31 protein-coding genes and 1 pseudogene are annotated in these 57644 nt (G+C 45.2%); 14 read left to right on the forward strand and 18 right to left on the reverse strand.

What is annotated here, in order from left to right; translation table 11 throughout:
* A pseudogene (locus QUA58_RS15600) lies at positions 1-243 on the forward strand (hypothetical protein); the annotation flags it as partial.
* Positions 244-362: 119 nt separating this feature from the next.
* Here QUA58_RS15600 and QUA58_RS15605 read toward each other — a convergent pair.
* The 4 genes from QUA58_RS15605 to psaK all read right to left on the reverse strand — a co-directional run bounded on the left by QUA58_RS15605 (position 363) and on the right by psaK (position 4793).
* Positions 363-1169, reverse strand: coding sequence for a DUF928 domain-containing protein (locus QUA58_RS15605; protein WP_333394741.1), 807 nt, complete (start codon positions 1167-1169; stop codon positions 363-365).
* Positions 1170-1205: 36 nt separating this feature from the next.
* Entirely contained in the window at positions 1206-3227 is a 2022-nt protein-coding gene (locus tag QUA58_RS15610; RefSeq protein WP_333394743.1) for an adenylate/guanylate cyclase domain-containing protein, read from the reverse strand.
* A gap of 4 nt (positions 3228-3231) precedes the next feature.
* Positions 3232-4428 (reverse strand): site-2 protease family protein, encoded by a 1197-nt coding sequence (locus QUA58_RS15615; RefSeq protein WP_333394744.1) that lies wholly within the window; start codon positions 4426-4428, stop codon positions 3232-3234.
* Positions 4429-4508: 80 nt separating this feature from the next.
* Positions 4509-4793 (reverse strand): photosystem I reaction center subunit PsaK, encoded by a 285-nt coding sequence (gene psaK, locus QUA58_RS15620; RefSeq protein WP_333394746.1) that lies wholly within the window; start codon positions 4791-4793, stop codon positions 4509-4511.
* Between the two features lie 133 nt (positions 4794-4926).
* Here psaK and QUA58_RS15625 point away from each other — a divergent pair, with 133 nt between their 5' ends.
* Positions 4927-5574, forward strand: a complete 648-nt coding sequence (locus QUA58_RS15625; protein ID WP_333394748.1) for a phosphoribosylanthranilate isomerase — start codon at positions 4927-4929, stop codon at positions 5572-5574.
* Between the two features lie 328 nt (positions 5575-5902).
* On the opposite strand, the gene QUA58_RS15630 is transcribed toward QUA58_RS15625, so the two are convergent.
* Positions 5903-6226, reverse strand: a complete 324-nt coding sequence (locus QUA58_RS15630; RefSeq protein ID WP_333394749.1) for an acylphosphatase — start codon at positions 6224-6226, stop codon at positions 5903-5905.
* A gap of 59 nt (positions 6227-6285) precedes the next feature.
* Here QUA58_RS15630 and QUA58_RS15635 point away from each other — a divergent pair, with 59 nt between their 5' ends.
* Positions 6286-6837, forward strand: coding sequence for a CPBP family glutamic-type intramembrane protease (locus tag QUA58_RS15635; protein ID WP_333394752.1), 552 nt, complete (start codon positions 6286-6288; stop codon positions 6835-6837).
* Positions 6838-6882: 45 nt separating this feature from the next.
* Positions 6883-8184 (forward strand): HEAT repeat domain-containing protein, encoded by a 1302-nt coding sequence (locus QUA58_RS15640; RefSeq protein WP_333394753.1) that lies wholly within the window; start codon positions 6883-6885, stop codon positions 8182-8184.
* 453 nt (positions 8185-8637) lie between these two features.
* On the opposite strand, the gene QUA58_RS15645 is transcribed toward QUA58_RS15640, so the two are convergent.
* Positions 8638-10701: a BamA/TamA family outer membrane protein gene (locus QUA58_RS15645; RefSeq protein ID WP_333394754.1), complete on the reverse strand. Its 2064-nt coding sequence runs from the start codon at positions 10699-10701 to the stop codon at positions 8638-8640.
* Positions 10702-10866: 165 nt separating this feature from the next.
* Positions 10867-11067: a hypothetical protein gene (locus tag QUA58_RS15650; protein WP_006634481.1), complete on the reverse strand. Its 201-nt coding sequence runs from the start codon at positions 11065-11067 to the stop codon at positions 10867-10869.
* A 159-nt stretch (positions 11068-11226) separates the two neighbouring features.
* On the opposite strand from QUA58_RS15650, the gene QUA58_RS15655 reads away from it, so the two are divergent.
* Positions 11227-12057, forward strand: coding sequence for an alpha/beta hydrolase (locus QUA58_RS15655; RefSeq protein ID WP_333251440.1), 831 nt, complete (start codon positions 11227-11229; stop codon positions 12055-12057).
* A gap of 129 nt (positions 12058-12186) precedes the next feature.
* On the forward strand, positions 12187-13668 hold the full coding sequence (locus QUA58_RS15660) for an ATP-binding protein (protein ID WP_445243662.1): 1482 nt from the start codon (positions 12187-12189) through the stop codon (positions 13666-13668).
* 315 nt (positions 13669-13983) lie between these two features.
* Here the strand turns inward: QUA58_RS15660 and QUA58_RS15665 are convergent, their stop codons facing one another.
* The 6 genes from QUA58_RS15665 to QUA58_RS15690 form a co-directional block, all read right to left on the reverse strand.
* Complete coding sequence (locus QUA58_RS15665) at positions 13984-14337, reverse strand: slr1659 superfamily regulator (protein ID WP_333081064.1); 354 nt, start codon at positions 14335-14337, stop codon at positions 13984-13986.
* Between the two features lie 66 nt (positions 14338-14403).
* Positions 14404-15012 (reverse strand): DUF6272 family protein, encoded by a 609-nt coding sequence (locus QUA58_RS15670; RefSeq protein ID WP_333251437.1) that lies wholly within the window; start codon positions 15010-15012, stop codon positions 14404-14406.
* Positions 15013-15043: 31 nt separating this feature from the next.
* A complete protein-coding gene (locus QUA58_RS15675) occupies positions 15044-16279 on the reverse strand; it encodes an adenylate/guanylate cyclase domain-containing protein (RefSeq protein WP_333251434.1) in 1236 nt (411 codons plus the stop codon).
* Positions 16280-16435: 156 nt separating this feature from the next.
* Complete coding sequence (locus QUA58_RS15680) at positions 16436-21886, reverse strand: AAA family ATPase (protein ID WP_333394755.1); 5451 nt, start codon at positions 21884-21886, stop codon at positions 16436-16438.
* A 254-nt stretch (positions 21887-22140) separates the two neighbouring features.
* The gene (locus QUA58_RS15685; RefSeq protein ID WP_333251428.1) at positions 22141-23673 is read right to left on the reverse strand and encodes a hypothetical protein; all 1533 of its coding nucleotides are present in this window, start codon (positions 23671-23673) and stop codon (positions 22141-22143) included.
* A 164-nt stretch (positions 23674-23837) separates the two neighbouring features.
* Positions 23838-25964 carry a SpoIIE family protein phosphatase gene (locus tag QUA58_RS15690; protein ID WP_333251424.1) on the reverse strand — a complete coding sequence of 709 codons (2127 nt, stop codon included), beginning with the start codon at positions 25962-25964 and terminating at the stop codon, positions 23838-23840.
* A gap of 165 nt (positions 25965-26129) precedes the next feature.
* Between QUA58_RS15690 and QUA58_RS15695 the strand changes: the two genes are divergently transcribed.
* Positions 26130-26489: a VOC family protein gene (locus QUA58_RS15695; RefSeq protein WP_333251421.1), complete on the forward strand. Its 360-nt coding sequence runs from the start codon at positions 26130-26132 to the stop codon at positions 26487-26489.
* 3 nt (positions 26490-26492) lie between these two features.
* Positions 26493-27773 carry a recombinase family protein gene (locus QUA58_RS15700; RefSeq protein WP_333251417.1) on the forward strand — a complete coding sequence of 427 codons (1281 nt, stop codon included), beginning with the start codon at positions 26493-26495 and terminating at the stop codon, positions 27771-27773.
* Between the two features lie 49 nt (positions 27774-27822).
* On the opposite strand, the gene QUA58_RS15705 is transcribed toward QUA58_RS15700, so the two are convergent.
* The 3 genes from QUA58_RS15705 to QUA58_RS15715 all read right to left on the reverse strand — a co-directional run bounded on the left by QUA58_RS15705 (position 27823) and on the right by QUA58_RS15715 (position 34575).
* The gene (locus QUA58_RS15705; protein WP_333251553.1) at positions 27823-29040 is read right to left on the reverse strand and encodes an adenylate/guanylate cyclase domain-containing protein; all 1218 of its coding nucleotides are present in this window, start codon (positions 29038-29040) and stop codon (positions 27823-27825) included.
* Between the two features lie 195 nt (positions 29041-29235).
* Positions 29236-32916 (reverse strand): GAF domain-containing protein, encoded by a 3681-nt coding sequence (locus tag QUA58_RS15710; protein WP_333394756.1) that lies wholly within the window; start codon positions 32914-32916, stop codon positions 29236-29238.
* A gap of 105 nt (positions 32917-33021) precedes the next feature.
* Positions 33022-34575, reverse strand: a complete 1554-nt coding sequence (locus QUA58_RS15715; RefSeq protein WP_333394758.1) for an ATP-binding protein — start codon at positions 34573-34575, stop codon at positions 33022-33024.
* Between the two features lie 651 nt (positions 34576-35226).
* On the opposite strand from QUA58_RS15715, the gene QUA58_RS15720 reads away from it, so the two are divergent.
* From QUA58_RS15720 to QUA58_RS15745, 6 genes are all read left to right on the forward strand, one after another.
* Positions 35227-36549, forward strand: coding sequence for an AAA-like domain-containing protein (locus QUA58_RS15720; protein ID WP_333276658.1), 1323 nt, complete (start codon positions 35227-35229; stop codon positions 36547-36549).
* Positions 36550-36789: 240 nt separating this feature from the next.
* A complete protein-coding gene (locus tag QUA58_RS15725) occupies positions 36790-40386 on the forward strand; it encodes an AAA-like domain-containing protein (RefSeq protein WP_333394759.1) in 3597 nt (1198 codons plus the stop codon).
* Positions 40387-40395: 9 nt separating this feature from the next.
* The gene (locus QUA58_RS15730) at positions 40396-43977 is read left to right on the forward strand and encodes a WD40 domain-containing protein (protein ID WP_333394760.1); all 3582 of its coding nucleotides are present in this window, start codon (positions 40396-40398) and stop codon (positions 43975-43977) included.
* 27 nt (positions 43978-44004) lie between these two features.
* Positions 44005-47559 (forward strand): AAA-like domain-containing protein, encoded by a 3555-nt coding sequence (locus QUA58_RS15735; RefSeq protein WP_333394761.1) that lies wholly within the window; start codon positions 44005-44007, stop codon positions 47557-47559.
* A gap of 35 nt (positions 47560-47594) precedes the next feature.
* Positions 47595-48239, forward strand: coding sequence for a Uma2 family endonuclease (locus tag QUA58_RS15740; protein WP_333251400.1), 645 nt, complete (start codon positions 47595-47597; stop codon positions 48237-48239).
* Positions 48240-48241: 2 nt separating this feature from the next.
* Positions 48242-51955, forward strand: a complete 3714-nt coding sequence (locus QUA58_RS15745; RefSeq protein WP_333394763.1) for a WD40 domain-containing protein — start codon at positions 48242-48244, stop codon at positions 51953-51955.
* 128 nt (positions 51956-52083) lie between these two features.
* On the opposite strand, the gene QUA58_RS15750 is transcribed toward QUA58_RS15745, so the two are convergent.
* Together QUA58_RS15750 and QUA58_RS15755 are read right to left on the reverse strand one after the other, a co-directional pair.
* A complete protein-coding gene (locus QUA58_RS15750) occupies positions 52084-55365 on the reverse strand; it encodes a DUF4347 domain-containing protein (protein ID WP_333394764.1) in 3282 nt (1093 codons plus the stop codon).
* A gap of 901 nt (positions 55366-56266) precedes the next feature.
* Positions 56267-57644: calcium-binding protein (locus tag QUA58_RS15755; RefSeq protein ID WP_333394765.1), on the reverse strand; the 1378-nt coding region annotated here is incomplete at its 5' end.

The raw sequence follows: 57644 nt of genomic DNA on the forward strand, positions 1-57644 counted from the left end.
ATATCTACCAAAATGGAATTATCGTGCAGTTCCGACTATTTAGCAGACGCTAAAGTTATTAAATTTTCATTCCTAAGCTGTTTCACATTTAACCTGCATATTTGGGGGTGGGCTTTACTGCCACCTTTTGGGAACAGCCAAGATGGCCGTTCCACAAGAGCTTTCTGGAATAATTATTGTGGGTATACCGCCTTTTGGGAACAGCCAAGATGGCCGTTCCACAACAAAGAATTTTTATTGTAGAACAGCCATCTTGGCTGTTACTGATACAAGTTAAAAACTTGTACACTTCTTTTTATTAAAAGTCTTCTGGCCCGTTGCTCTAACGTTGCCAAAAAAGTTAAATTTATATGCAGTACAGCTTATGGCTGTGGCTGAGTTTGAACGATCGGCTCTTTGGCAATTTCGCCCAATTTCACAGAATCCAGCAAACTTTCCCAATCAGCCTTGAACGTTGTATCATTAGGCTGATCGCGACGAGCGGCAGCTAGATTGCTGAGAGCCTCTTGCCAAATCCCATTTTCAGCATAAATAAAGGTTTTCTCGCGCGGATCAGCCTTCTCTAATTGACGGCGGATATCTGCACTGAGTTCAACTCGCCCTACAGTACCGATTTCGATCTGATCGGCCGATCGGTCTTGAGAGTCGCAAATCACTGTAAAATTCCAAGTGTAACTTTTGCCTACTTCCAAGGGAGGCACATTTTGCTTAGGGGGGATACTAACGCCGATCACCCCGGATAAATTGCTAATTGTGAGATCCTGTTTATAAATCTGCTTGCCGCTTTCATCTTTTAGGATAAATTCGGCTGATTGCGCCTCTGTTCGAGGCAAGTAGAAAAAGAACGTTGGATAGTCGGAAACAGTCCGTCCCTTCTTATTTGTAGGCACTAAGGCTGTGAGACCTAGCTGACTAATACTCGCGCAGCCACCGCGCACAGGGCGTCCTGGTTGAGTGGGGGGTAGCTCATCCATATCTTCACGGGGCTGAACGAAGCGCGGCCCTCCCGGTCTAGCGCGTGGCCCTCCCGGTCTAGTGTCTGGCCCGTCATCTATCTCTATATCTATATCCTGTCCCACAACTGGAAAGAGGGAAGCGTTAAGTGTGGCGATCAATACTATTGATCCAACTGATGTCAGATTCAGGATAAACTTAGTAATTTTTTTCATGGGCTTCATGGTTTTTTAGGGAGAAATGGTGTCTTTTTATTTCTGTTTTATTCCCAAAATGCGGTAGACATTAACTTTTTGTTCCCTGCCTCTTAACGGTAAAGCTCCCCAAGATTCTACTTCAAATTGGTCTGCCAGATGCAGTAAGGTTTCTTCTGCAATCAATATCCGGCAAGTGTCCTCGTGCCGATCTTTTTCGCAGCTTTCGAGTCGAGAGGCAATATTTACGCTGTCGCCGATCACTCCATATTCTAAACGGGTTGTGCCTCCCAGACTACCCACCATAACAGGCCCTGTAAAGATGCCTACTCGCATTTTTACGGCCGGTAAACCGCGTGTGAGCCAATTTTGATTCATTTGTGGCAAGCGGGAACTAATGGCTAAAGCGCAAGATACGGCGAGGCGAGCATCTTCCGCAATTTCTTCTGGAGTGGTGCGCGGAATGGGTACGCCAAATACTGCCAGCATTCCATCTCCGGTAAATTTATTAATCACGCCTTGATGTTTTTGGACTTCTTGGGCCATTGCTGATAAATACTCATTTAACCAACTCATTACTACTTCTGGCGGTAGTTTTTCGGAGATTGTACTAAAACCCTGCAAGTCGGTGAGGATGATGGTAGCAGTAACTTTTTGCCCTGGCAATAACCCTGATTCGAGCAGATGGACGCGCTCTTTCCACAAGGCATTTGCGATCGCGGGTGAAGTTTGTTGTCCTAATAATTTCATCACAATCCCTTGCTGTTGCCTCGACTGCTCGTATTTATAGGTGACTGCGACTCCTGCGGTGATTAAAAGTGCCAGGGTAGGGGCCATTAGAGGTATCCACCCCTGTTGCATGAAGAGGAAAAATGTGAATCCCGCTAATGAGCCGCAAGCTGCGATCGCGATCGCGATCAAATTCAGCGATTTTTCTAGCCGCCAAGCTAAACAGCCACCCACGGCACTCCAAACAGCGATCCAGAGTATTTCTTGCCATTCATCCCAATACCAAAACAGCCCTTTGCCATCTAAAACTGCGCTGAGAATTTGGCTGGTGGCCCTTGCGTGAATTAATACCCCAGGCATCGGCTGGTTTTCTCTTGCACGAGCGCTGTAAGGGGTAAAAAATAAATCGTTGACACTTAGGGCTGTAACGCCTATTAGCACTATTTTACCCTTCACCAATTTAGGATCAACTTTTCCCTGCAACACTTGAGTTAGTGTCACGCTCTTGGCTATATTTTCAGCAGAGCGGTAATTGAGCAGGACTTGATAGCCTGCGGCATCTATGTTCTGATAACCTCCTGAGTCAGAACGCAACTTTGAAAATACTGTTTTATCTACCTGAAGTTCGTTTTTTTCTGTTTTTTGAGAAGCTATTTTTTCGCTATTAAAATAGGCAAAAGCTAGCCGCATCGAAAATGAATACACTGTCCTTTTGCCATCGCCCCTCAACATCAAATTTCGACGCACTATACGGTCTGGATCGACTACTACATCGTTAAATCCTACTCGCTTGTCTGGTATATTGGGAGGTGGGGGCACTCGCTCGGACTCAGAGCTGCCGATGAAGGTAATGGGGATTACTTTGGGGTTTTTCAATTGAGTGACTAATTCTGCATTCCCCGGTTCGTAGGGAGTCGTGCGAAGCATATCTATGCCAATAGCTGTGGGTTCAAGACGCGCTATTGCTGCGATCGCTTTTGCTAAAGTGCGATCTGAAATTGGCCATTTTTCAATAGTATTAATATCCTGCTCGGTGACTTCAACTATCAGCAACCTGGGGTCAGGGCCAGGATCGGGCCGCAACTGCACCATGAGGTCGAAAGCATTTAATTCTAGTGGCTGCAACCCGCCTAAATGCCGCACTCCCAATAGAGTTCCGGTCACGACAATCCAGATAATAGCAAGAGGTTGCAAGTCAGCGAAGGGGAAGGAATGAGTTAAGTTTTTCCAACTCCACCGTCTCTCCTTCAACTGACGATGAAATTGATGAAAGAATTTGGGCATATTAATAATTGTTGGTTTCAACAATCTAACATTGGCGCGCTCGTAAATGCCCCTTACTGATGCCAAAATTTTAGTTTTCTTGTGCGGTTTTGGCGATCGCACTTAATTGCAATCCTTGGGGATAGCTGTTTTCTTCTTTGCTGCGCTTGATGTCTGCTTCGGAAATCTGCGGTTTGAGGTATTTTGCCAAAACTTTAACCACGTCGCCCCGATCGATCGTCCCTGCTACTGAACCAATCGGCGAGAGGACGATGATTCGGGAAAGCTGACGGGCTTCCATCTTGTTAATTACTTCTGCGATGGATGCTTTTTCGGAGACTGTCGGGGTTTTTTCCAGGGGTTTCAAAATGTTGTGCAAAGTCTGAAGTGGCCACTGGCTGCGTTCTGTGAAGCGGATATCGTCGATCGACACTAAGCCCAAATCCCGGCCGTTGGTCGCAGCAATGTAAAATGGAAACGGATTAACTTCTAACAAATAGCGATCGGCAAATTCTCGCAGAGTCAAATCTGCATCTACAACTCGAAACTCGCGACTCATCGCATCGCCGGCTTTAATTTTAATCAAGGCTTCTTGTAGTGAAGTAAATCGGCTATAAGCAGTGGCATTGCGAATGCCAAACCAGCCGATGAGCGCCATCCACAAGCCGCCGTACTCGCGCGCTAACAAGCATAAACTCAGACCGAAAGCAACGGCCAGCCAACCTAAAAGTTGCCCTGTTTTTGCCGCCCAGCGAACGCCTGCAAATCGAGAGCCAGTGATTTTCCAAATTGCTGCTTTTAAAACTTGTCCTCCATCCAAAGGCAGACCGGGAATTAAGTTAAATAATCCCAAAACAAGATTGATTAGTGCTACCCTTTCGGTGACAATTGCTAGCAAACTTTTCGGGGGAAGAACTTGAGAACCCAAACCGAGGATTAAAAACAGCGCAAAGCTGACTAAAGGGCCGGCAATAGCTACTTGAAAAGCTTGACCGGGAGTTTTTGATTCCGAGTCGATCGAAGCTACTCCGCCAAATAAGAATAAGGTAATAGAATTAACTTTGATGCCTTGCGATATCGCCGCCAAGCTGTGTCCGAGTTCGTGCAAGAGCACGGAAGCAAACAGCAGCAGAGCTATTGCCAACCCCGCACTCCAGGAGAGCGCAGGCCCCCACACGCGATAACTACTGGCGTATTCGCGGGTTGCTAAGGCTAAAATTATAAACCACGAATAATCTATAAGTAGGGGGATGCCAAATAAAGAGCCGATTCGCCAACCTGTCTGCATGAATTTTCCTGGGAAAGGAGAGCAAGAAAGAGTTTCTATTATATCTTTTCTTCCCCTTTCCTTTGCCTTTCCCCTGGTTTTTACAGAACTCCGGCGTTACCCAAGCCCAAGATTACTCCGGCTCCGAGCAAGTGGCCGAAGCTGGCTGTTGCCAGCAATTCTGGTACGCCGAAGCCTTTGAACATTCCAGGGAGTGCAACGGGTAAAGCTGGGCCCTTGCCGCGGTTTTGCTTGGAGATGCCGTAGTAGCCGATCGTGATCGCCAGCAAATTACATAAAATCATTGTCAGTCCTACCAGTGGCGACCACTCCGGTGTTGAGGGTGTGGTAGATTGTATGGCTAACAGCAAAGATGAGTTGATCACGTTCTTATCTCCTGATTTCACATATATATTGAGTTCCAAGATTATAAAAAGCGTTTTGCATTAAACTAAGATTTGTTTTAATAGTTAACAATTCGTTTATATTTTGATACAAATTCGGAAGGGAGGAGTCGGAGTGCGGGTTAAAATTTGCGGAATCACTAAATTAGACCAAGGAATTGCGATCGCCCGTTTGGGAGCCCAGGCTTTGGGGTTTATCTGCGTGCCGGCTTCCCCCCGCTATGTCAGCCCAGAAACAATTCGCCTGATTGTCGAGCAGTTGCCGGAAAATGTCGATCGCATCGGGGTTTTTGCCAACACCACAATAGAAAATATCTGTCAAGTAGCGGCAGAGTCAAATTTAAGCGGGGTGCAGTTGCATGGAGATGAAACAGCGGAATATTGCGATCGGCTGCGGGAGTTTTTTCCGGGAATTGAAATTATCAAAGCCCTGAGAGTTAAGACTCCTGAAACTTTAGCCACCGCTGCTGTTTATGCTGTTCGTGTCGATACTTTACTGCTGGATGCTTACCATCCAGAGCAATTGGGCGGTACTGGTAAAACGATCGACTGGAGGATGTTATCAGAGTTTAGACCGCAGTGTCCTTGGCTGCTGGCGGGCGGTTTAACACCCGATAATATTTTAAATGCAATTGATAGCGCGATCGGCAATAACTTCAGCGGTGTTGACCTTTCTAGCGGCGTAGAAATAGCGCCGGGAGATAAAGATTTGACGAAAGTTGCTCAGTTGTTTGCTAAATTAACTCAACTTGCTCATCATTGATAATTGGCAATACCAAACTCGCCCTTTTTATCTGATTTATTCTTTAGTCTGCGTGGGCTAAGCCTGCCCTAGGCTAGGCAGACTTCGTTTGTAGAGTAGCGGTTTCAACCGCCGATTTTCTTTATTAGACTTGAATTGCATAAATGTTTGATTGATAGATTGACCGCAGATGAAAGGCAGATAAACACAGATAAACGCAGATATTTTTAAGATAGGAAATAGATTTTTGCAATTGCTCGTCTATTCTTTAGTCTGCGTGGGCGAAGCCTGCCCTAGGCTAGGCAGACTTCTTTTGTATAGTGGCGGTTGAAACCGCCGTTTATGCCCTTTATTCTTTATATCGGCGGATCTCAAAAGTACGCGCGGCGGAGCTATCGCCAAGGGAATCGCCCTCCGGGTCTTCGTATTCCAATACCAACTCACTAACCGTAGCACCAGTCGGGCCGCGGCGGCACCAACTAATCATTCCTTCCACAGCTTTTTTGCCGCCTTCAAAGACAGCCTCGACGCGCCCATCGGGGAGATTTCTCACCCAGCCGCCCAGGCCGAAATACTTTGCTTGATTCCTCGTTGAATATCGGAATCCTACTCCTTGAACTAATCCCGAAACAAAAACGCGGACTCTGACGGGTGGCAATGATTGGTTTTGCATAATAAACGGCTCAACTTACTGCTAACATCTGTTTGAAAATTTTAAGGACCAGTTTGATTATGTTAAATTTTAGTGCGTTCGCGCTGCCGGGATTCCTGATAAACCGCGTCACCCTAGCTTTTTCAACTATTCCCGATTTCACTGATTGGCTGGTTGCAGCTATGCTCGCGCTGGTTTACACTTTGATCGCTCTTTCAGTGGGTTTTTGGTCGGGATTTCTCAAAGTAGACGTGCAAACCTCTCGGCGTACAATTGTGGGAGTGCTCGTTGGCTGTTTGTTAAGTCCGGGCATCACCGAGGAATTATTGTTCCGGGTGTTAATGCTGCCGCACCCGCTTGAGAAGGCTTCTGGGTTAATCCTGTGGTTTTGGGGATGCGCGAGTTTGGCGATTTTTGTAGTTTACCACCCGCTGAACGCGCTGACTTTTTACCCGGTTGGTCGATCGACCTTTATGAATCCAGTATTTTTGCTACTGGCGGCAATTTTGGGAGTTGCGTGCTCCCTCGCCTACCTGCAAAGCGGTTCTATCTGGCCTGCGGTGGCGGTTCACTGGCTAGCAGTGACAGCCTGGCTGTTGCTACTGGGCGGTTACAGGAGGCTGTATGGTTAAATGTAAAAAGTCCAGCATCACTATTTTGTCGGGAGGATCTCAGTTGTGGGTATCATAGGAGCGATCGTAGGTTTTTTGGCAGGGGTAGCAGTTGCTTACTGGTTAGTGGAAAAGCGCTTAAAGAAGCAAAAGCAAGAATACTTGCAGCAAACTCGCAGAATTAGTGAGGAAATAGAATTAGCTCAGATGTCTCGGGTGCAACAAGCTGTCGAATCTCAGAAAGGAGAACGGGAAAATCAGCTTAGAAAAGCTAGTATCGAACACGATAATTTACTCAGACAAGTTACTACCCAATACGAAAACCAGCTCAAACAAGTTGCAGCTCAATACGAAAATCAGCTCCAACAAGTTTTGGCAGAACGCGACAGTCAGCTCCCACCAGTTGCCAGCGTAGATGAGTACGAGCTGCGGCGACAAATCAGCGAGGAATTAGAAGCCGCTAACAATGCTAGTATCCAGCAAAATATCCAATCTTTGCAAGCAGAACACGAACATCATTTACTCAGAGTTGCTGACGAATTGCATCTAAATTATCAAGCTCAGATGGAGCAACATTTGCAAAACTTGCAAAATGAACACGAAATTCGCTTGAGGCAAACTGCTGAGGAATATGAGAACCGCGAGGTTGAGATGCAGTTAAATATGGAGGCTTTGCAAGAGCAATACGAGAGTCAGTTGCAAGCGGCTCACGAGCAGTTGAGAGAGCACGAAGCTCAGATGCAAGCTACTATCATGTCTTTGCAAGAGCAGTACGAAAGTAATGTACAACAACAAGAAGTCCCGGAGCAGCAGTTCAGTCAGTTAAATTCAACAGAATTTGCCGAAGGTTTATCACAAGAAGAAGTTTGGCAGGAACTGTCAAGTGAGTTAAATCAAACAGAAGTTGAAGAACAGTTAAATTACACAGATTTTTCGGAACCACAACCAATTGATTTACATCAACCAGAAGTCGAACAACAGCTTCCAATTGCCAGACAAGCACCAAGCTATTCCCTACCGCAGTTGATGGGATGTGTTCAAAGTCAGGACAAAGAAACCCGCAAGTTTGCAGCGTCTGCTTTAGGTAAAATGGCTGGTGCTAATGCTCTGAGAGCCGAAGGTCAGCGAGCAATAGAAACCTTGGGAAAATTAGCTCAAGATATTCACCCGGAGGTGCGTGAAGCTGCTGTGGAAGCACTAGCAATGATTAAGTCGGAAAAAGTGATTCCGCTACTACAAAAAGCTTTGCGAGATATAGATAGCGGTGTGGCTAAATCGGCAAGTGCTGCGCTCAATAAGTTTAAGTTTTATCCGCGCACTCCGGCGGCTAAGCCGAAAACTGTTGATGTGAAGAAACCAAAGCGTTAAGTAGTTACGAGCCTAAATAAATATAGCAATTGTCAATTGCCTACAACACAGTAGGGATACAACATTGTTGTGTCCTTACCAGAAAGAATTGGTTTAAAGCCGGAACCCATAAGCGGGAGAAATTAAAAGAAGACTATTCCTTACTCCAATCCTCTTCCTTCCAGGTAGAGGTCGCTATCAACTGTCAACTGTCAACTGTCAACTGTCAACTGTCAACTGAACGAGGTGCTGTATTTCACTCAATTTCGATTACTACCAAAAACTTGGGAGGTTGAGCAAAGAAATCCAACTCAATTATTCGTGAGACAACTCGCCCCATCCTTAGCAGCAATCACCGACACCCCGCCAGCCGAGGCCGATAGGTTTGATGATGCAGGGCCAACGGCTTTGGCGGCAATTTCGTCAAGTAAAATCTTTTTAAGACTGTGGTTTAAGTGATCTGTTGCACTATTCTTAAAAACGCTGCTTTGTACCGAGTATAAATTTGATGTCGCCGAAGTCGCTAACACCCACATCTAAGCGAATTAATCCAAAGGACGATCGCACCCTCACACCCACCCCAACACCCGCCCCAGTCCCCGGTTTGTCCCTGACTACCGCCGGTTTTCCCAGTACGCTATCTCCTGTGCCCAAATCCGACGCAAAATCAACAAATATCACGCCGCCGACGTCCCTGCCGACAGGAAACCGATATTCGCCGGAAGCTAAAAAATAACTCCGGCCACTGCCAATATCCCCGCTATCGTAACCCCGCACAGAATTGCGACCGCCGAGGCGAAAAGCTTCCGTTGGTGGCAAATCCCCGATTACCGTGCCCGCTTGCAAGTTAAAAGCCAGCATTTCGGGCAAGGCTTCGGACTCGCTGATGCCGAGCAAAGTTAGTGGTACATACTGTATATAATTCGCTAACAGCCTGTTACTCACAATGTTGCCTCGCCCCAGAGGTATCGACTGCTCGGTACTGAGGCTGAGAATCGAGCCGCTGGTGGGGTTGAATGGATTGTCCCGCCGATCGCGAATCGCACCAAAAGAAACAGTGTATAACTCGTCAACGCCGCTGCCGCTGAATGTGAGAGGATTGCCGAGTTCGTCGCGGCGGGCAATATTTAAGTTGCGATCGCGCGTACTGATATTTGTATAATTTAATCCCAAAGTCGATTGCCAATCGCCCAAAGGTCTGGTAAACCTGAGATTTCCCCCCACCCGAATTTCCCGAACTCGGTTCCCGTTGGGCAAATCAATATCTTTGTTGAAAATTTCCGATATTCTGCGATCGCCAAAAGCTCTCACACTGTATCCCAAACGGTCTTCCGCGGCAACGTAAGGGCTGACAAACTGGACATCGTACTGGATACCTCGGAGGCTGGGTTCAAGTTCCACCGACAGCCGCTGTGGGGTGCGGCCGAAAGTTCGATCGGTATAGGAAAGAGGAACAGCAACGCCAACATCATCGCTAAGACTGGCACTCACGCTAAAAGAGCGAGCCGATCGCTCTTGAACGTTGTAGATTACATTAACATCCGTGCCAACTTCTTCAGTAGAAACCGTCACTTTGTCAAACAATCCCAATTGCTGCAACTGCTGTAAATCCAATCGTACAACTTCCCGGCTGTAGTTATCCCCCACCTTGAGTTTGAGCTCGCCTCGGATAAAATCTTCCGAAATTCTGCCCTCAACCGGATTCCCTTTTTTATCAACAGCTTCACCTCGGGAATTGACAAAGCGAATTTTTACCTCTGCAACGTAAACGCCTTCAGCATTGCTTGCTTGACTGATTTGCAGAGTACCGTCTAGCTGTTGGGCGTTGCTGTTTACGGCTTCGGGGATTTCCGCTTGTGCCGCCAGCGGAACCGGAGTTTTTAACAGAGATGTAAAATCTTTATTGTGGCTGGACTTGAGTGATATCAATTCCGGTTGCACCGTCAGGTGATTGTTGACTGTTGACTGTTGACTGTTGACTGTTGAAGCAGGGGTGGAAAAACTCAATGGTTGAGTGTTAACTGTTGACTCGATTTTATTATTGTGATGCAACCGGAAACGATATGAGGGAGATTCCCTAGGAGATAGCTGCGCCGCGCGTACTTCTCCAGAAGCTGCGAGCTCATCGAATGCCGGCCAATTTGGCACAGTTGGGTTCACCTCATCCGATTGGTGACTATTTAAGACTGGAACCGATAACAAATTTCGCTTGTCATCTAGTCTAGATCCCCCTAAATCCCCCTTAACAAGGGGGACTTTGAGCATATTTCTTGTCCCCCCCTTAGTAGGGGCGGTGTCCCCGTGCCCGCCCTTGGTTAGGGGGGATCTAGACTTCGCTACAAACAACAGAGACGGTCGGTTTAACGTTAAGTTATCACCAATGACCTCATCCTCCTCCCTCTGCGCCCTCTGCGCCTCTGCGGTTCCCTCTCTAAACTCCGCCTCAGTCGGTGCGGCACTCGGATCTATCGCCCGCGCCGCCAATTCACCGCCAGCCACCTGTGCCAAAGTCAAAAATGCAATAATCGGAATTCGCATAAACATAAAATTAAAGAACCCAACGCATATTACCCAAAACCTGGCCCCCTACCTAATTAGCCGAAAAGAAACCCGGTATTTTTGAGACTACCGGGTTTCTGGGATGATGAAATTTGGGAAAGTTCGATCGCGGGCGATCGTAAATTGGGGAAACCGCAAATTTGTTTAAATAGCTTGTCGAGAAACTCGTTTCTCAAAATGAGCCTGAGTCTGCTGCAACAGTTGTTCCCGACTATCCTTAGCGGTGGTAATGGTAGGGAGCAAGTTGCGAGCTTGTAAAGTCATGTGAAGCTGTAGGTGTGCTACGTACTCACTGACATCTTCACGAAGAGAGCAAGCCGGGTACTGTTTTAAAGTAGAGTTCAAAGTGTTCTCCTGCTTTGAGTTTGTAGTATTTTCTAATAATCATAGACAATATCATGGTCTATTTCTCATTGTGTACTCCTTAATGAAGTTTAACCTTTGGACTGCTTTTTTGTTACAATTCTTTACAAATATTTCTTACCTATCAAGAGTCGATCGCCCATGCAGTCTCAAGCACTTGTAGGACACAAGCACACATTAAGTACATTTGTCAATAGCACCACCCAAACAGCCGCCTACCTCGACATCGGGTGCGGCAGACCCTTATTGATGCTGCACGGTTTCTTCGGAGAAAAGACTTGCTGGCTGCCATTAATTGAGTTATTGCAATCTCAGTTTCGGTGCATCAGTTTAGATATGTTGGGTTTTGGAGAATCCAGCAAACCAGAAATCCGCTACGACGTAGCTGTAGAAGTTGCTTTTGTCCGGCAAGTTGTAGAACAACTAAATATCGAACCCTGCTGCATCATCGGACATTCTTTTGGCGGTTGGGTAGCATCTGCATATTCACTCAAATATCCTAATTCTGTTAGCAGTTTAGTGTTAGCAGCACCAGCCGGAATTCGGGACGACAGTTTTTGCGGTCAATACGATGCTTTGCGGCCGCTGCTGTGGGAAACCCCAGCCGTTGATTGGGCCTTGCACTTAGCAAAACCTTTTGCGAGTTTAGCGGGAAAAAGTGAGAAATTGCAGCAAATTTCCGGGTGGCGCAGGGAGTTAATGTCTCAACCAGTAGCAAGGTCATTTTTAATGAGCCGGATGCGGCCAGAAGATGCAGTTGATACAGTAGAAAAAGAAATTCACCAATTGCAAATTCCTACCTTAGTTATCGCAGCAGATAGTGACGAAACAATTCCTCTATGGCACTGTGAAACCTACGCTAACGAGATACCGGGAGCAGAGTTAGCAATTATTCCCAATGCTGCTCACGGGTTGCCGCAAACTCAAGCTCAAATTATGGCGAAGTTGACTTGTAAATTTTTGAATAATTAAGAAAAACTGTGCAAGAAGCCGAATCATAAAAATTGTGATAAGCCACCAATTGCAAATAATTGTGTTTTAGTATACTACTTTATTAGGAAATACAGAATATATTGATTAGTGTCTTGTACAATTTTTTTTATGGCTCTTAAATCTTGTGTCAGCAGGAGCTACAGACATTTAGTGGAGTCGGGGGTATTACCAATGGCAGCACTGAGCAACTACTTTAATCTGGAAGAAATTACGACAGCCAGAAAAATTAGTGCTGCGGTAATTAATATCAGCGGCCGCCAGCGAATGCTTTCTCAACGAACGGCGTTTTTTTGCATGAGGTTAGTTTGCTCTCAGAATGGGGTAGAAAGAGCCAAACTGCGGGTGAATTTGTTAGAAGCGATCGAGCTTATGGAAAAATCGCACCGCGACTTAATTAATATTGGCAGCAGCATCAACTTAGTGAGTCCCCCTTCAGCCACCCTCAAGGCAATGTATTTGGAGCCGCCACTGTATTTAGACAAACAAGTGCGCGCATATATCGATCGAATAAAAGCATTAGTGCAAGTTCCTGATGCCGAACTCATGCTGGAAAATCCCCATCTCCTGTACATTGTCGAAGCAGCGGGCGGCGACTTGCTAGAAGCTTTCGATGCCGTGGTGAGCCAATACCAGCAAGAAAGCGAAATCGAACAATTTGAAATCGACCTTAAACAGGTTGAACTTTATCAAGAAAGTTGTGCTGCTACCTCGAAAGCGGAAGCTCAAGCCGCCCAGCTCGATCGCGCACTTTGCGAACTAAAACAAACTCAAGCTCAACTCCTCCACAGCGAAAAAATGTCTTCGCTGGGGGCGCTAATGGCTAGTATCGTCCACGAAATTAATAACCCAGTTAGTTTTATTTATGGCAACTTGAGCCATGCCGCAATTTATACTCAAGATTTGTTGCACCTGCTGTGTCTCTATCAAGAATGCTATCCCAATCCCTGTCCCGAAATCACAGCTAAAATCGAAGAGATAGATCTGGGTTTTCTAGTTCAAGACTTGCCTAAAGTTATCTCTTCCATGCAAATGGGTTCCAATCGCATTCGCGAAATTGTCAAATCTATGGGCAACTTTTCGCGAACCGATAACAGTAACATGACCATGTGCGATTTGCACGACAGCATTGACAGCACCGTGTTAATTTTGCGAAACCGTCTCAATTCTCAAATAGACCGTCGCGACATCCAAGTAATTAAAAATTATGGAAAATTGCCTCCTGTAGAGTGTTATTCGGGTCAGCTAAATCAAGTATTTATGAATCTAATTACCAACGCGATCGATGCTTTGGACGAAGCATCACAAAATGAGCCCTATGCTACGTTAAAAATTTTGATCACCACAGAATTAGCTGGGTCCGATCGCGTGAGAGTGCGGATTGCTGACACGGGAACCGGAATGACACCACAGATAAAAGAGCGAATGTTCGAGCAGTTTTTCACCACCAAGGAAATTGGTAAAGGTACCGGTTTAGGATTGTCTATTGTCTACAAAATCTTAGTAGAAAATCACCGAGGATCGCTTCGGTGCGAGTCGGAACCCTGCAAGGGAACCGAGTTTATCATTGAACTGCCGATCCAGCAAACTTAAGCAATTTACTAATCATCCAAATTTATCTATGTTAACTGTGGCACGGGCGTCCCGCCTATGTTAACTGTGTGTGGCACGGGCGTCCCGCCTATGTTAACTGTGTGTGGCACGGGCGTCCCGCCTGTGTTAACCGTAATTAAATTTTACCAGATAAAACTGGTTTAAAGCCTCTCGCTTTTAGGGAGAAATTAAAAGAAGACTATTCATTACTCGAATCCTGTTCCTTCCAGTTAGAGGTCGCTATCCCAGGTCAACTGTCAACTGTCAACTGTCAACTGTCAACTGTCAACTGTCAACTGTCAACTGAAACATATCCTACGCTAATTCGAGCTTCAAAGTTGGCAACAGCTTTTCTAAATTTCTGAGAGATTTCTGTTGCCAGGGAACATCATTTGAACCCAATACCAAAAGTTGAATAGTTTTCTTTTTCCGAACGGCAATGACAAACTTCGACAGCATACTGATACCAGAACTGTTAACAAATTCCAAATTTTTTAGATTCAAGGTAATAGTAGGCGGTTCGGGATTGGCGACCTCATCTAACAATTCGACTATTGGCGCATACTCTGCTGGGCCGCTCAGGCTGAGTTCGCCTTGGAAAGTGACTGTGACTGATTCTGGATCGTACTGAATGCTGTAATCTTCACCTTGAATTTCTTGAATGCCCATTGTGATTTTGTTTCCTGACTAAAATAGTGCGATCGCACAAGAGAGTAAATATTGAAATGCTAGCAACTAGACCCTAATTTGAACCACAGTCGTAACAATGATGGTATCACTATCTGGTCTGCACTCGAATTTCCAACCTATCTTAGCTGAATAGTCATTAATCATCGTCAGCAATCCCAATCCCGATGTGTCACTTTCCGATTCCGCATTCTTTTCAAGCTGCTGCAAATAAAGTTCATTGGGATCGGAAGCCAGAATTTCTTCAATAAACTCCTTCAATTTATTTGCCTTTTCTGGCTTGACACTATTACTGGCAAAAATTATCGCCGTCACCTCTATTTCACCAATAAAATGTATACCAAATTTGACCTTATAATTGGTATCATCGTCATTAAATTTTATCGCATTTTCTAACAGTTCGTTGGCTACGTAGCTCACAGCTCCCTTGCTTTCTTTTATCCGTTTCTCGCTGCTAGCATCCTCCTCATCCACCGGTAGAAAGCTCGACAAATAATCTGCCACAAAATGAGCTGAAAGCCTGTTATTGCGCCAGCGCTGTTTGATGGGGCGAGAACTGGGGGTAAATGTAAGTTCTAGGGAGTCGTGTTCAGGAGGAAATTCTTCAATGAATTCTCCAAAGATTTGTGTCATTGTTTTTAAGCTTCCAGATGTCATAGTTTTTCTGCCTCCAATTGATGTATTAATGTCACTTTTGGGTAAATTTCCACACTCCATTCCAGTTAGCAGGAATACTCTTTTCTAACAGCGATTGGATGCGTTTTAGGTAAAGTTGACTGGGCTTGTCATCTGGATTTAGCGCCACTATATGTTCAAAACAAACTATGGCCTTAGCAAAATTTCCCTGACAATATTCTTGGAGTCCCTCCTCAAATATAGGCAAAGTTTGAATTTTGAGCGATCGCACTGGTTCTACTTCAACATCTAACACCTCACAAACTGAAATGGCTTCTTGTCTACCTTTGACAATAGCCCGATCCAAAAAACGGATATGATACTTTTCGGGTTGACTCAAACGTTGTACCACATCTCCAGAAATTAATAAAGATACGCCATAATACTTAGTCAAACCTTCCAGACGAGCGGTGAGATTGACATGATCCGAGAGCGCATCTGCTTGCATCCGGTTCGCATCTCCAATAATCCCAACCATCGTATCACCCACATGGATACCAATGCCAATCTTCAGCGGTATATCCCCATTTATTTTACGGCTTTGATTGTATTTCTGCAACTGCTCCAATTTCACAATTCCTGCCTGAATAGCATCATCAACGCCATCAGGAAAAACTGCCATAACTCCATCTCCAATATACTTGACAATAAAACCGTTGTGCTTACGAATTTCGGGACTAATTTGCTGTAAATAGTTATTGATGAAGTCAAAGTTTTCTTGAGGAGTCATTTGCTCCGCCATCGTGGTGAACGAACGCATATCGGAAAACATAATTGCCATCTCTTTGCTCACGTGGTCTCCAAGCTGGAAATCAACCATGCTTTGCTTGCCGAGAAATTGGAGAAATTCATCGGGAACAAAACGTCCGTAAGCCTGCAAAAGTTTCTCTAATTCTTGTTCCCGCGCTTTCACCGTTTGCACCATATGCGAGAATACCTGTGCCAGTTCTCCCAGTGCATCACTGCGCGCTGCCACATCTGACAATATCTGGGGTTGAAAGCTATTGTTTTTTACAGCGATAGCTGCATCTATAACCTTTTTTACCTGCTCGATGTAAGTCTGCATCTCTCGGTTTTTATGATGGATCTGGTTTTCTAGATCCGTGGAGTGTTGTGTGACAATTTCTACTAAGGTTTCATAGCTGTTTTTTTCATCCTCTACTTCCTCAAGTTTTTCCCTCAACTCCTGTAGCTGGTTATGGAGTTCTTCTGGAGATTTAGATGGTGCTAAATTTATTTGTGGTTTCATAATTTATACTTCCGAATCTGGAAGCGCAAAATTGTTTTACTTCCTCGTTGTAAATTATTATAACTTACAGGCGTGGAACTCGAAATCCTGTTTCTGCTTCGATGCTTGACCATTAAATCCAAGACCCCCCGTAGAAACCGGGTTGACGACCGTCACTCATAAATTATGCACAATATTTCCCTGTTGCTTCAATACTAGCAAAGTAATGTCATCAAATACCTTTTGTTCTCCAATAAATTTTCGCAAATCAGCGATGGTGGCTTCCTTGATTTGTTCGGCGCTCAAATGCCAGTTTTGAGAAACCACTTCACAGAGTCTTTCGATACCGTAGAATTTTTTGTGTCTATTTCTAGCTTCGGGGATGCCGTCAGTATAAAGCACCACCCCGTCCCCCGGCTCTAAGTCTACTAAAACATGGCTAATCCAATCGGAAATATCCTCATCTAAGCCGATGGGAAATCCTAAATCCATCATATTAATACGCTCAATTTTACCGCCTCTTCTGACTACAAGAGTTTCCTCGTGTTGACCGCTAATACTAACTTTACTGTCTGCGTAATTAAGGAGGGCTAGGCTCAGGTTTTTGTCCGAGTTCATCCGCTGGATATTTTTATAAATAGTGCGGTTAAGGGTATCTAAAAAGCGAACCGGCTCTATTTCTTGAACTTCTTTCAAAGCGCGAACAGCAGCTTGAGTCATTACCATCAAAATCCCGCTTTCTAGTCCGTGTCCGGTGACATCACCAATGCAGAGCGTAACCACCCCCTCAGTACAAAGTACGTCGTAGTAATCGCCACCAACTTCATCTGCTGGTTCCATAAACCCAGCGATATCTAACTCTGCAATTGCAGCTAATTCCGCAGGTTTGGGCAGAATTAACTGCTGCATTTGTTTGAGGATATCGAGTTCGGCACTCATCCGCAGATTTTCGGTTTTGAGGCGTTGGTTGAGGGCAGAAATTGCCTGATTGGCTTGGGCTAGTTGGGCTGTACGTTCTTCAACTTTATCTTCTAGAGTTTGATATAGCAGAGCATTCTCCAGCGAAATAGCTGCTTGGGAAGAGAGAATTTTTAAGACTTCCAATCTGTCAGGAGTAAATGCACCTGGGGTGAGACTATTTTCTAAGTACAAAATGCCGATCGCTTTACCTTGGTTAACTATGGGAGTACACAATACAGATTTAGGTTGGTGCTGAATAATGTAGGGGTCGGCCGCAAAGATATTTTCAGTAGCAATATCATTAATTACCAAGGTTTCTCTGGTACGCCAGACGTAGTTAATGGCAGTGATGGGAAGATTTTGACTTTGAGAAAGGGGAATATTGGGCAAATAGCAGCGCTCGTCTAAGCATTTAGCAACAATCGATAATTCGCCTGCTCTTTGTAAGATGATAGAGCCTTTTGAAGCTCCCGCATTTTGGGTCAAAATTTGGATCAAAGTTGAGAGCAATTCCTCGACGTTTATTTCTCCAGATATGGCTTGAGAAGCTTTAATAACTGTTGCCAAATCCAGCATATTGCAAATATTATTGCCAGCCGACGTGAGTGGTCCGACTATAGTTTGAGCGATTGTCTCTCCCGCATACAAACTTGTTTTTTGTTCGAGAATCAGGCTGAGTAATTGGGGATATTTTTGTTCTAAATCATGAATTTTTGCTTGAGATCCCCAGCGAGCATAAGCGTAGTAAGCGTCCGTTAGATAGACGCGGGCAATTTTATCTTTGCCTAATTCAAGGTAGAATTTAGCTGCCAATTCCCCTGCTAGTGCTTCTTCTTGGAGGTATTGGTTTTCTTTTGCCGTAGCAATGGCGCGATCGTACAAATCCATTGCTTCGAGCCTGTGTCCCAATACTCGTGCTATTTCTGCGGCTACTAAGTCATACTTGTGCTGATAATTCATCGGTGCGTGGAATGCCCAAGTTTGCATTTTTTCCTGATTGGCTGCAACTTGGTTCAAGTATTGTTCTTGAGCGATCGCATCAGCATCGGGATACAGTGCCACGAGGGCGAGGGAATGGTAAAAATTGTACTGGGGAACCATCATCAATGAGCCGACACCCGCGACATATTGCTCTGCTAGCTGGGCATTTTCCACAGCCCGATCGCGATCGCCAAACAAATAATTCACCACCAATTTAGCAAAATAAACCCCAAAGATGGAAGAGACATTATTTGCTGCCAGCAAAACAGGCAACATTTCATCTTCATTAAAACTCTCCCCAACTAATCGACAATTGTCCTCAGCTAATCCTTGTAAGTTTAATGTAAGTTGTCGCCAAATTTTAGTATAATAAGTCTGATATTCTTGTTTGGAATTTAGCATTAGCTCCAAATACTGCTCGTATTTTTTATCTACAGAGCTTAAGTCTTCACCGCTAAAAAAGCTGTAGATGCAAAGATACATAGCCGAGTAGCAAGCATACTCGATATCGCCAGTTTCTAAACCGCTTTGGACTGCTGATACCAAAGACGATATGCTCGCTCGACTGGGTTCTTTCCAATGTCTCACGCAAGCATTGTACACCATCACAACTTTCGAGTGAAATTCTTGGGATGGGAATTTATCTAATACCTGCAAAGATAGTTGGCCGTATTGATAGCCTAATTCAATTTCTCCGATTACTTCACAGATTAAACTGCAACAAGCATAGGCATAACTAGCCGGGGCAGAGTTTCCATATTTGCTACAAATATGTGCCATTGTAAACACAACGGCTGGGTAAGTTTCTGGACGGGCTAGATAAGCTGCAGAAGCGATCGCACATAAAATCCTCAAAGCAGCAATTTTATAAGCATCATTAATTTCGGGCAAATTAGCTAAGGCAGATATCTCTACTGTAGGGGGAAGTTCTGTTTCCAAAGAAACACCCAGGATTCCCAAAGCTTGCAATCCAGTATCTACTGCCGATTTCATCTGATTTTGAGCAATATAAGACTGAATTTGTGCTTCGTAAACTCTGAATTGATCGAGGAGATTGTGCGCTCGACATAGAACTATTTCCGCAAGTTGGTGCGACAAATCGAAATTGGTATTCAAATATTCGGCTTCAACCGCTTCTACATAAAGATCGATCGTCAAGCCGTATAAATTTGTCCAGCTATCATCTGCTAGCAGGTTTCTGCCGATAGTTAAATAATCCACAGCAGCAGCATAAGCTGTAGAAGTTTTAGCTTTACGTCCAGCAATTAAATTCAATGAAGCTAGTTGATTTCTTTCGGTGCGATCGACAATTAATTCCACTCCAATATTCAAGTGGTTGACAATATCAAATATCCGATCTTCTTTTTCATGTTCTGGGGTATTACTCAACAACAATCTGCCAATTTTTAGGTGAGTTGACTGTTTGGCTTCATCGGGAATCAAAGAATAAGAAGCTTGTTGAACGCGATCGTGCAAAAATTTGTAACTGGCCAATTGACAATCGGCAACAGCTAATGGTGCAGACTCCCCATCATCTGCAAAAAATTTGTAAACTTCACTTTGCGGTAAAATTAGACCTTCTTGCAATGCTTTCCATAAATCAGCCGCAGTGTCTATTTGAGATTTTTCATAAACAACTGCTAAGGTTTCTAAATCAAATTGACTGCCAATACAAGCAGCTAGTTTTAAAATATTTTGAGTATTTAGCGGCAATTTTTGCAATTGATTCGCCATAAATTCGACGACATCATCGCTGACTGCCAATTCTCTAATTTTAGTAATATCGCACTGCCAACCACCCCTTTCTCCCCCATCCAACGGGGTAAAATCAAAATAAATTAACTGATCTTCATGCAGCTTTTTGAGGAATTGATTGCTAAAAAAAGGATTGCCTTTAGTTTTTTGAAAAATCAATTCGGTTAAAGAAAGCGAGCGATTCAGGGGACAGCTTAAAGCATCAGCAACTAGACGATTTAAGTCGATTTTTGAAAGTGGCGCAAGAGTAATTTGATTAATTATAGGGGCTGGGCGATCGATACTGCGATTTGGTAGATTGCGAATCTCTGATAAAGTCAGCATTAATGGATGAACGCTCGAAACTTCATTATCTCGATAAGCGCCAATTAGCAGCAAATGTTGACCTTCTGATTCGCCTAGCAACAATTGCATTAGTTTCAGAGATGCTGAATCTGCCCATTGCAAATCATCTAAGAAGATCACTAAGGGGTGATTTTTGGTAGCAAAGACACGAATGAACTTTTGAAATAACAGATTGAAGCGATTTTGTGCAGGACTGGGTTCCAATTCCTGGACAGCAGGTTGCTTGCCAATCAAAAGTTCTAATTCTGGGATAACATCAATAATTACCTGAGCATTATCGCCTAAAGCGGACAAGATTTGGGCTTGCCACTGCTGAACTTGAGTAACACTTTCTGTCAGTAATTGCTGCAGGAAACTTTGCAAAGCTTGCACCCATGCTGAGAAGGGAATATCGCGCCTGAATTGGTCGAATTTCCCTTTGATAAAGTATCCCCGCTGCTGGACGATTGGCTTGTGAACTTCGTTAACCACAGCGGTTTTGCCAATCCCGGAAAAGCCTGCTACCAACATGATTTCGGTAGTAGCTGTACGGGGGAGTTTCTGAGGCTCTCGGCTGCTACTAGGGGAAACCTCCAAATCGGCGCCTGCGGAATTTTCCTGGGGACAGGCGACGCGGTGGAAGGCTGCTAATAGGGCCGAAACTTCGGTTTCTCTGCCGTAAAGTTTTTCGGGAATGACAAAGCGTTCGGAAATGTCTCTGCTGCCTAATTCAAACAGTTGAATAGTGCCATGATCTGAGTATTCTTTTAAGCATTTTTCTAAATCGTGTTTGATGCCACTAACTGTTTGATAGCGTGCTTCGGCTGTTTTCGCCATCAGTTTGAGCACTATGTCATTCAATACTTGGGGGAGGGCAGGATTGAGGGCGATCGGGTGAATTGGCTGGCGAGCAATGTGAGAGTGAACCAATTCCATCGGCTCGTTAGATTGGAATGGCAATTGTCCTGTCAACAGTTCGTAAAAAGTTACTCCTAGCGAGTAAAAATCGGTGCGGTAGTCAATCCCACGATTCATTCTTCCAGTTTGTTCGGGAGACATATAAGCTAATGTCCCTTCTAAGATATTAGGATTTTTAATTTCTGGATTTTCTCTAGGCAAAAGCGAGGAAATACTAAAGTCAATTATTTTAACTTCTTGAGTGTTAGGGTTAATTATAATGTTCTGGGGTTTGATATCTTTGTGAATAACTTGGCTGTTATATATGGCTTCTAAACAACCACAAATTTTAATGGCAATTTGTAAAAAGTTTTCTAGGCTATGGGTAATTTTGTCCTGTAGATTCCAAGCACCAGTGGTGATGTATTCTGCTAGAGAAATTCCGCCAAAATCCTCCATCACTAAGGCAAAACCGTTACGGTATACTTCCAAACTTAAGTGTTTGACAATACCGGAATTTTCAATATTTTTGGCAATGGTGTACTGATTGCGAAACTGCACCAGTTCGCTGAAAGTCGGGTACTCAGACTTGAGTAGTTTGATGACGACTGGTTGATTGTCGGATTCAGAAAAACCTCGGTAAACGAAGGTTCTGGGCCCCGAGTAGAGTTGTTCGATCGCCCGGTAGCCCGGAATTGATATTAGGGTCATAGTTGCTATAGCAAATGTTGAAGGATGAAGGCACAAATCGATGGATCGATGCAATGGGGGGCAATGGTTTCAGCGATTCAGAACGTACTTACCACCGCTCAGGTTGCGAAATCCTAGTCAGCTTTTAGTTCAAGGAATATAAAAAAGTTTGCGGTCATTAGTGATTAGTTTACTACAGCCCGCAAGGTTTAGGGAAGATTTGACCAAAAAACAATGATATCGATCGCTAACCATCGCACATCCCAGCCATTGTGTTAAAAACCTTTGAAGCGCTTGCTTCGTAGGAGCGATCGCCTGTTAAAGTCACATTTAGGATATTCCGGTTCCTGTTGATTAAATTCCGTACAAATTTCTTGGTACATCGCTATTTTTTTATTGTCGGAAAGAGAGTTAGGAAAATTTGCGTTTGGGTTCTTGACTAATGGTGCGAATTGCGGATATAGTTCGTCTTGCTCGACTCGCGGCTGGTCGTAGAAAGCTTTGATGGCTGGTAGCGATCGCCGGGGTGGCGTACCGCTATCTAAATCTTCGCTAAAAGCAATCCAGAGTTTGGTATCAACGCTGCTCATGTAGTCGATAAACTTGACAGCATTAGCCTGACAATCTTGATTGTTACATCGAGAAGAATTCACAGCTAAAGTATCAGCAAAAACCAATGGTTTAAGTTCCTGACCATAGGGAGCTGGTGTGGCAAAAAGAGGTAGCTTTTGGGTATCGGACAAGCGGATATAAAAAGAATTTTCCGAAAAACCAATAAAGCTGCTGGCCCCTGCTAAAAAGTCCTGGTATCCCGCGTTGGGATCTTGATTATAGTAGTTGTTGACACAGCCATTTGTACCATTGACTGCACATTCTGCAGATATTTCTACTAAATTGTTCATTACCTGCGGATCGATCGGTTTCTCCAAAGCTTCTGTCACGCGATCAAACCCAAACAAGTCTGTATAGCCATCCAAATAAAAGCCGATCGCATTCCAGTCACTGTTAAAATTTGCAATTAATCGCGGTTTTACGGGTGGTTTGTGAGATAAATAATTAATTAATCCCGGCACTGATTTAACTTGCCAAATATCGCGGTCTCGCCCGAATAAGAAATATGAACACAGCCAAGTCGGAAAACCGTAGAGTTGATTGTTGTAAGTTGATGCTTCTAGACCTACTTGCCAAAACTTGGAAGTTGATATTGCTTGGGAAGCTGGAAGAATCAAATGGTTATCGACTGCATCACCTAACATTAAGGTATCAAGCTCAACTAAATCAAATCCATTTTTACCCAGAAGATGCGGCAAATTGCTGTAGGTATAGGTGTCATATTCTAAAGCTTGAGTCATTACTGCATTGAGCAAAATCTGGGGATTTTTTTGTTGAAACTCATTGACAATCCGCTGTACCATCGGCTGAAAATTTGCTTCTGGTGTTGTCGGTAAATAGGGGTACAACAATACCGATAAAGTCTGCTGGGCTTTACCTGTGAAAGATAAATAGCGATCGGGACTATTGGGGGTAACGTTCAGATTGTCAACATTGTATCCTTTACACTCCACGCGAGCGATCGTTTGCGTCGAGAAATCCTGTGGGTTGAGTCCAAGAGTTTGGCCTGGTGAGAGCAATATCCTCTGCATATTTTGCTTAACTGTGTTGCGAATACCACCAGAAGCATCACAAGTAATTGGCTGGTTAGTAGAATTGTGAACGGAAATCTGACCTGCATTAGCAACTCCGGGAAATAGAGTTATTACTGCGATAGTTAAGAAGATTGACAAGAGTCGAAAGATGCTGTTTGTCATTTATTTATAGAGCCGAGTAGAGCTTTAATTACTAAGGCGGTAGAGCGAGCTTTTTATAAAATTTTATTCCTACATATTTTTATCTCAAACACAGCCGATCCCAAATATCTTTTTTTAGAATAGCAGTGATGGGTGAAGAAAGCAAGAACAAAAACAGACAGGACTTAATCCTTTTTCTTGATAACCAGCAAGGTAATGTCATCAAATACCTTTTGTTCTCCAATAAAGTCTCGCAAATTATCAATGGCGGCTTCCTTAATTTGTTCGGCGCTCAAATGCCAGTTTTGAGAAACCACTTCACAGAGTCTTTCGATACCGTAAAATTTTTTGTGTATGTTTCTAGCTTCGGGGATGCCGTCAGTATAAAGCACCACCCCGTCCCCAGGTTCTAAGTCAACTAAAACATGGCTGATTAACTCGGAAATATCCTCATCTAAGCCGAGCGGAAATCCTAAATCTATGGTGTCTATCCGCTGGATTTGACCACCTTTCCTGACCACAAGAGTTTCCTCATGTTGACCGCTGATACTAATTGTGCTATCGGCGTAGTTGAGCAAAGCTAGGGTCATATTTTTGTCGGAGTTCATGCGCTGGACATTTTTATAAATAGTGCGGTTGAGGGTATCTAAAAAACGCACCGGGTTGGATTCTTGCATTTCCTGAAGAGTGCGGACAGCAGCTTGAGTCATCACCATCAAAATGCCGCTTTCTAATCCGTGTCCGGTGACATCACCAATGCAAATCGTGACCACCCCGTTAGTACAAAGTACGTCGTAGTAATCACCGCCTACTTCCGAGGCTGACTCCATAAATCCGGCAATATCTAAATCTTCAATTGCTGCGAGTTCCGCAGGTTTGGGCAGAATTAACTGCTGCATTTGTTTGAGGATATCGAGTTCGGAACTCATGCGGAGGTTTTCCGCTTTCAGGCGCTGGTTAAGAGCGGCAATTAGTTGAGTGGCTGTAGCGAGTTCTGAGGTGCGTTCTTTGACTTTATCTTCTAGAGTTTCAAAGGATTCTTGCTGTTGTCTCGCCATGCTGTTAAAGGAAGTTGTTAAGGTTTCAATTTCCCAAATCCGGCTGGAATCAACGTTCTGGTTGAGATCACCACCTGCTAAAGATTCTGAAGCTTGAGCAATTTGATTCAGGGGGCGAGTAATCCAGCTAGCGGTGAAAATACCCACTCCAACAGAGACAATGAGAGCCATAATACACAGCAAAATTGTGTGGCGAGTGTTAGCATAAATTTGCGCCATAAAGTCCGCTTCAGGAACTACTACTACACTCAGCCAATTGAGACCGTACTTGTCAGTTAGCGGAGAAACTTGGATAAATTGCCGCTCACCGTTCAGCTTAAAGTCAAGTTGAACAGTTTGATCGATGTCTTCCAAACGCTTGAAGCGTTCGAGCAGATAAACCACACTTTGACGCATCAGCGGGTTGCTGCTTTCCTGTGCTTTGATCCGCTTTGTATCTTTGCCTTTTCCCACCGAAAGAGGCTGTTCTTTAACCGAGGTGGCTATTAATTCACCCTGGGGTTCAATGATAAATACTTGACCGGAATTACCCACGCGTAAGGTTTGCAGGAAGTGGCGAATTTGATCTAGTCCCATCTGGCAAGTCAGCACGCCAATTAGTTTTCCTTCGCCATCATAATAGGGTAAACTCGCATTAATTTGCAGCGTACCGTAGCCAAAATTAATATAAACTTCACTCCAAGCTGCCTGTTTCTTCTCAACAACAACTCTGTAAAAGGGGCGCGTGCGAACGTCATAATTGGGCGTGGTTTTGTCAATCTTTGTGGGGTTTCCATCAGCGTCTAGGTTGTAATATATCAAGTCGCCACCACCGGGAATCAGTTGCTGGACAAGCTGAGGTTGTTCAAGTCCAACCAGACGATTTACCCAACCCACACGCAGGTACTGACCTTTTTCGTTGGCAATTCCCGCGTGACCGATCGACTTAAATTGCAGAACTTGTTTCCAAAAATATGGTCTAGCTTGCTCCAAGTCGTCAAAGTTCAACACCCCCAAAGGTACAGCATCCTGATTGATCTGATTCACCAGTGGCGGAGCTTCCAGATAGGTTTGAACACGTTCGTAAACTCTCGCACTCACTTCCTGCCGCAACTGACTAACAATATTGTTGACTATCTGCTCTCCGTTTCTGTAAGAGAGATAGCCAACGCAGCCAACAGCCGCCAAAATTTGGAGAACAAAGGGAACTACCAAGACATTGCGGAGACGGAATTTGCCCGATCTGGAGACGATCGCACTTTTTTCTGAAACCATTGTTAAAAACACTCCCAGCGGGCAGTTTTTTGTTACAAGACTTGATAATAGATACATTAAGAGCGACAGACAATGTTATCATATCAAAAACTCAACCAACATCAAAAAATCAGCGCTCATCAGCCTGCATCAGCGGTTAAAATAAAACAATAAATCCCCACAAAAATGCAAATTACTCAATCCCTCCACAGCGCCATCCTCATCTCCAACCTGGAACAATCCCAACACTTTTACAGCACCGTGCTAAAACTGCAAAAAATCGATCGCGACTTAAAATTTCCCGGAATCTGGTATCAAATCGGCGACTTCCAGCTCCACCTAATTTTAGGTGCAACAATTATGCCAGATGCCGTAGACCATGCCAAATGGGGACGTAACCGGCATCTAGCCTTTTCTGTTGCTAACTTAGAGGCAGCCAAACAGCAGTTAATCGCTCACAATTGCCCGTTCCAAATGAGCGCGTCAGGTCGATCGGCATTATTTACCCAAGATCCCGACGGCAACATCATCGAACTCAGCGAGTAACAGATGAAAATCATCGCTTATTCTTACACCGAACCGCTACTGGAAGCAGCACCCGCACCGGAAATTTGGGGTCAAGAAGTCGATCGCACCTATCAAGACTTAGGAGGGCGACAACAACTGCAACAACTCCTAAAAGACTGCGAAACAGAACCAGTCAAATACTTATTAATTCAGCGCTTTGAAGAACTCGGCGACACCGTACAGCAAGTGTGTTCGCACCTCGGGCAACTCGAAAACCTCGGCGTCGAAATCATCGTACAAGCAGAAACCGAACCGCGAAACCGCAAAAACTTGCTGCAAATCCTCGCAGAAATCCAGCGCAGCCAACACAGCCGGAGTATTCGCAAAGGACACGCCCGCAACCGCCTCAAATCCCGGATTCCACCGGGTAAGGCTCCCTACGGCTACCGGCGCGGCAAAGATTGTTATACGATCGATAAAACCACCGCCCCCACCGTCAAAGACTTTTTTGAACACTTTTTAATTTACGGTTCCTTGCGAGGTTCCGTGCGGTATTTAGCCAAGAAATACAACAAAAGAATCTCTGTAAGTACCGGCCGCCGCTGGCTGACAAATCCCGCTTACCGAGGCGATTTGGAATATCAAAACAGCCAAGTAATTTCTAACACCCACGTCCCGATTATTTCCAGAGAAGAAGCCGCCCAAATAGACAGGTTACTGCGCCGCAACCGCTGCCTTTCTCCTCGCAGCGCTAGCGCCCCACGTTCCCTCGCAGGTTTAGCAATTTGTGCAGAATGCAAATCGCCCATGACGGTTGCCAAAGTCACCTCTTACCGCAAAGAAAAAGAATACCTTTATTTGCGACCGATTAACTGTCCAAAACAGCCTAAATGTAGCGGTATTTCCTACGATGAAGTATTGCAATTAACCATCGCCGGTATTTGTCGGGATTTACCCGATGCTGTTGCTGGGTTGCAAATGCCGAATATGAATGGAATTAAAGCAGGAATTGTCAGGGCGATCGCCTCAAAACAAGAAATCATAGAGCAACTTTCCGCCCTGATTGACAGCGGCATTTTAGACACGGAAACCGCAGAGTTTAGAGCCTACAAAATCCGCACCGAAATTGCCGAACTGCAAAGCAAATTAGCGCAACTGCCCCCAGTAAATTTGCGAGAAATTGCCCAAACAGTTTCCCTGCGGCAATTTTGGCTCGATTTATCAGAATCAGAACGCAGGTTTTACTTTCGAGAATTTATCGATCGCATTGAAATCGTCCGGGAAAATCCAAATTTGAAACTGCAAATTATTTTCATTTTTTAAGGATTAGCTCGATGTTCATCCATAGCTCCTAGGTTAGATGCCCGACTTGTTAAAGAAGTGGCGTATTTGGGTACTCTCTTAGTTCGCTAGGAGTGGACTTCGTTTGACAAGCATCGGTTTCTACCGCTGAATTATCTTTTTTGCCTTTTAACCAATAGGCGATCATCTCTCCTTTACCTTTAACCGTTATCGCGCCTCTTTCCTCAAATACATACCGATCTTTTAACAGCTCATAAATAGCAGTAGTAACTTGAATATACCCCGGTAATCCTTGACATTCCATCCGAGAAGCAACATTAACAGTATCTCCCCACAAGTCATAGATAAATTTTTTAGTGCCAATTACGCCAGCAACTACTGGCCCTGTATTAATGCCAATGCGAATTTGAAATGGTTCGCCTCTGTCAGTTTGAAAATCAGCGATCGCTTCCTGCATATCCAAGGCCATATTCGCGATCGCTTCTACATGATCTGCCCTCGGCACAGGCAACCCCCCCGCTACCATATAAGCATCTCCAATTGTTTTAATTTTTTCCAAACCGTGTTTTTCAGTTAGTTGGTCAAACCTGGAAAAAATCTGGTTCAGTACATTTACCAATTCTAGAGGCAACATTCTAGCAGCAATAGATGTAAAATCGACAATATCGGCAAAAAGAACTGTTGCTGAATCAAACCTCTGGGCAGGAGAACCCTCGCCCTTTTTCAAACTTTCAACAATCGCTGCGGGTAAAATATTCAGCAATAAATGATCCGACTTTGTTTGAGCAAGCCGTAAAGCTAGCTCCACCCCCTGTCGCTCTTTAATTTCGTTTTGCAAACGTTCGACAAGTTCTTGGAATTGCTTCGTTTGCTCTTGAAGTAACTGTTGTTGACTTTGAATAGTTAACTGATTTGCCACTCGTGCCAATACTTCTTTACCATGAAAAGGTTTAGTAATATAGTCAACTGCTCCCACATCAAAAGCTTTCACCTTATCTACAACGTCATCTAAGGCGCTTAAGAAAATTACCGGAATGGAACTGGTTTTTGGTGAAGCTTTCAACTTTGCACATACCTCATATCCATTCATCTCTGGCATCATCACGTCCAGCAAAATTAGAGTCGGAGGAAACTCTTGCACTGTAGCGATCGCCCTTTGCCCGTTCAGCGCTTTACGAACCTGATACCCTTGTTCGGTCAATATTGTAGATAAAAGCCGCACATTATCGGGCTTATCATCAACTACTAAAATGTTGGCTTGAATTGTAGGATATTGATTGCTGTCCATGGGAGGGTTCACGGTAATTTTTCAGAATAAAATATCTTAACACTTAATAATTCGCTCTCCATCCAAACGAAACAGTATAAATTCCCATTTTATCTTCTAAACACAAATAATAATGAGAGGCAATTAGGGGTTAATTTTAGGTTTTGTTCAAATAGAATAGGCTTCCCCTTTTAGGCTCGTTGGAAAGTGGTATTTTCACCGCGCCCCAACTGCTGACTGCGCTATATCTATAATATCGTCAAATAGGAAATCCTGCACCAAAGTAGTTAAATATTGTGCAGACAAAGCAAATTCGCTCGGCATTTCCTCAATCAACTTGACAATTTTATCGTCGCAACATTCATGAGCAGCATGAGATATCTTTTCTACCCACTCAATAGGCATTTGACCCAGTTGTGACTCGACGGATTGATTGCTAGTCACTCCGCTAATTTCGCTGTCATTTTCTAGGGTTGCATCAACAGATTCATCGTAAATGTAACGTACTCCTAAAAGTTCTTCCATTTTCGCAAATAATATCTTTGCCTCGAAGGGTTTACGCATGAAATCATCGCAGCCTGCTCCTAAAATAGTTTGTCGTTCCTCTTCAAAAGCGCTCGCAGTAAGAGCAACTATTACAGTTTGTTTTCCGAGAGGATGAGCTTTAATTTTTCTAGTGGCTTCATAGCCATCCATGACAGGCATCTGCATATCCATCCAGATCAGGTGCGGTTGCCAATCCTCCCATACAGCAATAGCTTCTTGACCATCTCTAGCTTCTCGCACGAGGAGGCCTAGTGGTGACAACAATCTCTCTATTACTAGGCAGTTATCGGCGCGATCGTCAACAACCAAAATCCGGTATTCTGGTTGATTCGGCGCTAAATTAATTACTTTTTTCTGCGGTTTAAGGATTTTAATCTCGCTGGGAGGGGCAAGGCTGATTTGAATATCAAATGCAAACTTACTTCCCAATTCAGGTGTACTGCTGACAGTAATATCTCCTCCCATCATTTGTACAAATTTGCGGCTAATTGGTAAACCTAATCCAGTCCCCTGTTGAGATTTTTGACCTGTTTTTGTTTGCTCAAATGGTTCAAATAACTTATTCATTTCTTCTGCGGCAATGCCAAGGCCAGTATCTTCAATTTCAAACTGAAGGCGTAACAATTCCGGGTGAAGGTGATTCGCGTCTACACAATCACCGTCTGCCAAGCTTTCGGACTGATTAAAACCAGTGCACCATCCGGGTTTTATTTGTATAGCTGCGGTTGAAACCGCTAAGCTTTCGGAATGTTCAGAACCCGCGTCGGCAAGTTTTGTTTGTGTGTCGGACAACTCTGCCGTTTTAGCCCCCAAACTTTCTTGTACCTGATTTTTCACTCGCAAAGTAACACTACCCATCTCTGTAAACTTGATCGCATTTCCTACAAGATTAATCAAAATTTGCCGCAATTTACCTTCATCTCCAGTAACAAAGTGTGGTACGCCGTCACCGACTTCCAAATTTAGCTGCAATTTCTTAGATTTAGCTTTTAATCGAAACATTTCTTCTAAGGTTTTTAGCAAGCGCATTAAATTAAAACTGCTTTCATTAAGCTGACTTCTGCCCGCTTCAATTTTGGACATTTCCAAAATGTCATTAATTAGCGCCAGCAAGTGTTCACCCGCACGATTAATAATTTCTAGGTGCTGTTGGTGTTGATTGTTGAGAGATGAATCGCGCACCATCACCTGACTAAATCCGAGAATGGCATTCAGGGGAGTCCGCAATTCATGGCTCATAGAAGAAAGGAATTCGCTCTTGGCGCGGTTAGCTGTATCAGCAGCTACAACAGCTTTTTGTAATGCTGTTTCTGCTAATTTGCGATCGGCAATTTCTGTTTTGGCTTGTTCAAAAAGGGTCGATTGCTTGATGGCAATTGCTAGCTGCACGGAAATTTGCTGGAGAGATTCTATCTCAGAAGAGGTCCAATGCCTTTGACTGCGACAGTGATGAGCAATGAGTAGACCCCATAGTTTTTCACCTTGCAAAAGGGGAACCACGAGGTTAGCTTTAATTTCAAACTGGCTCAGTAAATTAACGTGGCAATCTGAAAGACCTGCCGTATAAATATTGTCGATCGCGCGCAGGTGTCCCTCCTGATAAACAGAGACGTAGTGTTCTCGAAAACAAGGATCATTAATGTCAATTCCCAAAATCGGCATCGTACTGACAGATACCGACTCGACGGCTATAAATCCACTCCAATCTGGATTAAAGCGGTAAATAACTGTTCTATCAGTTGACAAAAACTGGCGGACTTCTTCCACAGCCATTGTCAGCACTTCTTCAAGGTTAAGAGAGGAACGAATTCGCTCTTGAATGGAATTCACGAGCCGCTCCCTTTTTACTTGTTGCTGCAAAGCTGCTTCCGCCTGTTTGCGAGCAGTAATATCCACTCCATAACCAACGCACTCCACAGGTATGCCAGCAGCATCTTTGACTAACTTAACCTCATCGTATATCCAGCGATAACTACCATCTTTGTGCCGTTCGCGGTATTCGTAGGAGATAAATTCTTTTTCCAATATCTGAGCGAATGAAGTATCAACAATTTCTCGATCTTCTGGATGAACAATGCTATGCCAATCAAGAGAACCATCAACAAATTCTCGCGCTTCGTAGCCGATCATTGAAACAATATTATCGCTGACAAATGTTACGTCATAATTTCCCCCTAATTTGCAGCTAAAAATCACCGCCGGAGTATTCGCCAGCAAATATTGCAAGCGTTCGGTGACAGAACGTAAGTTTAACTCGGCTTGCTTGCGATCGCGAGCTTCCATTGCTAAAGCTGCGATCTGCGCCACATAGCTAGCGAAGCTTTGTTCGTCTAGCGTCCAATTCCTGGTCGTTCCCTGATGTTCTAAACAAATTACACCCGCAACTTGCCCTTTATGGGTAATAGGAACATCTAGCATGGACGAGATGTTTAAAGGCTTCAAATAAGATTCGCTAAATTCTCGGGTGCGCGGATCGGTTTTGGCATCAACCGCTGCGAGTACCTGTTCTGTATTTAAAGCTTGGAAATAGCTAGGATAGTCAGCAACTTTCAGTTCTGCGCCCCCGCTGTGTTGATTGGGAGTCACTTCGTAAAGATCCGCACAGCACAGTGCGGATTTATCTTTCTGATAAAACCAAATACTTGCCCGATCGACATTCAGGGTACGAGTTGCCATTTGCGTAATCTCTCTCAACGCCTCGCCGATATTCCCCTCGTAGATACTAGAATTTTTTGCTAATTCTAGCAAGCCAGTTTGTTGTTCTGTTAACCTAGTTTCTCGTTCGCGCAAAGCGGATTCAGCGGCTATTCTTTCTGTTATTTCTGCTTCTAAATAACCATTGATTTCGGTCAACTCTGCGGTGCGCTCTTGGACTTTAATTTCTAAGTCATCATAAGCGTGGCGTAAGGCTAACTCTGCATCTTCACGCACAGCAATCTCAGTCTGCAACTTGCGATTTATGACCTCTAATTCTTGGGGGGTTTTTAAAGATAAAAACTGGGGCAATAGTGTTATCATCGAGGCGGCGGTGTAGCAGGAAACCAGCGCAGTAATTCCTTTTTCAATCCCCGATAGCCAATAAGCGGAATGCCACAACGTCCAAATATCTAGCAAGTGACCCGTGCCGCAGAGAATAATAAATGCACCAAATAAAGCAAATATTCCTAAAAAAGGAACATCGCGCCGCTTGAAGATAAAATAAATTAGCATCGCCGGAATTGAATAGTAGGCGATCGCGATTAAAAAGTCCCCAGTTACGTGCAGCCACACTAAAGGCGTTTGCCAAAGATAGCAATGACCGTGAGGCATATACTGAGTGGGGGAAAAGATATTTTTGAGTGCTTCCCACATAATACTTGTTATTGGCAGATAATATGGATTTGATGATGTTTAAGTTAGGCAAAAAATAAAAGAAACCCAAAATGGTAGCTGGATTCAGAATTATTTATTAACGCCTCAACCCAGCTTGTTCATAACAGCTTGCTTCTGCACTAGGTGGCGCTCGCCACATTGCGATCGCCAAGGAATTTCAATGATAAACTCAGTTCCTCTGGCAACCTCGGAAGTGCAGCGCAAATAACCTTCATGGGCTTGAATAATCTGATAAGAAATCGCCAAACCCAGCCCGGTACCAGCACCAATAGGTTTCGTTGTATAAAATGGATCGTAAATTTTAGCGATCGCATCATAATCTATGCCAGTGCCATTATCAGCAATGTGAATCTGCACCCACTTGCCATCAACTAAAAGCGTGCGAATGCGAATTTTTAGCAGTGGGCAATGGGCATTTTGTAAGTGGTCACATAAATTATTTTCCCAATAGCCGTTGGTCAAATCTCCCTGCTGTGACATCTGTTCTAAAGCATCAATAGCATTAGAACAAATATTCATAAATACTTGGTTAAGCTGCCCAGCGTAGCATTCTAATTCTGGCAAATCTCCATACTCTTTAATCACTTGAATCGGCGGACGGTTTGGTTGTTCTTTCAAGCGGTGCTGCAAAATCATTAAAGTGCTATCTAGTCCTTCATGAATATTTACCTTTTTCATGTCGGCTTCGTCTAACCGGGAGAAAGTTCGTAAAGATTTAACAATCTCCCTAATCCGCTCTGCTCCAATTTTGATTGAACCAAAAAGTTTTTGCAAGTCTTTTAAAATAAAATCGAGTTCGATAGTGTGAATCTTGTCTGCAATTTCCGGCGCAGGAGTGGGGTAATAAACTTGATAAGCCTTAATCAATGCCAAAATATCTTTAATGTATTCCTCAGCCGGAATCAGATTGCCATAAATGAAGTTAACAGGGTTATTTATCTCGTGGGCCACCCCAGCTACCATTTGCCCCAAAGAGGACATTTTTTCAGTTTGCACGAGTTGAGCTTGAGCGCCTTTAAGTTGTTGCAGAGCGTTCTCTAAATGCTGAGTTTGCTCTCGCAGTTTAGCTTCAGAGTGCCGCAATGAATTTTCCGCCAAAGAGCGATCGCGATTTTCTTGTAACAAAAGTTCATTGGTTGATTCTAAAGCCAGCGTCCTCTCCAGAACCCGTTTTTCCAATTCCAGCATTAATTCTGAGAGTGCTTCCTGAGCTTGTTTGCGATCGCCAATCTCATTTTGTAAAGCTACATTTGCCACCGCCAATTGAGCTGGACTGGGAATAGCCAAAATTTTTGGGATTAGTTCCACCAGCACTGCTGCTGTAGATAGCGAAATCAACGCCGTAATCGCTTTAAGAAAACCCGAGAACCAATAATTAGGATGCCACAGCGTCCATATTTCCATAATATGGGTAATCCCGCAGCAGACAATAAAAGAGCCAAACAGCATGAAAACCCAGTCAAACGGCACGTCTTGCCGCTTTTTAACAATATAAATCAGCGTTATCGGTATCAAAAAATAAGCGACGGCTATCAAACCATCGGACAAAACATGTAGCCCCACTAATCCGGGCTTCCACAAGTAGCAATGACCGTGAGGAATAAAGTAATTTGAAAACATTTTATGAACCATTTGCATCAAATTAACTCTGTTATTTGCTAATATTTTTTAGAGGGGGTTACAGGAGAATTTTAAAAAAGTGCTGGTACACAAATAATAATTAGACTTTGGTACTTAACACTTGTGATGAGTAAATGCAGCGATCTGAAACTACTTGTAATTAAATTAACATCAATCGACTCAGCTTTAGCAAAGTCAACTGTCACATTTTTAATCCTGCCTTCACTATCAACTGTGACACCGGCATGACATTTTGGCCAACGATAAAGAAAAACTGAGCGCAGATTCCTTTCCAGTAGGAGCGCCAGCGCCCATTGAAATTAGGTTATAGCACTCAGCGATCCGTCAGACAACGGGGAAATTACCAGATTTAACGCATATCAGGGATTTCACTTAACGAAGATAACCATTCTCCAAAGGCTGTAGAGGTGGGTTCACTCTTGTGCTCTTGAAGAGTGCAGACAGGTTAAAGACACCCGCCCCCACCCCGCGAGGGAATTTTTTATTGATGGTGATACTCTTCGGGGGAGAATTAACCGATGTGACCAATTACCCCCTGAGAAATGTCGCGACAGGATCGTGTCGCAATCCAATCGGCGATCGCTCTGAGCTTTACACTCCATCATAAGTGATAATATCAACGATACACTTATATGGTTATTGCCAGTTATGACGATAGATGAGGTACTACAGCTAACTCGTGTGCGATTACAAAAAGATTTATATCCAGTACAAGAAATCATACTCCGCCAAGTTTGGGAAGGAAAGACTTATACAAGTATCGCATCTGCCTCTCATTACGGAGAGCATTACCTGAGAAACATCGCCTCATCCTTGTGGCAATCTCTCTCTCAAATCTTGCAGACATCTATTAGCAAATCAAATTTTCGCTCTTGTGTAGAATCACGTTCCCTGACTGCAGAGGAACGAGAATTAATTGAATCCTTCACCCGCAGCCAATGCCTCGCAACACCTTTAGAATTTCCCGGCTCTCCCGTGCCCCTCGGTTCGCCATTTTATATCCCTCACCCGCTAATTGAAGAACTCGCCTATCGAGAGATTACCAAACCAGGAAGTGTGCTGCGGATTAAAGCTCCCAGGAAGATGGGAAAAAGTTCCCTTTTGCTACGGATTTTAGATCGCGCGACTTCTCTTGACTATCGAACTGTAAGTTTAGATTTTCAGCAAGCCGAGGAAGCTGTCTTAGCCAATATCGATAAATTTTTACGCTGGTTTTGTGCCAACATCAGCCGTAACCTAGAATTACCACCTCTATTAGAGGATTATTGGGATGAAGACATGGGTAGCAAAGTAAGCTGCACCATCTATTTACAACAATATATATTAGCACAAATAAGTACCCCTATTGTGTTAGCGTTAAATGAAGTAAATATAATTTTTGAACATCCAAAAATTGCCCGAGAATTTTTGCCGCTGCTGCGAAGCTGGCATGAAGAAGCAAAGCGGATTGAAACTTTGGGAAAACTGCGATTAATCGTTCTTCACTCCACAGAAATTTATATTCCTTTAAAGCTCACTGAATCGCCTTTTAATGTCGGTTTACCGCTGCAATTACCCTATTTTACAGAAGAGCAGATACTTGCTTTAGCCCAGCGTCACGGACTGGATTGGACAGAGGGTTCCGATGCCGATCGACTGATGGCAATGGTGGGGGGACATCCTTATCTGGTGCGGCTCGCTTTTTACCACCTCTGTCACAACAGTGTAACGCTAGATCAGCTACTACAAGAAGCTCCGACAATAGCGGGAATTTATAAAGATTACTTGCGGAGTTTTTGGGCAACATTGCAAGAGTATCCCGAACTGGCGGTTGCACTTAAACAAGTAGTAAAATCGGAACACGGAGTGGAATTAGATCCGATAGTGGCTTCTAAATTATTTAGTATAGGGCTGATTCATATCGATAACAACCGCTGTACGCTAAGCTGTGAGTTGTACCGCCTCTATTTTGGTTCGCACAACTTTATTTAGAGCAGGCTTTACAGTTTCTTTGCGTAATCCAATATCCCCCTTGAAAACTCGACGTTTTCTGGCGCTTAGAAATCGCTGCTATACAAATAAAGTCCGCCTACGCGCACTAAAAAAAGGGATAAATCAACCATAATTTAGCATAATTTATCATAACTTATATTATAATACAGCTCCAGCACCACATCCTTACCTCTAAATAAATTCCCTACATACTCAGCTTTAAACCCACCCATAAACCGCATGACCCAGGTAACATACCAAATTGGTGGCAGTCTCGCCAGTGATGCGCCTACATACGTAGTGCGGCAAGCAGATTCCGAACTTTATGAAGCCTTAAAAGCTGGGGAATTTTGTTACATCCTCAACTCGCGACAAATGGGCAAATCTTCTCTCTTAGTCCGTACCCTGCACCGATTGCAAGCAGAAGGATTTCAATGCAGCACGATCGACATGACCCGCATCGGTAGCGAAAATATCACTCCCTTACAGTGGTATAAAGGAATTGTTGGGGATTTGTGGCGCAGCTTCAATTTGTTAGGAAAAGTTAATTTAAAAACTTGGTGGCGCGACGAAGAAGAGGTTTCATTTTCGCAAAGATTGAGTCATTTTATTGAAGATATCGTGCTGGTCAATTTTCCTCACGAGCGGATATTTATATTCATCGATGAAATCGATAGCATTCTCAGTTTGGATTTCGCTGTCGATGATTTTTTTGCCTTAATTCGGTTTTGCTACAATCAGCGAGCGATTAATCCAGAGTATAACCGCATTACTTTTGCAATTTTTGGAGTAGCCACGCCAAGCGATTTAATTGCTGACAAAAAGCGAACTCCTTTTAATATCGGTCGTGCTATAGATTTGCGGGGTTTTGAATGGCATGAAGCCCAACTATTAGTTAAGGGATTAGAGAGTGCCGTCAGTAATCCTGATGCCGTTCTCAAACAAATATTAGCTTGGACTTCAGGACAGCCATTTCTCACCCATAAAATTTGCTATTTGGCGTATAGATCCAGCCTAGAAACGGCGGGAGGATTAGTAAATATTCCCCCTGGAACAGAGGCATTTTGGATGGATAGTTTGGTACGATCGCAAATCATCGATAAATGGGAATCGCAGGACGAACCGGAGCATTTAAAAACCATAGGCGATCGCCTCCTACGTGACGAACAACGCGCCGGAAGATTGCTAGGCATTTACCAGCAAATCTTGCAAAGTGTAGGGGCGGTGCCCCCGTGCCCGCCCGTCCCAACCGATGACAGCCGAGAACAAATCGAACTATTGCTATCGGGTTTAGTGGTAAAAACTGCAGGCTATTTGCAGGTAAAAAACAGAATTTATCAAGAAGTATTTAATATAGAATGGGTAGAGAAACAATTAGGGCAACTGCGTCCTTACTCCCAATCTTTCGATGCTTGGAGCGCTGCCAAACAAACAGATGATTCGCGCCTTTTGAGGGGACAAGCCTTAAAAGATGCTCAACTCTGGATGCAGGGAAAAAGTTTGAGCGATTTAGACTATCAATTTTTAGCAGCTAGCGCCGAACTCGACAAGCAAGAAATGCAACTGACCTTAGAAGCAGAAAGGTTAAAAGAAGTCGAAAAAAATGCCAGACGGCAAAAGTGGTTTATTGCTGCACTCTCTTTAGCATTAGCGATCGCCCTGTTTCTCGGAACAGCAGCTTTTTGGCAATATCGTCGAGCTACATTGAGCGAAATCGAAGCGATCGCCACCTCCTCCTCCGCCCTCTTCACCTTAGAGCAAAAATTAGACGCCCTCATCGCCGCCATCAAAGCCAAGCGCAAACTGCAACAACTGGGTAAAGCAAATCCCGAACTAGAAAAGCGCGTGCAATTATTACTAGAGCAGGCAGTTTATGGAGCTTCCGAGTTCAACCGCTTATCAGGACATCAGGCGACACTGTATAGATTAGCAATCAGTCCCGACGCTCAGACAATTGCCTCTGCAAGTACAGATAACGAGGTCAAACTCTGGCAGCGAGATGGCACCCTGATTGCGACTCTTCCCCACAACGGTATAGTGTGGAGGATGGCTTTTAGCCCCGACAGCAAACTCCTCGCTTGCGCCAGTGGAGAGGGCACAGTTAAAGTTTGGCAGCAAAAGGGAACGTCTTGGCCGGGTCCCAAACTCCTACACACCCTTGAGGGACACAGTAAGGAGTTTAACGGTGTGGCGTTCAGTCCAGATGGCGAGATTTTAGCTGCATCCGGTGAGAATAACACCGTTAAACTCTGGGACAAAAACGGCAATTTATTAACCATTCTCGATCGCACCGATGCAGTTCGGAGCCTGAGCTTTAGCCCCGACGGGGAAATGCTCGTTAGCGCAAGTGCGGAGGGTACGATCCGATTGTGGAAAAAAGACGGCCCATTCTGGGCCTCGGTAAAGTTACTGCGAACGTTTCAAGCACACAGCGCTGCCATTTGGGAGGTCAAGTTCAGTCCTGACGGCAAGATATTTGCCTCTGCGAGCATGGATAAGACTGTTAAACTTTGGCCCTCCCATGCCCCGTCAGACGAAGAGTTACAGCCCCTGCAAACCCTTAAAGGTCACGCATCTGGCGTTGAGAGTCTAGATTTCAGTCCTGACGGTGAGATTTTCGCCACAGCCAGCGGCGATCGCACAATCAAATTTTGGAGCAAAGACGGCAAAGATATCAGAACTTTTGCAGGACATCGCAGTGCCGTATGGAATATCGATTTCAGTCCTGACGGCAAATCAATTGCTTCCCTGGGTATAGGAAATGCTGTCAAACTTTGGCAGCCGAAAAACATTTTTTTCTTGCCCCTGCTAGGTCACGACGCTGCTGTTTATAGAGCTGCTTTCGCTCCTGACGGTAAAATCGTCGCCACTGCCAGTACAGACGGCACGGTGAAACTTTGGCGCGTCGATGGGGCAGGCACGGGGGCACTGCCCCTACGGACGCTTAAGGAGGGTACAGGGGGGCTTTGGGATGTGGCATTCAGTCCTGACGGTAAACTCATTGCAGTGGGGGGCGAAAAAACAGTTAAACTCTGGCACAAGGATGGCAGATTTCTGAGAGAAATCAACGCCCACAAAGGTGTAGTTTACGGAATTACTTGGAGTCCGGACGGTAAAATTATTGCCTCCGCAAGCTCAGACGGCACGGTGAAACTCTGGCAGCCAGACGGCGTGTTAGTGCGAACTCTGAAGCTAGATGGCAACGCCTTCTGGAGTGTGGCCTTTAGCCCTGATGGAAAAGCTTTAGCCGCCGTCGGTAGCAGCGGTACTCTCGCTATCTGGAAGCCCGATGGCACTTTGTTGCAGGCGATTGATGCCCATCAGGCTATGACTATGGGGGTCAGTTTCAGTCCCGATGGCAAGACTCTAGCCTCAGCCAGTACAGATGGCACCGCCAAACTCTGGAAATTAGATATCTCATCGACTCTTATTGACACCTCAGTTCCTCACTCTTCACAGCTTTTGCGAACGCTTAAAGGTCACGCACAGGGAGTGCAGGGAGTTTCCTTTAGCCCGGATGGTGAAATCGTCGCTACGGCAAGTCTAGATAACACGGTGAAACTCTGGAATAAAAATGGCATCTTGCTGAGGACGCTCACGGGACATAGAGGTTTGGTGACAAAAGTTTCCTTTAGTCCCGACGGCACTTTCCTTGTCTCCGCCAGCCATGACCAAACGGCGATTTTGTGGGATGTGAAGCGAATTCTCAATACAGATCCACTGGCTTTTGGTTGCAATTGGGTGCGGGATTATTTGCGAACAAATGCCGATGTGAAGGAGGAGGATAGACATTTGTGCGATGCCGTGGGCGATCGTGACATTCTCCGAAACAATTAACTATCAATTATGAAAGATTACTCTTACCACATTGGTGGCAGTCTCACAACTGATGCGCCTACCTATGTCGAACGCCAAGCCGATATCGAACTTTATCAAGCCTTAAAACGAGGCGAGTTTTGCTACATTCTCAATTCGCGACAAATGGGCAAATCTTCCCTTCTTGTTCGCACCTTGCACCGATTGCAAGCTGAAGGATTTCAATGCAGCACCATCGACATGACCCGCATCGGCAGTGAAAACATTACTCCCTTACAGTGGTACAAAGGAATCGTTGGGGATTTATGGCGCGGCTTCCATCTTTTAGGGCAACTTAACTTAAAAACTTGGTGGAAAGAACAAGAAGAAGTTTCTCTCCTGCAAAGATTGAGTCAATTTATTGAAGAGATTTTATTAGCCCAATTTCCCGAAAATCGAATTATTATATTTGTCGATGAGATTGATAGTATTTTAAGCTTAGAATTTCCCGTCGATGACTTTTTCGCCTTGATTCGTTATTGTTACAATCAACGAGCCATTAATCCAGAATACAACCGGATTACCTTCGCGATTTTTGGAGTAGCTGCGCCCAGCGATTTAATCGTCGATAAAAATCGGACACCTTTTAATATAGGACAAGCAGTAGATTTGCAGGGTTTTTCCTGGGAAGAAGCCTCTCCTTTAACTCAAGGGTTAGAGAGTGTAGTTAGTAATGCCGAGGCAATTATCAAATCAATATTAGCTTGGACTTCTGGGCAACCATTTCTGAGCCAAAAGCTGTGTCAATTGATAGTAAGAGCGACGCGAGAATCTCACAGTGACGTGCTGATAATTCCACCGGGAACTGAAGGATTTTTTGTGGAATCTGTCGTGCGATCGTACATCATCCAGAATTGGGAATCTCAAGATGAACCAGAGCATTTAAAGACGATCCGCGATCGCATCCTGAGAAACGAGCAACGTGCTGGCAGACTACTAGGCATCTATCAAAAAATCTTACAAGGAGTGGAAGTACCCACGGATGACTCGCGAGAACAGGTAGAACTATTGCTGTCTGGTTTGGTAGTAAAATCTCAGGGGTTTTTACAGGTAAGAAACCAGATTTATCAAGAAGTATTTAACAAAACATGGGTAGAAAAAAATCTCGCTTCCTTGCGTCCATACTCTCAAGCCTTTGATGCTTGGATAACGTCCAAGCAGACCGATAAATCCCGACTGTTGCGGGGAGAGGCATTGAAAAATGCTCAATCTTGGGCCCAGGGTAAAAGTTTGAGTGACTTAGATTATCAGTTTTTAGGCGCTTCTGAAGAATTAGACCGCAGAGAAATGCAGGTAGGATTGGAAGCAGAACGGGCTAAAGAAATTCAAGCCAGACTAACAGAAGAACAAAAAAGATTAGCTGTAGAGAAAAAAAGTTCTAGGCGGCAAAGATTTTTGCTTTTTGTAGTAACTATAGCATTAATTATCGCCTGTGCATTGGGGCTAGCGGTGTATTTTCAGTATCGGCAAACTGCTGTCAGCGAGATCAAAGCGATCGCCAAATCTTCCGAAGCCTTATTCGCCTCAAATCAAAAATTAGACGCATTCATAGAGGCAATCAGAGGAAAGCGACAACTGCAAAAGTTAGGTGGCGTAGACCCCGAACTCGAACGCTCAGTTAAAGAAGCCCTCCATCAAGCTGTTTATGGATCAGTTGACTATAATCATTTATCGGGGCATAACAATGTGGTTAATGATGTAACATTCAGTCCTGATGGGGAACTCATAGCCTCAGCTTCTGCCGATAAAACGATCGATCTTTGGGAAAAAGACGGTACAAGACTAGGAACGCTTCAAGGGCACAACAATGCAGTTTGGGGAGTCGTATTTAACCCCAGAGGGGATTTAATTGCTTCGGGTTCGGCGGATAAAACAGTTAAACTTTGGCGTAAAAACAGTACAAAATCAACCAAGGTCAAGCCGAATTATACCTTATGGCAGACCTTAAAAGGACATACCGATAATATTTCACAAGTCGCGATCGCTCCGAACAATCAGATTATTGCTTCCGCTTCTAAAGATAAAACAGTTAAACTCTGGAGTACAGACGGTAAACTGCTGAGAACTCTCACCGGACATACAGATGAAGTGAACAGCGTTGCCTTTAGCCCGGACAGTCAAACTATTGCATCTGCTTCTAAAGATCGAACCATCAAACTCTGGAATGCAGACGGTAAACTGATCAGAACCCTCACCGGACATACGGATAGAGTTATGAATGTTGCCTATGCGCCAAGCGCAGGCTACGCCAACAGCCCTTCAGAATATCTCATTGCCTCGGCGAGTGCGGATAAAACAGTCAAACTTTGGAAGCTTGACGGAACTTTAGTCAAAACTCTAACTGGACACAGCGACGCCGTGACCAAAATCGCTTTTAACCCTCAAGGTGGTTTGCTTGCCTCGGCAAGTCTAGACAGAACAGTCAAACTGTGGCAGCTTGATGGAACTCTGGTAAAAACCCTGTCAGTCGCTAAGGATGTCGTCTCTGGATTGGCTTGGAGTCCTGACGGGCAAATCTTTGCCTCATCCAGTTGGGATGGCCCGATTATGCTATGGAAGCTTGATGATAGTTTGCTCAAGACTCTTAACGGACATCAAGCATCGATTTACACCATAAAATTTAGTCCTGATGGAAAGACAATTGCCACCGCCAGTCGTGATAATACCGTTAAACTTTGGCGACTTGATGGTAGTTTAATTCGCACTTTCCCCAAACAAGCTGATAAAGTTTTCGGAGTTGATTTCAGCCCAAAGGGAGACACGATTGCTACAGGCGGTTATGACAGCACTGTTCGATTGTGGCGACTAGATGGAACCTTAATCAAGACTTTTACTGGACATCAAGGTAGAGTTTTCGCGGTTGATTTTCATCCAGATGGACAGTCACTCGCCTCGGCGGGTGAGGACAAAACGGTTAAAGTTTGGAGGATTGACGGCACCCAATTGGCAACTCTCAAAGGACATACCGATTACATTAACGGAGTGGCATTTAGCCCCGATGGAAAGCTGATTGCCTCTGGTAGTGTGGACGGCACAGTCAAACTTTGGCAGTGGGATAATGCGATCGCCTCTGGAAAGCGCAGCTACAAGCTTCTACACACTTTAACAAGCCATCGCCGTCAGGTAGCTGGAGTGGCATTTAGCCCTGACGGCAAGACTCTGGCTTCAGCAGGTATGGATAGCATGGTAAGACTTTGGCGGTTGGATGGTACAGAAATTCGAGCCTTAAAGGGACACAAAAATGGGGTATTCTCAGTGGCATTTAGCCCCGATGGCAAGACTCTCGCCTCAGCAAGTTTTGACGGCACTGTCAAACTTTGGAGGTACGATGGTCAAGAGCTTGAAACCTTAAAAGGACATAGCGATGGGGTGTTCGGAGTTACCTTTAGCCCTGATGGAAAGTTCATCGCCTCAGCAAGTCAGGATACCACAGCAATTGTGTGGAATTTAGAGCGAATTTTCCAGCTCGATTTTCTCCAGTATGGTTGCGACTGGGTGCGGGATTATTTGCGAACTAATGCCGAAGTCAAGGAGGAGGATAGGCATCTGTGCGATGCAGTGGGCGATCGCTAAATTATCCGAAAAAATTAACTATCAATTATGAAAGATTACTCTTATCAAATTGGTGGCAGTCTCACAACTGATGCGCCTACCTATGTCGAACGACAAGCAGATATCGAACTTTATCAAGCCTTAAAACGAGGCGAGTTTTGCTACGTTCTCAATTCTAGGCAAATGGGCAAATCTTCCCTTCTCGTTCGCACCCTGCACCGACTGCAAGCCGAAGGATTTCAATGCAGCACGATCGACATGACCCGCATCGGCAGCGAAAACATTACTCCCTTACAGTGGTATAAAGGAATTGTTGGGGATTTATGGCGTGGCTTCCATCTTGTAGGAAAAGTCAATTTAAAAACTTGGTGGCAAGAACAAGAAGAAGTTTCTCTCCTGCAAAGATTGAGTCAATTTATTGAAGAGATTTTATTAGTAAAATTTCCTCAAGAGCGAATTTTTATATTTGTCGATGAGATTGATAGTATTTTAAGCTTAGATTTTCCCGTTGATGACTTTTTCGCCTTGATTCGTTATTGTTACAACCAACGAGCCCTTAATCCAGAATACAACCGGATTACCTTCGTAATTTTCGGAGTAGCTACACCCAGCGATTTAATCGCCGATAAAAATCGGACACCTTTTAATATCGGACAATCGATCGATTTGTCAGGATTTAGCTTAGAAGAAGCGCAACCATTAGCGAAAGGGTTAGAAAAGGTCATAGCCAATCTGCAGGCAGTTCTCAAAGAAATCTTATATTGGACTGGAGGACAGCCCTTTTTAACACAAAAAATATGTGAATTAGTGGTAAGAATAGCTGGCGCATCCCACAGCGGCGATTTAAAAATACCACCGGGAACAGAGAATTTTTTTGTGGAATCATTGGTGAGAGAAAACATCATCAATAAATGGGAATCGCAAGATGAGCCTGAGCATTTCAAGACAATTCGGGAGCGCCTCATTCGCAACGAGCAACGCACTGCACGTAGCTTAGGTATCTATCAAAACCTCTTACAATATGGTGAAATTGAAGCGGATGATAGTCGAGAGCATATCGAACTGCTGCTATCGGGTTTGGTAGTAAAAAAACAAGGTTTTTTGAAGGTAAGAAACCCGATTTATCAAGAAGTCTTTAACCTGGAATGGGTAGAAAAACAGTTAGAGCAACTGCGTCCTTATTCCCAAGCTTTCAACGCTTGGATCGCTTCAAAACAAACCGATGAATCGCGATTGTTGCGCGGACAATCGCTAAAAGACGCTTCCTACTGGGCCCAGGGAAAAAGTTTGAGCGATTTGGATTATCACTTCTTAGCCGCTTCTCAAGAATTAGACAGGCTGGAAGTGCAGCAAGCGCTGGAAGCAGCGAGGCTCAGAGAAGTTGAAGCCAGACTCACAGAAGAACGCAAGCGGTTAGTTTTAGAGCGAGAGACGGCAAAGCGACAGCGGAGGTTTATTGGAGCGCTCAGTGGAGCACTGATAGTTGCGATCGCCTTTGCCTTCATCGCCCTCTGGCAATATCACCGCGCCGCACAGAGCGAAGTTCAAGCCCTCACCTCCTCATCTGCAGGGCAATTCGCCTCCCAACAGCGATTAGATGCCCTCGTGACTGCTATCAAAGCCAGACGCAGGATCGACAGCCTAGTTAATTCCAGCCCCCTGTTGCCATCTCAAGTTCAACAAGTGCTGCAACAAGCCATCTATGGAACGGCAGAATTCAATCGCCTGTTGGGGCATTCCAGCCCGGTTCTGGCAGTTGATGTCAGCCCAGACGGTCAACTCATCGCCACCGGAGGCGGCGACCAAACAGCCAAGATCTGGCAACGGGATGGCACCTTGCTGCATACTCTGCAACACACGATCAGCAGCGTCTACGCCCTTTGTTTTAGTCCCGACAGCCAGCGCCTGGTAACATCCAGCGTGGACGGCAATATTTATCTGTGGAGTCGGGAAGGCAAACTGCTCAAAACCTTTCAGGGACACAAGGCTGCGATCTGGGCGATCGCCGTGAGTCCAGACGGTCAGCGCATCGCCTCCGCCAGTGAAGACAGCACCATTCGCCTGTGGAGCATTGATGGCAAACCGCTCAAAACCCTGAGCGGACATCAAGGTTCGGTTTGGGGTGTTGCCTTTAGCCCGGATGGAAACCTGCTAGCCTCTAGCAGCACAGATAATACGGTCAAGGTCTGGACTCTAGATGGCGAACTCGTGAGAACCCTGGAAGGTCACAGCGCAAGCGTTTGGGACGTTGATTTCGCTTTACTTGCAGACAATAGCGGTGCAAAACGTCCCGCCATTATCTCTGCCAGCGCTGACAACACTGTCAAACTCTGGCAACCCGACGGAACCCTGCTGCGAACTCTTAGCGGTCACAGTGCGGAAGTGTTTGAAGTCGCTGTCAGTACAGCAGGTGATGTGATTGCTTCCGCTAGCGCCGACCAAACCATCAACCTCTGGAAGCCGGACGGGACACTTTTGAAAGTCCTTAAAGGGCATCAATCTGGAATTCGCGGGCTTGCTTTTATTCCCAACAGTCAAATGGTTGTCTCTGCTAGCGACGACAATACCGCTCGACTCTGGAATCCGACAAACCCCTTCTCGAAAGTCCTTTACGGACATGGCGGCACGATTTGGGATGTGGATTTCTCCCCCGAAGGTCAGATGCTAGCTTCCGCCTCTTCCGATGGCAGTTTCAAACTGTGGGCCCGAGACGGCACGTTGCTGAAGTCTTTTGCCGGAAACGAGACTGCCGTTCACTCGGTTGCTTTCCTCTCTGGTGCCAGCACCAATCCTGCGATCGCACCTTTCCTTGCTACCGCTAGTGAAGATAAAACAATTAAATTCTGGCAGTTCGACGGGACGCTACTGAAAACCATAACAGGTCATGAAGCTGGTGTTTGGGATATCTCCCCAAGTCCAGATGGTCAGCTAATTGCTTCTGCTAGCAACGATAAAACCGTGAAACTGTGGAAAAAGGACGGGAGGGCGGGTACGGGGGCACCGCCCCTACGAACTTTCACAGGGCATCAAGCTAGGGTTTACGATGTGGACTTTACCCCTGACGGACAGAGGCTGCTTTCAGCCAGTAGCGACAGCACGGCTCGGTTGTGGAGTCTTGACGGTAGGTTTTCCAAGACCCTAAAGGGTCATCGCAGCCCTGTTTGGGAAGTTGCCATCAGTCCTGACGGTCGCACTTTGGCAACTGCCAGCAGGGATGACACGATTAAACTCTGGACGATCGATGGTACGTTGCTCAAAACCCTCAAGGGAAATACTAGAGGCCTCATGGCGGTTGATTTCAGTCCTGACGGTCAAATGCTGGTGGGGGGTGGCTCAACTGGCGCACTCAAACTCTGGAAAACAGACGGGACAGAAATAACGACGCTAATCGGACATGAAGGGAACATTTGGGGGGTGGCGTTTAGTCCCGATGGTAAACAGATTGCCTCCGCCGGGGACGATCGCACAGTCATTTTATGGGATGTGGAGCGCATTCTCAAACTCGATGAACTGGGTTATGCGTGCGATCGCGTGCGGGATTATCTGCGAACAAATGCCGATGTGAAGGAGGAAGATAGACATTTGTGCGATCGAATTCACTAAATTAGAATAAAGACAACCTAAAGGAGATAATACTAATGTTTACAAGCGATCTCAAAACGCTACTTGACCAACAAGCGCTCCAACGCCAAGATCCTGAATGCCGCTACATTACCGATCGCGTTAACTGGGAGCAATATGAAGCCTTGCTCGCCAGAAATGGCGATACTTCGGCATATCGAGTCACGTATTTAGATGGAGCCTTAGAAATTATTTCACCGTCCCGCCGCCATGAAAACAGAAAAACTCGCATTGGGAATCTCCTAGAAATTTACTTCCTAGAAGCAGACATCAACTATTTTCCTTTCGGCTCTACAACCCTGCGACGAGAGGAGAAAAGCGGCGGTACCGAACCCGATGAAGCTTACTGCATTGGCACAGACAAAGAATTTCCAGACCTGGCAATTGAGGTAATTGTTACCAGCGGTGGGATTAACAAATTGGAAATTTACAGAAGGCTGAATGTTAAAGAAGTTTGGTTCTGGCAAAATAACCGATTCAGCCTCTACTACCTGCGAGAAGAAATCCCTGTTAAATTTGTCCAAACCTGCGGTTATGAACCAATTGCTCGCAGCGCGGTTCTCCCTAATCTGGATATAGAATTGCTGGCAGAATACATTCGATATCCCAATTCGCTAATAGCAGCTAAGGAATTTAGACAACGGCTGCGCTCTGGTGCTTAAAGATGAGTAAACTCGAATATCAAGTCGGCGGAAGTCTTGCCAAAAACGCCTCTACCTATGTGAGCCGAAAAGCAGATTTGCAACTATATGAAGCCTTAAAAACTGGTGATTTTTGTTATGTCCTCAACTCGCGACAAATGGGAAAATCTTCCCTATTAGTCCGTACCCTACACCGACTCAAATCACAAGGCTATCAATGCACTACCCTCGATTTAACTCGTACCGGTAGCGAAAATATTACCCCATTGCAGTGGTATAAAGGAGTCGCCGCCGAACTGTGGCGCGGCTTCAATCTTTTAGGGAAAATCAACTTAAAAACTTGGTGGCGAGATGAAGAAGAAGTTTCCCTACTGCAAAGATTAAGTCATTTTATAGAAAATATTCTGCTCGTCCAATTCCCCCAAGATAAAATTTTTATATTTGTTGATGAAATTGATAGTATTTTAGGCTTAGATTTTCCCGTTGATGACTTTTTTGCCTTAATTCGGTTTTGCTACAACCAACGCGCCATTAATCCAGAGTATAATCGCCTTACCTTTGCCATTTTTGGAGTCGCTACCCCTAGCGACTTAATCGCTGACAAAAATCGGACTCCATTTAATATTGGAACGGCAATTGATTTGCCAGGATTTACCTTTGAGGAAGCGCAGCCTTTATTGGTGGGATTAGAAGCAAGCGTAAACAATGCCGATCTGGTCTTAAAAGAAATCTTAAATTGGACTGGCGGGCAACCTTTTCTCACGCAAAAGCTTTGTAACATAGTAGTAAATATTAGTCAACAAATTGATATAAAACTTTTAACTATTCCTCCCGGCACGGAGGCATTTTGGGTAGAAAATTTAGTGCGATCGCGCATCATCGACCATTGGCAAGCCTGCGACGAACCAGAGCATTTAAAAACTATCCGCGATCGCATCCTTCGCAACGAACAAAAGGCCGGTAGATTGCTCGGAATTTACCAGCAAATCTTACAATCCGAACCCCCCCTAACCCCCCCTTATCAAGGGGGGGGACAATCCGAACCCCCCTTAAGAAGGGGGGCAGGGGGGATCTCAACCGATGACTCAGAACCCTGCTTATTAACGGGGATAGGGGGGATCTCAACCGATGACAGCCCAGAACAAATAGAACTCATCCTCTCTGGGTTGGTGGTGAAAGAGCAAAGTTTACTGAAAGTAAAAAACCGCATTTACGAACAAGTTTTTAACCTAAAATGGGTAGAAAAACAATTAGGACAACTGCGGCCTTATTCTCAAACCTTTGATGCGTGGGTGACTTCCAAGCAGCAAGATTTATCGCGGCTGTTGCGGGGACAAGCTTTGAAAGATGCTCAAAGTTGGGCGCACCTTAAAAGTTTGAGCGATTTAGACTATCAATTTTTAGCCGCTTCTGAAGAAATAGATCGGCGCGAAGTACAACAAGCATTAGAAGCAGAACGCACTCAAGAAATTGAAGCAAGACTAGCCGAAAAACAAAAAAGATTAATTCAAGAAACCACAGCAGCCAAACAACAAAGAATCTTATTATTTGCAGTCAGTATGGCATTACTGCTGGCCTGCGGGTTGGGAATAGCAACGTTTTTTCAATATCGCAAAGCCACAGCAAGCGAACGGCAAGCGCGGGTGAGCGAAATTCAAGCACTGACATCTTCTTCTGACGCACTGTTTGCTTCTAATCGCAAGTTGGATGCGCTGATAGAAGCGATTAAAGCAAAACGAAAAGTGCAAAAACTAGGTGGGGTAGGTGTCGATACCGCTGGTCGAGTTGACAATGTACTGAGGCAAGCTGTTTACGAAGCAGATGAATACAACCGTTTATCGGGGCATAAAGCGGCTGTTCTCGGAGTTGATATTAGTCCTGACAGTGAGTTTATTGCCTCAGCAAGTGTGGATAAAACTATCAAACTGTGGCGGCGGGACGGAACGGAAATAGCAACGCTAAAAGGTCATCAGGCGATCGTGCGATCGGTCAAATTTAGCCCGGACGGTCAGTTTATTGCTTCTGGAAGTGATGATGGGACTGTAAAACTTTGGAAACTGGATAGGGCAGGCACGGGGGCACTGCCCCTACGAACTTTTCAGGGTCATAGTGCTAGTATCTGGACAGTGGCATTCAGTCCCGACGGTCAAACAATTGCCTCTGCCAGCATGGACAAAACGGTGAAACTCTGGAACAAAAACGGGGCAGGCACGGGGGCACTGCCCCTACGAACTCTCCAGGGTCATACTGCTGGGATACCCTCAGTGGCTTTTAGTCCAGACGGTAAGACTGTTGCTACCGCAAGTGGAGACAAAACGGTGAAACTCTGGAACAAAAACGGGGCAGGCACGGGGGCACTGCCCCTACGAACTCTCCGGGGTCATACTTCTGTGGTATCCGCAGTGGCGTTTAGTCCTGACGGTCAGATTGTTGCTACCGGAAGTGGAGACAAAACGGTGAAACTCTGGACAGTTAATGGGGCGGGCACGGGGGCACTGCCCCTACGAACGCTTGAAGGTCATTCTGCTGTAATATCTGGAGTTGTTTTCAGTCCAGACGGTCAGACCATCGCTACGGCAAGTCGGGATGGGACTGTAAAACTATGGAATGTTGACGACGGAACAGAACTGACGACTTTTAGAGGTCACACTGCTGGGATTTGGGGGATGGCTTGGAGTCCTGACGGCAGTTTTATTGCTTCGGCGGGTGCAGAAAATACGGTGAGGCTGTGGCAGAGTCACAACCCTTTGCGGACGATTATTAGTGCACATAAAGCTGGGATTTGGGCGATCGCACTGAGTGCGGATAGTTCTACAATTGCCACAGGCAGCGAGGATGGCACGACTAAACTTTGGAGTCGGCAAGGCAAATTGTTGAGGACTTTCACTGGACAAAATACTGCGATTTATGCTGTTGCACTGAGTCGCGATGGCAAGTTAATTGCTTCTGGCACAAACGATAATCAGGTGAATATCTGGACTCGAAACGGAAATGCGATCGCAACTTTGGTAGGTCATAACGCTACGGTTTTTGGATTGGCTTTCAGTCCTGACGGTCAAATTCTTGCTTCTAGCAGTCAAGATAATACGATTAAACTTTGGCGGCCCAATGGTACTTTATTGCATACTATGACAGGACATTATGCTCCTGTTTGGCAGGTGGTATTTAGCCCGGACGGTCAGCTAATTGCCTCGGCTGGGGGCGATGGTACTGTTAAGTTGTGGAAGCTTGACGGGGCAGGCACGGGGGCACTGCCCCTACGAACTTTTCGAGGTCATACTGCTGCGGTGTGGAGGGTGGCGTTTAGCCCTGACGGTAAATTTCTTGTTTCGGGCAGTGGGGACAATACTGTTAAGATTTGGACTGTGGATGGTAAGTTAGTGAGAACTCTTGAAGGTCACGCGGCGGCGGTTTGGGGGGTGGCATTTAGCCCGGACGGTAAGATTATTGCTTCTGGTAGTGTAGATAATACGGTGAAGTTGTGGAACTCTGACGGTACGGAATTAACGACTCTCAGAGGTAACTCTGGGGCGATTCGGGGGGTGGCGTATAGTGGGGATGGGGCGTTTGTGGCTTCTGTGAGTGAGGATAATACGCTGATTTTGTGGAATGTCGAGCAAGTTTTGAATCTGGATTTATTGAGTTACGGGTGCGATCGCCTGCGGGATTATTTGCGGACAAATGCGATGGTGGAAAAGGGCGATCGCTTGTTGTGCGATCGTATTGGAACGGAATAACATCAAGTCCGCTTTATTATAGCAATCCTTGCAGGAGTCGTAAATTTTTTCCCTCACTCCAACCCTGCCCCGAACCGGCTCGATCGGGAGTAAGAAATTCACAAATGATGCGAGGATTGCTATAATAACTACAGAGTAATGAAATCGCTAGCGGTAAGAATACCGGGGGTAATATTGTTAAGCTTCGCCAACAATTGATTAGTGTCCGTCACAGTAATCAAAGTCTGATTGTTGCTGGAAGTAATACTGAGTTGATTAAAACTCAAACCAGAATTCAACCCAATTAAATCCTCACCCTTGCGGAAATCAGTAATGATGTCGCTACCAAAACTTTGATTGAGGAAAAACACATCATTTCCCGAACCTCCCGTCAAAGTATCATCCCCAACATCCCCGGAAAGGAAATCATCCCCAGCACCGCCACTGAGGATATCATTACCTTTGCCGCCGTACATGGTATCGTTACCGATGTCGCCACAGAGCACATCGTTTTCATTGCCGCCCAACAGCAAGTCGTTGCCCTCACCGCCATCGAGACTGTCGTTTTCTTTGCCGCCGTAAAGCGTGTCATTTCCCAAGTCGCCAAAAATCAGGTCTGCACCTTCATTGCCAAACACAATATCGTTGCCGTTTCCAGCATTAATTGTGTCATTTCCTAAGTTGCCTAAAATGTAGTCGTCGCCATCTTCGCCCAGCAAGATATCGTCATCTTTACCGCCAAAAATGCTGTCGTTACCAAGGCCGCCGGCAACTGTATCATTGCCGAGATCTCCCCTCAACAAGTCGTCGCCATCTCCGCCAACAACAGTGTCATTATCTTTGCCAGCGTAGATGGTATCGTTGCCAGCGCCGCCAGAGATGAAATCGCTGCCTTCATTGCCAAAAATTGAGTCGTTATCTGCGCCGCCGTCAATGTTGTCATTGCCGCCCATGCCGTAGAGAGTATCGTTGCCGGCTTGTCCGTTAATGGAGTCGTTGATGCCACCGCCCATGATGAAATCGGTAGTGTCGCCACCGTTGATAGTTTGTTGGACGGGGTTGGGGGTGATGGTGGCAGGATCTAGTTGCGGGGCGTTGAGGCTATCGAGTAGGCAATCATCTGCAGGCGGAGTTGGAGTCGGTGCGGGAGTTGGTGTCGGCGGCGGAGTCGGCGCCGGAGTTGGAGTTGGCGCCGGAGTCGGTGTGGGTGTCGGAGCTGGTGTTGGAGTTGGAGTCGGTGTGGGAGTTGGTGTCGGAGTCGGTGTTGGCGCGGGTGTGGGAGTGGGTACAGGAGTCGGAGTCGGTGTTGGGGTGACAGTACCGTTAAATTCATAGGCACCACTATCAGCAATTATGCTTCCATTACTATCACCGTCAACGCGAGTTTGTCCCCTCTCATCAGTAGCAGGTGCACCAGCAGCAATACCCCGATCAATTGCCGGACTTCCTGCTAGCAAAGGCATCACAGAGAAACCATTAATAGTTTGCAAAACATCCAATTTAGGGTCAGCAATAGTCACAGCATCTGTGACATTAAAATCACTGGAGTCATTAGGATTTTTGGCTGGCCATTGAAAATTGCCACCGCCATCACTAAATTTGCTGTTACCAGCATTTTGTTTGATATTCCAAGCATTGCCACCATTATTTGCGGTATTGTTAGCAACAATTGTATTTTTGAGAGTAATTTGTGAACCACCACCCCAAAATGCTCCGCCTTGAAATCCTGCTGAATTCTTAGCAATAGTGCTGTTGACAATGCTAATGGATTCAAGAGTATTCAACATCATTGCACCACCCAAACCACTTTTGCCACTAGCGTCTTCTGCTTTATTCCCTGCAAAGGTACTGTTGATAATAGTACCGGGAGATTTTTCTCCTACCCATAAAGCACCACCTTGACTCTGCGCTAAGTTGTTGGAAAAAGTAGTGTTGCTGATTGTAAATTCGCCGTTGCCAATTCGTAAACCGCCACCAAGTGAATCGCCATTGGAACCTTTAGTTACTTGGTTGTTGACGATTGTACTGCCTTCAATAATAATTTTGTCTGCGGGATAGACAAACAGGAACATCCCGCCACCTTGTCCTGCACCTTTGTTGCCCTCAAAGCGACTGTTCCGAATTGCGATCGTGCCACCAACGGGCCCAGGTGTACTATTTGCACCGGAAGCATTAGCACCATCGGTGTAAATTGCACCACCATAACCACTGGTATTTCCTCCGGTTCCAGCGGTAGAATCGTTATTTAAGAAAGTAGAATTTTCGACGGTTAGGTTGCCTAAAAGGTGGTTAATTGCTCCGCCGTTAATGCCTTTGTTGTTGGTGAAAGTAGAGCCTTTGACAGTGAGAGAACTGCCGCTTTTTGTGGCAATCGCACCGCCGCCACGTTCGCTGTTAGCCGATCGCCCATCATTGCCTTCAAATGTACTATTAAGCACATTTGTGGTACTCTTAAAGCCTGTATAAATCCCACCAGCGTAACCAGCGACGTTATTATTGACTTGGCAATTTTCTAAATTTAAAGTGCTGTTACCGCCAGTTTGAATCCCACCACCTGCGCTAGTTACCTCATTATTCGGATCGCTTCCAGAAGCTTTACCGTTGGCAACAATCAGGTTTTTGAGAGTAACATTGGTTGAACCTTCAGTGAGGATAACCCGCGAAGCATTGTTGCCACTGATGGTTAAATTGGCTGCACCAACTGCATCAATTGTCAAGTTTTTGTTGATGACAAGTTGACCGGAAGTGAGGGTAATTGTTTGATTGGCAAGAGTGGAGGCAAATTGAATGGTGTCGCCAGCTGCTGCGGAGGCGATCGCACTTCTCAAGGAACCAGCCCCGCTATCATTATTGTTGGTAACGGTAATAGTCGCTAAAGTCCCTCGGTAATCCGCCATTGCCTCTGGAGTCAAGGCTAGCGGTGCTTCAATATCACCCTTGGCAAACTCCAAATTCCAGTTACCGCCGCGGCCAGTGCGATCGCTAGATGCCGCAATATCAGCCCCGGTTAACTCGCCCAGGCGATCGACAAAATCACTTCCCGAACCCGCCGCAACATCGCAACCGTAAAGCACAATATCTGCTTTGTCGCTTAGCGCATTTCGCCACCCTTGCAACTGGCTTTCATATTGCGGCAAATTATCCGAATTCAGCGTTGCAGAACCTAGCTGCAAGCTGCCAGAATTGCCGTGAGAAAAAATGTGAACTTGATCTACAGTTCCTCCCGCAGCAGAAATTGTTTGCAGTTTCGCAGTAATTTGCTCGACTCCGTTACCATTTTTATCTAAAATGATGAGTTCGGCACCGGGAAGCACGCCACCCGCAAGAGTTTGATAGTCATCTAAGTCGGAATCAATGAAGACAATAGATTTAGAACCAGCATTGCGGAGAACAGATTGTGAATCCATGTTGATGGCAAAAGTTGAACTCATTTCGCATACCCATGAGAATGTTTACTATTTGCTGGTAGATTCACCTTGAAAGCAGAAGGCTAAAGATGCAGAATGCAGTAGGCAGGATTAAAACCTCGGTGCTCCATCGGGGAGATTAAAATTTAGTGGAAAACTTTAATTTTATCCCTAAGTGAAATCCGAGACTTGTCTCCCTAATCAGCTTAAGCTGTGTGAAAATTGCGATTTTTTTAGCAATTAACAGCAGAGGATGTAATTTCAGTTGACAGTTGACAGTTGACAGTTGATAGCGACCTCTACCTGGAAGGAAGAGGATTGGAGTAATGAATAGTCTTCTTTTAATTTCTCCCGATCAGGGAGAGGCTTTAAACCAATTTTTTTTGGTAAATAGTCCGGCACGGGGAACCTCTCTATGTAGATTGGCTATGCACACCCTTAGCCAGATAAGTAGTGCATTAAACCATTTTGTAGCCTTGGTCAGTTAAATTCCAAAAAATTTTTCTGGAGTTGCAAATTTCTGACAATTGCTCTAGCTATTACCTGATACATTCACCTTAGCTAAAACCAGGAAAATCGCCTAAAGATTTGATTAATTTAACTTTTTTGTGGCTCGAAAAAAGTTCCCAAAAATCAGAAATTTAGTGGCTAAAAAAGCTGGCTTTATTCGGGCGCTGCTTATGGCTAGCCAGCTCAGGATTGCAATAGACGGATGTGCCTAATTCTAGGTGTGGGCGATCGGCAATAAACAAGATTTATTACCGATCGCTGTTGAAAAGAATCAGATCGAGCGATCCTATTCGTTGGCGTAGCCCCCGTAGGGGCGGGCTGCGCTAACGTCATCCACCAAATTTCAGGATTTTGAGAGCTTTCTTCACCACTTCTAAGCGGGCTGGCTGCTTATAGTGAACCCTACCCCAGGCAGTTAGATTGTTACCTGAGTGAAATCGGTAGCAGTCAGAATACCGGGTGTAATACCGTTAAGCTTCGCCAACAATTGATTAGTGTCCGTCACAGTAATCAAAGTCTGATTGTTGCTGGAAGTAATACTGAGTTGATTAAAACTCAAACCAGAATTCAACCCAATTAAATCCTCACCCTTGCGGAAATCAGTAATGATGTCGCTACCAAAACTTTGATTGAGGAAAAACACATCATTTCCCGAACCTCCAGTCAATGTATCGTCCCCAACATCCCCGGAAAGGAAATCGTCCCCAGCACCGCCACTGAGGATATCATTACCTTTGCCGCCGTACATGGTATCGTTACCGATGTCGCCGAACAGCACATCGTTTTCATTGCCGCCGAACAGCAAGTCGCTGCCCTCACCGCCATCGAGACTGTCGTTTTCTTTGCCGCCATAAAGCGTGTCATTTCCCAATAAGCCAAAAATTAGGTCTGCACCTTCATTGCCAAAGGCAATATCGTTGCCGTTTCCAGCATTAATTGTGTCATTTCCTAAGTTGCCTAAAATGTAGTCGTCTCCATCTTCACCGAGTAAGATATCGTCATCTTTACCGCCGAAAATGCTGTCGTTGCCAAGGCCGCCGGCAACTGTATCATTGCCTAAATCTCCCCTCAACAAGTCGTCGCCCTCACCACCAACCACAGTGTCATTATCTTTGCCAGCGTAGATGGTATCGTTGCCAGCGTCGCCAGAGATGAAATCGCTGCCTCCATTGCCGAAGATTGAGTCGTTATCTGCACCGCCGTCAATGTTGTCATTGCCGCCCATACCGTAAAGAATATCGTTGCCGACAAGTCCGTTAATCGACTCGTTGATGACACCGCCCATGATGAAATCGGCATCGTTACCGCCGTTGATAGTTTCTTGGACGGGGTTGGGGGTGATGGTGGCAGAGTCGAGTTGCGGGGCGTTGAGGCTATCGAGCAGGGAACCATCCGATGCCGGAGTTGGTGTCGGTGCGGGAGTTGGTGTCGGCGGCGGAGTCGGCGCCGGAGTTGGAGTCGGCGCCGGAGTCGGTGTGGGTGTCGGAGTGGGTTCCGGTGTGGGAGTCGGAGTGGGTGTCGGAGTGGGTGTCGGAGTGGGTTCCGGTGTGGGTGTCGGAGTGGGTTCCGGTGTGGGTGTCGGAGTCTCAGTTGGAATCGGTGTCGGAGTTGGAGTCGGCGCCGGTGTCGGAGTTGGCGCCGGAGTCGGTGTGGGAGTTGGAGTGGGTTCCGGTGTCGGAGTTGGCGCCGGAGTCGGTGTGGGAGTTGGAGTTGGCGCCGGTGTCGGAGTTGGCGCCGGAGTCGGTGTGGGAGTTGGAGTTGGCGCCGGTGTCGGAGTTGGCGCCGGAGTCGGT

Source organism: Microcoleus sp. N9_A1 (genome assembly GCF_036701795.1).
Taxonomy (GTDB): Bacteria; Cyanobacteriota; Cyanobacteriia; order Cyanobacteriales; family Microcoleaceae; genus Microcoleus.

Coding starts and splice junctions, on each gene's coding strand:
- QUA58_RS15735 (WP_333394761.1), top strand. CDS start 44,005: ATGAAAGATTACTCTTATCAAATTGGTGGCAGTCTCACAACTGATGCG.
- QUA58_RS15645 (WP_333394754.1), bottom strand. CDS start 10,701: ATGCGAATTCCGATTATTGCATTTTTGACTTTGGCACAGGTGGCTGGC.
- QUA58_RS15695 (WP_333251421.1), top strand. CDS start 26,130: ATGCAAATTACTCAATCCCTCCACAGCGCCATCCTCATCTCCAACCTG.
- QUA58_RS15690 (WP_333251424.1), bottom strand. CDS start 25,964: ATGGTTTCAGAAAAAAGTGCGATCGTCTCCAGATCGGGCAAATTCCGT.
- QUA58_RS15700 (WP_333251417.1), top strand. CDS start 26,493: ATGAAAATCATCGCTTATTCTTACACCGAACCGCTACTGGAAGCAGCA.
- QUA58_RS15725 (WP_333394759.1), top strand. CDS start 36,790: ATGACCCAGGTAACATACCAAATTGGTGGCAGTCTCGCCAGTGATGCG.
- QUA58_RS15730 (WP_333394760.1), top strand. CDS start 40,396: ATGAAAGATTACTCTTACCACATTGGTGGCAGTCTCACAACTGATGCG.
- QUA58_RS15715 (WP_333394758.1), bottom strand. CDS start 34,575: ATGCAAATGGTTCATAAAATGTTTTCAAATTACTTTATTCCTCACGGT.
- QUA58_RS15740 (WP_333251400.1), top strand. CDS start 47,595: ATGTTTACAAGCGATCTCAAAACGCTACTTGACCAACAAGCGCTCCAA.
- QUA58_RS15605 (WP_333394741.1), bottom strand. CDS start 1,169: ATGAAAAAAATTACTAAGTTTATCCTGAATCTGACATCAGTTGGATCA.
- QUA58_RS15670 (WP_333251437.1), bottom strand. CDS start 15,012: ATGACATCTGGAAGCTTAAAAACAATGACACAAATCTTTGGAGAATTC.
- QUA58_RS15635 (WP_333394752.1), top strand. CDS start 6,286: ATGTTAAATTTTAGTGCGTTCGCGCTGCCGGGATTCCTGATAAACCGC.
- QUA58_RS15710 (WP_333394756.1), bottom strand. CDS start 32,916: ATGTGGGAAGCACTCAAAAATATCTTTTCCCCCACTCAGTATATGCCT.
- QUA58_RS15720 (WP_333276658.1), top strand. CDS start 35,227: ATGACGATAGATGAGGTACTACAGCTAACTCGTGTGCGATTACAAAAA.
- QUA58_RS15665 (WP_333081064.1), bottom strand. CDS start 14,337: ATGGGCATTCAAGAAATTCAAGGTGAAGATTACAGCATTCAGTACGAT.
- QUA58_RS15745 (WP_333394763.1), top strand. CDS start 48,242: ATGAGTAAACTCGAATATCAAGTCGGCGGAAGTCTTGCCAAAAACGCC.
- QUA58_RS15705 (WP_333251553.1), bottom strand. CDS start 29,040: ATGGACAGCAATCAATATCCTACAATTCAAGCCAACATTTTAGTAGTT.
- QUA58_RS15655 (WP_333251440.1), top strand. CDS start 11,227: ATGCAGTCTCAAGCACTTGTAGGACACAAGCACACATTAAGTACATTT.
- QUA58_RS15750 (WP_333394764.1), bottom strand. CDS start 55,365: ATGAGTTCAACTTTTGCCATCAACATGGATTCACAATCTGTTCTCCGC.
- QUA58_RS15685 (WP_333251428.1), bottom strand. CDS start 23,673: ATGACAAACAGCATCTTTCGACTCTTGTCAATCTTCTTAACTATCGCA.
- QUA58_RS15660 (WP_445243662.1), top strand. CDS start 12,187: ATGGCTCTTAAATCTTGTGTCAGCAGGAGCTACAGACATTTAGTGGAG.
- QUA58_RS15680 (WP_333394755.1), bottom strand. CDS start 21,886: ATGACCCTAATATCAATTCCGGGCTACCGGGCGATCGAACAACTCTAC.
- QUA58_RS15675 (WP_333251434.1), bottom strand. CDS start 16,279: ATGAAACCACAAATAAATTTAGCACCATCTAAATCTCCAGAAGAACTC.
- QUA58_RS15615 (WP_333394744.1), bottom strand. CDS start 4,428: ATGCAGACAGGTTGGCGAATCGGCTCTTTATTTGGCATCCCCCTACTT.
- QUA58_RS15630 (WP_333394749.1), bottom strand. CDS start 6,226: ATGCAAAACCAATCATTGCCACCCGTCAGAGTCCGCGTTTTTGTTTCG.